General features: G+C 71.6%; 52 protein-coding genes, 1 tRNA gene and 1 pseudogene (2 of these 54 cut by a window edge). 31 read left to right on the top strand and 23 right to left on the bottom strand.

The features are described from left to right. Window positions 1-1,422, top strand: partial view of a hypothetical protein gene (locus AC5L38_RS04820; RefSeq protein ID WP_495241511.1) — the 3' portion only. Its footprint begins 786 nt before the window's first position; the window shows 1,422 of its 2,208 coding nt (coding positions 787-2,208); its start codon lies beyond the left edge, outside the window; the stop codon is at window positions 1,420-1,422. Between the two features lie 86 nt (window positions 1,423-1,508). Here AC5L38_RS04820 and AC5L38_RS04815 read toward each other — a convergent pair whose 3' ends face one another. Beyond that, window positions 1,509-2,978: a helix-turn-helix domain-containing protein gene (locus tag AC5L38_RS04815; protein WP_495241510.1), complete on the bottom strand. Its 1,470-nt coding sequence runs from the start codon at window positions 2,976-2,978 to the stop codon at window positions 1,509-1,511. 458 nt (window positions 2,979-3,436) lie between these two features. Here AC5L38_RS04815 and aceA point away from each other — a divergent pair, with 458 nt between their 5' ends. Next, the gene (gene aceA, locus AC5L38_RS04810) at window positions 3,437-4,729 is read left to right on the top strand and encodes an isocitrate lyase (RefSeq protein ID WP_495241509.1); all 1,293 of its coding nucleotides are present in this window, start codon (window positions 3,437-3,439) and stop codon (window positions 4,727-4,729) included. A gap of 244 nt (window positions 4,730-4,973) precedes the next feature. Here the strand turns inward: aceA and mihF are convergent, their stop codons facing one another. Continuing rightward, window positions 4,974-5,282 carry an integration host factor, actinobacterial type gene (gene mihF, locus AC5L38_RS04805; RefSeq protein ID WP_344750230.1) on the bottom strand — a complete coding sequence of 103 codons (309 nt, stop codon included), beginning with the start codon at window positions 5,280-5,282 and terminating at the stop codon, window positions 4,974-4,976. A 163-nt stretch (window positions 5,283-5,445) separates the two neighbouring features. Here mihF and AC5L38_RS04800 point away from each other — a divergent pair, with 163 nt between their 5' ends. Together AC5L38_RS04800 and AC5L38_RS04795 are read left to right on the top strand one after the other, a co-directional pair. After that, window positions 5,446-5,619, top strand: a complete 174-nt coding sequence (locus AC5L38_RS04800) for a hypothetical protein (protein ID WP_495241508.1) — start codon at window positions 5,446-5,448, stop codon at window positions 5,617-5,619. Window positions 5,620-5,964: 345 nt separating this feature from the next. Further along, a complete protein-coding gene (locus AC5L38_RS04795; protein WP_495241507.1) occupies window positions 5,965-6,252 on the top strand; it encodes an HU family DNA-binding protein in 288 nt (95 codons plus the stop codon). A gap of 148 nt (window positions 6,253-6,400) precedes the next feature. Here the strand turns inward: AC5L38_RS04795 and AC5L38_RS04790 are convergent. The 5 genes from AC5L38_RS04790 to AC5L38_RS04770 form a co-directional block, all read right to left on the bottom strand. Next, window positions 6,401-6,534 (bottom strand) — tRNA-OTHER (locus AC5L38_RS04790). Between the two features lie 123 nt (window positions 6,535-6,657). Beyond that, complete coding sequence (locus AC5L38_RS04785; RefSeq protein WP_495241506.1) at window positions 6,658-7,392, bottom strand: DUF7873 family protein; 735 nt, start codon at window positions 7,390-7,392, stop codon at window positions 6,658-6,660. A 217-nt stretch (window positions 7,393-7,609) separates the two neighbouring features. Beyond that, the gene (locus AC5L38_RS04780; RefSeq protein WP_495241505.1) at window positions 7,610-8,425 is read right to left on the bottom strand and encodes an ABC transporter ATP-binding protein; all 816 of its coding nucleotides are present in this window, start codon (window positions 8,423-8,425) and stop codon (window positions 7,610-7,612) included. A gap of 84 nt (window positions 8,426-8,509) precedes the next feature. Next, the gene (locus AC5L38_RS04775) at window positions 8,510-10,147 is read right to left on the bottom strand and encodes a protein kinase domain-containing protein (protein ID WP_495241549.1); all 1,638 of its coding nucleotides are present in this window, start codon (window positions 10,145-10,147) and stop codon (window positions 8,510-8,512) included. Window positions 10,148-10,409: 262 nt separating this feature from the next. After that, window positions 10,410-11,600 (bottom strand): alpha/beta hydrolase, encoded by a 1,191-nt coding sequence (locus tag AC5L38_RS04770; protein WP_495241504.1) that lies wholly within the window; start codon window positions 11,598-11,600, stop codon window positions 10,410-10,412. A 268-nt stretch (window positions 11,601-11,868) separates the two neighbouring features. On the opposite strand from AC5L38_RS04770, the gene AC5L38_RS04765 reads away from it, so the two are divergent. From AC5L38_RS04765 to AC5L38_RS04745, 5 genes are all read left to right on the top strand, one after another. Beyond that, window positions 11,869-12,651, top strand: coding sequence for an ABC transporter permease (locus tag AC5L38_RS04765; RefSeq protein WP_495241548.1), 783 nt, complete (start codon window positions 11,869-11,871; stop codon window positions 12,649-12,651). A 72-nt stretch (window positions 12,652-12,723) separates the two neighbouring features. Next, on the top strand, window positions 12,724-13,512 hold the full coding sequence (locus AC5L38_RS04760) for an ABC transporter permease (RefSeq protein WP_495241503.1): 789 nt from the start codon (window positions 12,724-12,726) through the stop codon (window positions 13,510-13,512). A gap of 3 nt (window positions 13,513-13,515) precedes the next feature. Continuing rightward, window positions 13,516-14,265 (top strand): ABC transporter ATP-binding protein, encoded by a 750-nt coding sequence (locus AC5L38_RS04755; protein ID WP_495241502.1) that lies wholly within the window; start codon window positions 13,516-13,518, stop codon window positions 14,263-14,265. Window positions 14,266-14,722: 457 nt separating this feature from the next. Beyond that, window positions 14,723-15,553: a helix-turn-helix transcriptional regulator gene (locus AC5L38_RS04750; protein ID WP_495241501.1), complete on the top strand. Its 831-nt coding sequence runs from the start codon at window positions 14,723-14,725 to the stop codon at window positions 15,551-15,553. Beyond that, window positions 15,550-17,094 (top strand): sensor histidine kinase, encoded by a 1,545-nt coding sequence (locus tag AC5L38_RS04745; RefSeq protein WP_495241500.1) that lies wholly within the window; start codon window positions 15,550-15,552, stop codon window positions 17,092-17,094. Before AC5L38_RS04750 ends, AC5L38_RS04745 begins: the two co-directional genes overlap by 4 nt. A 121-nt stretch (window positions 17,095-17,215) precedes the next feature. On the opposite strand, the gene AC5L38_RS04740 is transcribed toward AC5L38_RS04745, so the two are convergent. After that, window positions 17,216-17,689, bottom strand: coding sequence for a hypothetical protein (locus tag AC5L38_RS04740; RefSeq protein ID WP_495241499.1), 474 nt, complete (start codon window positions 17,687-17,689; stop codon window positions 17,216-17,218). Between the two features lie 102 nt (window positions 17,690-17,791). Here AC5L38_RS04740 and AC5L38_RS04735 point away from each other — a divergent pair, with 102 nt between their 5' ends. The 3 genes from AC5L38_RS04735 (at window position 17,792) to AC5L38_RS04725 (ending at window position 20,885) form a co-directional block, all read left to right on the top strand. Continuing rightward, window positions 17,792-18,343: an MFS transporter gene (locus AC5L38_RS04735; protein WP_495241498.1), complete on the top strand. Its 552-nt coding sequence runs from the start codon at window positions 17,792-17,794 to the stop codon at window positions 18,341-18,343. A gap of 51 nt (window positions 18,344-18,394) precedes the next feature. Further along, window positions 18,395-19,138, top strand: coding sequence for a YcnI family copper-binding membrane protein (locus AC5L38_RS04730; RefSeq protein ID WP_495241497.1), 744 nt, complete (start codon window positions 18,395-18,397; stop codon window positions 19,136-19,138). A 334-nt stretch (window positions 19,139-19,472) separates the two neighbouring features. Beyond that, window positions 19,473-20,885, top strand: a complete 1,413-nt coding sequence (locus tag AC5L38_RS04725) for an ABC transporter substrate-binding protein (protein WP_495241496.1) — start codon at window positions 19,473-19,475, stop codon at window positions 20,883-20,885. 82 nt (window positions 20,886-20,967) lie between these two features. On the opposite strand, the gene AC5L38_RS04720 is transcribed toward AC5L38_RS04725, so the two are convergent. The 3 genes from AC5L38_RS04720 to AC5L38_RS04710 form a co-directional block, all read right to left on the bottom strand. Continuing rightward, the gene (locus AC5L38_RS04720) at window positions 20,968-21,807 is read right to left on the bottom strand and encodes an ABC transporter permease (RefSeq protein WP_495241495.1); all 840 of its coding nucleotides are present in this window, start codon (window positions 21,805-21,807) and stop codon (window positions 20,968-20,970) included. 325 nt (window positions 21,808-22,132) lie between these two features. Beyond that, a complete protein-coding gene (locus AC5L38_RS04715; RefSeq protein WP_495241494.1) occupies window positions 22,133-23,251 on the bottom strand; it encodes an ABC transporter ATP-binding protein in 1,119 nt (372 codons plus the stop codon). 179 nt (window positions 23,252-23,430) lie between these two features. Next, the gene (locus AC5L38_RS04710) at window positions 23,431-24,618 is read right to left on the bottom strand and encodes a LolA family protein (protein ID WP_495241493.1); all 1,188 of its coding nucleotides are present in this window, start codon (window positions 24,616-24,618) and stop codon (window positions 23,431-23,433) included. A 172-nt stretch (window positions 24,619-24,790) separates the two neighbouring features. On the opposite strand from AC5L38_RS04710, the gene AC5L38_RS04705 reads away from it, so the two are divergent. From AC5L38_RS04705 to AC5L38_RS04685, 5 genes are all read left to right on the top strand, one after another. Beyond that, window positions 24,791-25,465 (top strand): response regulator transcription factor, encoded by a 675-nt coding sequence (locus AC5L38_RS04705; RefSeq protein WP_389908188.1) that lies wholly within the window; start codon window positions 24,791-24,793, stop codon window positions 25,463-25,465. After that, on the top strand, window positions 25,455-27,041 hold the full coding sequence (locus tag AC5L38_RS04700) for a sensor histidine kinase (protein ID WP_495241492.1): 1,587 nt from the start codon (window positions 25,455-25,457) through the stop codon (window positions 27,039-27,041). The genes AC5L38_RS04705 and AC5L38_RS04700 overlap by 11 nt, the downstream gene beginning before the upstream one ends. A gap of 58 nt (window positions 27,042-27,099) precedes the next feature. After that, window positions 27,100-27,744: a TetR/AcrR family transcriptional regulator gene (locus AC5L38_RS04695; protein ID WP_495241491.1), complete on the top strand. Its 645-nt coding sequence runs from the start codon at window positions 27,100-27,102 to the stop codon at window positions 27,742-27,744. A gap of 232 nt (window positions 27,745-27,976) precedes the next feature. Then, window positions 27,977-29,416, top strand: coding sequence for a pyridoxal phosphate-dependent decarboxylase family protein (locus tag AC5L38_RS04690; protein ID WP_495241490.1), 1,440 nt, complete (start codon window positions 27,977-27,979; stop codon window positions 29,414-29,416). A 182-nt stretch (window positions 29,417-29,598) separates the two neighbouring features. Continuing rightward, window positions 29,599-31,329, top strand: a complete 1,731-nt coding sequence (locus AC5L38_RS04685; RefSeq protein ID WP_495241489.1) for a S8 family peptidase — start codon at window positions 29,599-29,601, stop codon at window positions 31,327-31,329. Window positions 31,330-31,446: 117 nt separating this feature from the next. Here the strand turns inward: AC5L38_RS04685 and AC5L38_RS04680 are convergent, their stop codons facing one another. The 3 genes from AC5L38_RS04680 to AC5L38_RS04670 all read right to left on the bottom strand — a co-directional run bounded on the left by AC5L38_RS04680 (window position 31,447) and on the right by AC5L38_RS04670 (window position 33,936). After that, a complete protein-coding gene (locus AC5L38_RS04680; RefSeq protein ID WP_495241488.1) occupies window positions 31,447-32,085 on the bottom strand; it encodes a VOC family protein in 639 nt (212 codons plus the stop codon). Between the two features lie 60 nt (window positions 32,086-32,145). Further along, window positions 32,146-32,979 carry a dihydropteroate synthase gene (folP, locus tag AC5L38_RS04675; RefSeq protein WP_495241487.1) on the bottom strand — a complete coding sequence of 278 codons (834 nt, stop codon included), beginning with the start codon at window positions 32,977-32,979 and terminating at the stop codon, window positions 32,146-32,148. A gap of 87 nt (window positions 32,980-33,066) precedes the next feature. Continuing rightward, window positions 33,067-33,936, bottom strand: coding sequence for a LysR family transcriptional regulator (locus AC5L38_RS04670; RefSeq protein WP_350966547.1), 870 nt, complete (start codon window positions 33,934-33,936; stop codon window positions 33,067-33,069). Window positions 33,937-34,611: 675 nt separating this feature from the next. Between AC5L38_RS04670 and AC5L38_RS04665 the strand changes: the two genes are divergently transcribed. After that, window positions 34,612-35,775 (top strand): neutral zinc metallopeptidase, encoded by a 1,164-nt coding sequence (locus AC5L38_RS04665; protein ID WP_495241486.1) that lies wholly within the window; start codon window positions 34,612-34,614, stop codon window positions 35,773-35,775. 158 nt (window positions 35,776-35,933) lie between these two features. Continuing rightward, entirely contained in the window at window positions 35,934-38,156 is a 2,223-nt protein-coding gene (locus AC5L38_RS04660) for an LCP family protein (RefSeq protein WP_495241547.1), read from the top strand. Window positions 38,157-38,372: 216 nt separating this feature from the next. Here the strand turns inward: AC5L38_RS04660 and AC5L38_RS04655 are convergent, their stop codons facing one another. Further along, entirely contained in the window at window positions 38,373-40,463 is a 2,091-nt protein-coding gene (locus tag AC5L38_RS04655; protein WP_495241485.1) for a spermine/spermidine synthase domain-containing protein, read from the bottom strand. Between the two features lie 170 nt (window positions 40,464-40,633). Here AC5L38_RS04655 and AC5L38_RS04650 point away from each other — a divergent pair, with 170 nt between their 5' ends. Beyond that, window positions 40,634-41,992 carry a S8 family peptidase gene (locus AC5L38_RS04650; protein WP_495241484.1) on the top strand — a complete coding sequence of 453 codons (1,359 nt, stop codon included), beginning with the start codon at window positions 40,634-40,636 and terminating at the stop codon, window positions 41,990-41,992. A 4-nt stretch (window positions 41,993-41,996) separates the two neighbouring features. Beyond that, complete coding sequence (locus AC5L38_RS04645) at window positions 41,997-42,227, top strand: hypothetical protein (RefSeq protein WP_495241483.1); 231 nt, start codon at window positions 41,997-41,999, stop codon at window positions 42,225-42,227. Window positions 42,228-42,273: 46 nt separating this feature from the next. Here AC5L38_RS04645 and AC5L38_RS04640 read toward each other — a convergent pair whose 3' ends face one another. Further along, window positions 42,274-43,005: an ABC transporter permease gene (locus AC5L38_RS04640; RefSeq protein WP_495241482.1), complete on the bottom strand. Its 732-nt coding sequence runs from the start codon at window positions 43,003-43,005 to the stop codon at window positions 42,274-42,276. Further along, window positions 43,005-43,892 carry an ABC transporter ATP-binding protein gene (locus tag AC5L38_RS04635; protein WP_495241481.1) on the bottom strand — a complete coding sequence of 296 codons (888 nt, stop codon included), beginning with the start codon at window positions 43,890-43,892 and terminating at the stop codon, window positions 43,005-43,007. The genes AC5L38_RS04640 and AC5L38_RS04635 overlap by 1 nt, the downstream gene beginning before the upstream one ends. Window positions 43,893-43,967: 75 nt before the next feature. On the opposite strand from AC5L38_RS04635, the gene AC5L38_RS04630 reads away from it, so the two are divergent. After that, a complete protein-coding gene (locus AC5L38_RS04630) occupies window positions 43,968-44,645 on the top strand; it encodes a TetR/AcrR family transcriptional regulator (RefSeq protein WP_495241480.1) in 678 nt (225 codons plus the stop codon). On the opposite strand, the gene AC5L38_RS04625 is transcribed toward AC5L38_RS04630, so the two are convergent. After that, window positions 44,642-45,214: a TetR/AcrR family transcriptional regulator gene (locus tag AC5L38_RS04625; protein WP_495241479.1), complete on the bottom strand. Its 573-nt coding sequence runs from the start codon at window positions 45,212-45,214 to the stop codon at window positions 44,642-44,644. The genes AC5L38_RS04630 and AC5L38_RS04625 overlap by 4 nt on opposite strands. An 81-nt stretch (window positions 45,215-45,295) precedes the next feature. On the opposite strand from AC5L38_RS04625, the gene AC5L38_RS04620 reads away from it, so the two are divergent. Both AC5L38_RS04620 and AC5L38_RS04615 read left to right on the top strand, forming a co-directional pair. Next, window positions 45,296-46,069 carry an SDR family oxidoreductase gene (locus AC5L38_RS04620; RefSeq protein WP_495241478.1) on the top strand — a complete coding sequence of 258 codons (774 nt, stop codon included), beginning with the start codon at window positions 45,296-45,298 and terminating at the stop codon, window positions 46,067-46,069. Between the two features lie 35 nt (window positions 46,070-46,104). Next, window positions 46,105-46,473: a VOC family protein gene (locus tag AC5L38_RS04615; RefSeq protein ID WP_495241477.1), complete on the top strand. Its 369-nt coding sequence runs from the start codon at window positions 46,105-46,107 to the stop codon at window positions 46,471-46,473. Between the two features lie 331 nt (window positions 46,474-46,804). On the opposite strand, the gene AC5L38_RS04610 is transcribed toward AC5L38_RS04615, so the two are convergent. Further along, entirely contained in the window at window positions 46,805-47,470 is a 666-nt protein-coding gene (locus AC5L38_RS04610) for a response regulator (protein ID WP_495241476.1), read from the bottom strand. Continuing rightward, window positions 47,467-48,630, bottom strand: coding sequence for a sensor histidine kinase (locus AC5L38_RS04605; protein WP_495241475.1), 1,164 nt, complete (start codon window positions 48,628-48,630; stop codon window positions 47,467-47,469). The genes AC5L38_RS04610 and AC5L38_RS04605 overlap by 4 nt, the downstream gene beginning before the upstream one ends. Before the next feature lie 125 nt (window positions 48,631-48,755). Here AC5L38_RS04605 and AC5L38_RS04600 point away from each other — a divergent pair, with 125 nt between their 5' ends. Next, a complete protein-coding gene (locus AC5L38_RS04600; RefSeq protein ID WP_495241474.1) occupies window positions 48,756-49,568 on the top strand; it encodes a CPBP family intramembrane glutamic endopeptidase in 813 nt (270 codons plus the stop codon). A 332-nt stretch (window positions 49,569-49,900) separates the two neighbouring features. Beyond that, entirely contained in the window at window positions 49,901-50,836 is a 936-nt protein-coding gene (locus AC5L38_RS04595; protein WP_495241473.1) for an ion transporter, read from the top strand. A gap of 176 nt (window positions 50,837-51,012) precedes the next feature. On the opposite strand, the gene rpsD is transcribed toward AC5L38_RS04595, so the two are convergent. Next, a complete protein-coding gene (gene rpsD / locus AC5L38_RS04590) occupies window positions 51,013-51,627 on the bottom strand; it encodes a 30S ribosomal protein S4 (RefSeq protein WP_495241472.1) in 615 nt (204 codons plus the stop codon). A gap of 87 nt (window positions 51,628-51,714) precedes the next feature. Between rpsD and AC5L38_RS04585 the strand changes: the two genes are divergently transcribed. Then, window positions 51,715-52,440, top strand: coding sequence for a DUF2470 domain-containing protein (locus tag AC5L38_RS04585; protein ID WP_495241471.1), 726 nt, complete (start codon window positions 51,715-51,717; stop codon window positions 52,438-52,440). 235 nt (window positions 52,441-52,675) lie between these two features. Here AC5L38_RS04585 and AC5L38_RS04580 read toward each other — a convergent pair. After that, a pseudogene (locus tag AC5L38_RS04580) lies at window positions 52,676-53,225 on the bottom strand (ClpP family protease). Between the two features lie 558 nt (window positions 53,226-53,783). On the opposite strand from AC5L38_RS04580, the gene AC5L38_RS04575 reads away from it, so the two are divergent. Further along, complete coding sequence (locus AC5L38_RS04575; protein WP_350966559.1) at window positions 53,784-53,978, top strand: CsbD family protein; 195 nt, start codon at window positions 53,784-53,786, stop codon at window positions 53,976-53,978. Window positions 53,979-54,367: 389 nt separating this feature from the next. Here the strand turns inward: AC5L38_RS04575 and AC5L38_RS04570 are convergent, their stop codons facing one another. Next, complete coding sequence (locus AC5L38_RS04570; protein ID WP_495241470.1) at window positions 54,368-54,712, bottom strand: hypothetical protein; 345 nt, start codon at window positions 54,710-54,712, stop codon at window positions 54,368-54,370. Window positions 54,713-54,825: 113 nt separating this feature from the next. Here AC5L38_RS04570 and AC5L38_RS04565 point away from each other — a divergent pair, with 113 nt between their 5' ends. The 3 genes in view from AC5L38_RS04565 to AC5L38_RS04555 are tightly spaced (at most 60 nt apart) and all read left to right on the top strand, a layout consistent with a single transcriptional unit that may run on beyond the window. Continuing rightward, window positions 54,826-55,191, top strand: coding sequence for a hypothetical protein (locus AC5L38_RS04565; RefSeq protein ID WP_495241469.1), 366 nt, complete (start codon window positions 54,826-54,828; stop codon window positions 55,189-55,191). Window positions 55,192-55,195: 4 nt separating this feature from the next. Then, window positions 55,196-55,585 (top strand): hypothetical protein, encoded by a 390-nt coding sequence (locus AC5L38_RS04560; protein ID WP_495241468.1) that lies wholly within the window; start codon window positions 55,196-55,198, stop codon window positions 55,583-55,585. Between the two features lie 60 nt (window positions 55,586-55,645). Then, a protein-coding gene (locus tag AC5L38_RS04555; RefSeq protein ID WP_495241467.1) for a hypothetical protein crosses the window boundary here: on the top strand, window positions 55,646-55,649 show its beginning. Its footprint extends 263 nt past the window's final position; 4 of the gene's 267 nt are visible here — the first part of the coding sequence; the start codon lies at window positions 55,646-55,648; the stop codon falls past the right edge of the window.

Here is a 55,649-nt window from a genome sequence, read left to right as displayed (position 1 = left end):
CCGCAGGCCCCGCCGACGCTGACCGAGCCGCCCGCCGGGGCGCCGGTCCCCACCGAAGGCCGGGGGCCCTCGGTCCTCGACCGGCTGACCGGCGCCTTCCGCAGGCGGCGCAAGGAGACTCCCGCCGTGACGCCGGGCCCCGACTGGAAGGGGATCCCGCTGATCGAGTCCCCCACCGAGGCGGTCGCGGGCTGGGGCGCCGAGGTGGCGATCGGCGTCGCCCCGGGCCAGGGGCAGGACGGCACCGCGACGCCGCGCGAGCCGCTCGACCTGGACATCCAGATCGTCGCCGAGGGCTTCGACGCGCCCGGCGGGTGGCGGGTGCGGCTGCGCGCCGACGAGACGGCACCGTACCCACGCGCCTCGGTCAACCTGGTCGCCCTCGCCCAAGAGGAGCCGGAAGTCTCCCGGCAGATCCAGGCGACCTACGCGGTACGCGGCCAGGTGATCGGGTTCGGCCTGCGCGCGATCACGGTCCACGGCTCGCCGGGCAGCCTGAGCGGGCACGAGGCGCTGGAGCCGGTCTCGGGCACCCGCATCCGCCCGGCCCTGATGGGCGAGCCCGCGGACGTCACGGCGGTCATCGTGCACGGCGACAGGCCGGGACGGCTGTGGTGGACCTACCAGTCGCCGCACTTCGTCACCCCCGACCGCGCCGAGCTCTGCGACCTCGGCACGCGGGCCTCGGCGTTCGGCGGGCAGCTGACCGGGCGGGGCCGGCTGTCCGAGGAGCTGGGACGGGAGGTCGGCTCGCGGGTGCCGTGGGGCTTCTGGGAGTTGCTGAACGCGGTGGCCGGCCGGGTGGCGCCGCGCCGCCCGAGCGTGCTGATCCTCTCCCAGGAGCCGTACGTGCCCTGGGAACTGGCCGTGCTGGAGCAGCCCTACGACCCCTCGCTGCCCGGTTACCTGAACTGCCAGACGGTGACGGGCCGCTGGCCCCTCGGCGGGCGGCGTCCCGAGCTGCCCCCTCCCCCGAGCGCCCGCGCCGACCGCGTCGCGGTGGTGTACGGCGAGGAGCGGGCGCACCCGCTGGTGACCGAGTACGGCGCCACGCAGGTCTCCCCCGCGCTCGGCGACGTCCTGGGCGTGCTCGGCCAGGGCCCCGAGGTCGTCCACTTCACGGACGGCGGATCCGCCTCCGAGGCGCTGGGCCACGACCTGGCCGGGGCCCCGTTCGTCTTCCTGGAGGAGCCGGGCGACGTCCGGGCGTTCCTGCTCGCGGGCGCGAGCGGGGTCGTCGCCCCGCTCTGGCCCGCCGGCGGCGGGCCGGCGCCGGAGTTCTACCGGCGCTGCTTCGCCGGTGAGCCCCCGGCCGAGGTGCTGCGGTCCATGCGCGGGCAGGCCCCCGACAGCGTGGGCGCCTACCAGTTCTACGGCCACCCGTCCCTGACGCTGCGCCGGACGGCCCAGGCCGCGGGATGACGCCGCTCCCTCACCTGCCCGGCCCGCGGGGTGACGCCGCTCCCCGCGCGCTCAAGCCCACAGGGGTGACGTCGCCCCCCGCGCGCTCAGCCCGCCGCGTGGCGCTCCAGGAAGGTATAGACGTCGGCCTCGTCCACCCCGGGGAAGGACCCGGGCGGCAGCGCGGCCAGGATGTGGGAGTTGCCGCGCGCCGAGGGCCAGGCGTACCCCTCCCAGCGCTGGGTCAGCTCGGCGGGCGGGCGGCGGCAGCAGTCGCCGGTGGGGCAGCCGGACTTGGTGCGGGTGGTGGTCTCCCGGCCGCGGAACCAGCGCGACTCCCGGTACGGGACGCCGAGGGTGATGGCGAAGTCGCGCTCGCGCGAGATGTCGACGTGGGCGAGGCAGAAGTAGGTGCCGGTGGGCGAGTCGGAGTACTGGTAGTGGACGGAGAAGCGGTCGGGTGACAGGAAGACCTGGCGCCCGGACCACTGCAGGCACATGCGCTGCCCCTCGATCGCGCCCTGCTCGTCGGCGGGGAAGACGATGCCGTCGTTCTCGTACGCCTTGTAGATGATCCCGTCGGCGTTGTTGCGGACGAAGTGGCAGACCAGGTCGAGGAAATTGGTGGCCAGGTTGGTGAAGCGGTGCGCGGCCATCTCGTAGGAGACGGCGAAGACGTCGCGCAGGTCCTCCACGCTCAGCGCCCGGTCCTTCTTGGCCTCGCGCAGGTACGGCACGGCGGCGGCCTCGGGCACCAGGACGGCGGCGGCGAAGTAGTTGGCCTCGGTCCGCTGGCGCAGGAAGTCGGCGAAGTCGCGGGGCCTGTGGTGCCCCAGGGAGAGGTGGCCGAGGGTCTGCAGCAGGATCGTGCGCGGGGTGTGCATGCCGACCTGCTCGTGCTTGACGTAGATGCGCCGGTTGCGCAGGTCGGAGATGGAGCGCACGGTGCGCGGCAGGTCCTGGACCGTCTGGACGGTGTAGCCGAAGTGGCTGACCAGCGCCTGGACCGTGCTCTGCGACAGCGCGCCCGAGCGGTAGCCGACCGCGGCGAGCGCCTCGGCGGCGGCCTGCTCGATCTCCGCGAAGTAGTTGCCCTGCTCGCGCTGCTTGCGGCGCAGCTCGGCGTTGGCGGCGCGGGCCTCCTCGGGGGTGGCGGTCCCCCTGGCCTGGCGTGAGCGCAGCTCCTCGTAGAGGCCCAGGATGTGTTCGAGCACGTCGTTGGGGACACGCGCGGAGAGTTTCAGCCTCGCCAGGCCGAGCCCGGCGTACAGCGGATCGCGCTGCGCCTCCTCCAGGGCCATCTCCAGCTGGGCCCGCCGGTTGGGGGCCTGCCTGCGCAGCAGCTCTTCGATCGGCACGTTGAGCGCGGCGGCCAGCGACTTCAGCAGCGACAGCTTCGGCTCGCGCTTGCCGTTCTCCAGCAGCGAGAGCTGGCTGGGCGCGCGGCTCACACGTTCGCCCAGGTCGGAGAGGGTGAGGCCGCGCTGCTTGCGCAGGTGTCTCAGCCGCTGGCCGAACGCGATGAGATCGAGCTCCTGCGTCAAGGAAAGCGGTTCTTCACCCACCAAAGATGCCATGACCCGATGCTAAACGAAATTTCCGAGGAAATTTCACCTCCCCGCGGCCCATCGGGACGGATGTCCCCGCGCCCGCCCCCGACCGGCGTCCGGCGCACCCGCCCACCGGGAGCGTCCCTCGCGGCCCGCCCCCCGAAGCACCCGTCGCGCTCACCCCCGGAGAGTCTCCATGAGTCCCCATGAGCCCCCGCGAGTCCCGCGAGTCCTTGGGACTCCTTGGGACTCCTTGGGACTCCGACGGGCGCCCACCCGGCGCAATCCCGTCTCACCCTCGATCCCGACACAAGAATTGGTCTAGTCCATAGGGAAAACTATTAACTTCTTCCCATCCAAATACCGGCGGGTATTGATCTGAGAAGAATAATCTTCATTTTTTCGTCCAAGTCGACCTTGTTTGACCGTTTCGTCGCACCACACACTCGAGGTAGGCCACCCAGGGGACGAAAAGGAGTCGCATCATGAATGATCGCCTCAAGGGAGCCGCAGACGAGCTGCGGCGCGAGTGGGAGACCGACCCTCGCTGGAAGGGGACCGAGCGGACCTACACGGCCGAGGACGTGGTTCGACTCAGGGGTTCCGTCCAGGAGGAGCACACCCTCGCCCGGCTCGGCGCCGAGCGGCTGTGGGACCTGCTGAACAACGAGGACTACGTGCACGCCCTGGGCGCGCTGACCGGCAACCAGGCGGTGCAGCAGGTCAAGGCCGGGCTCAAGGCCATCTACCTGTCCGGCTGGCAGGTCGCCGCCGACGCCAACCTCGGCGGCCAGACCTACCCCGACCAGAGCCTCTACCCGGCCAACTCCGTCCCGGCCGTCGTGCGGCGCATCAACAACGCGCTGCTGCGCGCCGACCAGATCACCTGGTCGGAGGGCGACGGGGACGCGCCGCACTGGCTGGCACCGATCGTGGCCGACGCCGAGGCCGGCTTCGGCGGCGTGCTGAACGCCTTCGAGCTGATGAAGGGCATGATCGCCGCCGGCGCCGCCGGGGTGCACTGGGAGGACCAGCTCGCCTCGGAGAAGAAGTGCGGCCACCTGGGCGGCAAGGTGCTCGTCCCCACCGGCCAGCACATCAAGACCCTCAGCGCCGCCCGCCTCGCGGCCGACGTGCTGGGCGTGCCGACCCTGGTCATCGCGCGGACCGACGCCCAGGCCGCGACCCTGCTGACCACCGACGTCGACCCCCGCGACCAGGCCTTCACCACCGGCGACCGTACCGCGGAGGGCTTCTACCGGGTCCGCAACGGCGTGGACGCCTGCATCGCCCGCGGCCTGGCCTACGCGCCCCACTCCGACCTGCTGTGGATGGAGACCTCCACCCCGGACCTGGACGTGGCCCGCGAGTTCGCCGAGGCCGTCAAGGCCGAGTACCCCGACCAGATGCTGTCCTACAACTGCTCGCCCTCGTTCAACTGGAAGAAGCACCTGGACGACTCCACCATCGCCAAGTTCCAGCGCGAGCTCGGCCACATGGGCTACAAGTTCCAGTTCATCACGCTGGCGGGCTTCCACTCGCTGAACCACTCGATGTTCGACCTCGCCCGCGGCTACGCCGAGGACGGCATGACCTCCTACGTCGAGCTCCAGGAGGCCGAGTTCGCCTCCGAGGCGCGCGGCTACACCGCCACCCGCCACCAGCGCGAGGTCGGCACCGGATACTTCGACCTGGTCAGCACGGCCATCGCGCCGGACTCCTCCACCACGGCCCTGAAGGGCTCGACGGAGGAGCAGCAGTTCGCAGAGGCTCACTGACTCTCCGGACCGGGCTCGTCAGGACGGCTTCCAGGGCATGGGACGGTTCCCCGGACGAGCCCGAAGGCCAGGTCGTCGAAAAAGGCCCCGCCGCGCGGACTCCCCCCGAGTCCGCGCGACGGGGCCTCCCCGTCTCACGGCCGGTCGCGCCCCGCGCGCCGGCCCTGCCGCACCCCGATCCCCACGGCCCGCGTCCCGGGAGCCTCTCCCCCGGGAACGCGGGCGGTGGACGGCGGGCGGCATCTCAGCGGCCGACGGCCTCGATGAGCTTGCGGCGCTGCTGGGTACCGAGGCCCCCCAGACGGCGCGCCTCGTCCACGTCGGCCTGCGCCATCAGCTGCGCGGCCTTCACGGTCCCGACGCCGGGCAGGGCCCGCAGGGCCTGCGACACCTTGATGCGCTTGGCGATGTCGTCCTCACGGCCAAGCAGTTGCTCCAGGCTGAGCGCGCCGTTCTTGACCTCGGCGAGAAGCTTGGCGCGAGCTGTACGGGTCTCGGCGGCCTTGACCAGGGCGGCCTGACGCTGTTCGGGGGTGAGCTTGGGCAAAGCCATGGTGTTTTCTCCCTGATGACGGTAATTCCAGCGTCCTGCTACCCAAAGCCACCAGGTTAATCATCAGAAGACACACATATAGATCCGTAGCCTCCATGCCGTGTATCACGATATGCCCGTTTGGTTACCCCGCCCTTACCCCGTTCTTCGTAGCCTCGGGCTCATGGGTATCTGGCGAAGCCCCCAGGGCATCGAGGTCGAGGCGATCGTGGTCCACGATGGCCCCTGTCTGCTGGTCACCCGTCGGATCGACGGGCGACGGGTCCTGGTGGCGTACTGCATGAACATCCGCGAGGTCGGCGAGCACGTCGACCTGGCGCAGTTGGTCCCCGCGTAGCGAACCCCCGTCCATGGGAACGATCAATGTTGGATCACGGCCGAGTCTTGTCCGGGGCGTGTGTCAACTTCTGCGACCCCTGGGGCGTCGAGTAGTCAGGGAGGCTCGATGGATGTTCTGATCGGCCTCATTGACGAAGATCTCCTCCTGGAGCTCATCCTCGTCGAGGCACTGCACACGGAGGCGGAACGGCTGGCCGCCCAGCCCGACCGCTGACGAGGACGGGTGCCCGCCACCCGATACGGCGGGCACCCGCGCCCCCCGGCGCGCGGGCGAGGGCGAAGGCCTCACGCGAGTGGAGAACGGGGCTCGATTCACCGGGTGGTGATGGCGTTAACTGTCCCTATGAACAAGCGCGAGCTGATCGAGAAGGCCGCCGCCGAGGCCGGGCTCACCCGCAGGCAGACCGGCGCGGCCCTCGACGCGATCCTGGGGACGATCCAGACGGCCGTGGCGGCCGAGGACAAGGTGGCGATCCCCGGGTTCGGGTCCTTCGAGATGGTGCACAAGGCCGCCCGCACCGGGCGCAACCCGCAGACCGGGGAACCACTGGAGATCGCGGAGACCTGGACCGCGAAGTTCAAGCCCAGCCCGGGGTTCATGGGCCTGATCCGCCAGCGCAAGAAGGACTGAGCCGCCCGGGTGGAGAGCGGCGGCGGCCCCCGGGGAAGTATCCATTCCCCGAGGGCCTGGAGTGCCGCCATGTCGCGGCACCGGCACGTTTAAGGATCCGGGTCACTCATGATGAGGTCGCACTCTGCCGTTAAGTTATAGGCGCATGTGGAGCACCCAGCGGGATTCGAACCCGCACTCGACCATCGTCGCCCGTATCCGTTCGATCCGGCGCCCGGCGGCGAATGCTGAATCTGGAGCGAGAGCCTGAGCTTGAGCGGCTGCCTCTGCCTGTTGGGCTACCCCGGCAGGTGGTGCCGGGGGAGGGACTCGAACCCCCACTGTGGCCACGTGTCAGTCTGACGGTTCAGTTTCAGCTTTCGCGCTTTCGCGCATCCCCGCGCTCCGGCGGGGAGTCCTGTGATCTTACCCGAGCAGGTAGCCCAGCACCTTCTCACCGACGCGCTGGTAGGTGATCTCGGTGCCGTTGGCCTCCTCCCGGGCGAACTTCACCGCGTTCTGCAGCCTGCCGACCCGCTCCAGGAGCTCGTTGACCCGCTTCTGCGGCACGGCCCCGGAGAAGGTGACCTTGGTCCAGAAGCCGACGACGATGTCCTCGTGGTAGACCTCGACCTGGGCGGGGTGCTTCTCGGTGGCCTCGGCCTTGACGTGGTTGCGGGGCACCTTCTTGGTACGGGTCGTCTTGACCGGCTCGGTCCGCCAGCAGTCGGTCGACTGGTCCAGCGTCCAGGTCTCGGCGGCGTCCAGGACCGGCAGCTTGGAGACGAAGGTGTGCAGGTCGACCAGCTGCTTCTCCAGGAACAGGAGATAGGTGACGGGCACGTCCTCCAGGAGGGTGGAGCCGTCGACCTTCACGTCGGCCCGCGCGGAGCAGTTGGCCCAGTCCTTGGTGGCGGTGACGTCGAACAGCCTGGTGAGCGCGGCACCGACCTGCTTGAGCAGCTCCTCACCCTGCACCTGCACCCGGGTCGACTCCGGGGGCAGCCGCTCGCCCTCGTCGTCGATGGGCTGGTAGGTCCGCGAGAGGCCCGACAGCAGGGCGTTCTTCTGGATCGTGTGATAAGCGTCGGTCACCTTGCGCTGGGTGTCGGACTTGACGCCCTTCTCCACGGCGAGGATCTGGTTCAGCTTGGTCGCCATGCGTGACACCGTACCGGGAAGATCACCCGCATAACACCGCTTTTCCCGCAGATCGCCCGCGTTCCGGCCGTCCCTCACCGGCCCCGCCCGCCCCACGACCGGGTGACGCCGACCTCACCGGCCCCGCCCGCCCCCACGACCGGGTGACGCCGCCCTACGCCGACCTACGCCGCCCGTTCACGGCCGCCCGCGCGAAGCCCGGCCCGCCGCGCGCCCCTCAGCCGCGTACCGCGCGAGCGGACCAGCGGCCGTCGAGGCGGTCGACGCGCAGCGGGCGCCCGAAGCACTCCGACAGGTTCTCCGCGGTCAGGATCTCCACCACCGGCCCGCCCACCTGGACGCGGGCGTCGCGCATCAGCAGGGCGTGGGTCGTGGTCGCCGGGACCTCCTCCAGGTGGTGGGTGACGGTGACCGTGGTCAGCGCCGGACGGGTCGCCGCCAGGTCCTCCACCGCGGTGATCAGGTCCTCGCGGGCGGGCAGGTCCAGCCCGGCGAACGGCTCGTCCAGCAGCAGGACCACCGGATCGGCCATCAGCGCCCTGGCGACGCGGACGCGGGCCCGCTCCCCCTGGGAGCAGACGCGGAAGAGCCGGTCCGCGAGGTCCTTGCAGCCCATGTCGGCCAGCAGCCGGTGGGCGCGCTCGTGCTCGGCGGGACCGTAGCGGTCCCACAGCGGGGCGCTGGTCCCGGTGTGGCCGGTCAGGACGACGGTGTGCGCGGTGGCGCCCTCCTCCTCCAGCAGCTCCTCGTCGACGAGCCGCTGGCTGGCCGCGACGAGGCCGATGTGGCGGCGCAGCTCCCGCAGGTCGACCCGGCCCAGCCGCTGGCCGAGCACGGTGACGGCCCCCTCGGTGGGGTGGCGCACGGCGGCGGCCAGCGACAGCAGCGTGGTCTTCCCCGCCCCGTTGGGACCGAGCACCACCCAGTGCTCGCCGTACCCGACCCGCCAGCCGATGTCGTCCAGCAGGGTGCGTCCGACCACCCGGACCCCGACGCCGCTCAGTTCCACCGCACCGGCCACAGGCCCGCCCATCGGTATCCCCCTCCGCCTCGATTCGCGGCGCTCACTTTAACCGATGCACCGATATCTCCTCGTAATTCGTCCTAAAAGGATGACTCAGCCCATCTGTATGGAGGGACCCGGGGTGGGCTGCGGGGTGATGGTCGTCCCCGAGGGGGCGGGGGCGGTGGGCGTCGGGGACGGGCTCTCCCCGTCGCCGGTCTGCGGGATCTGGGTGAAGGAGGGCTTGGGATCACCCGAGGGCTTCGGGCAGTCCCTGGTCCTGCCCCTGCCCTTGGCGGTCGCGTCCGCGCAGTCGCGCGGGCCGTCGCCCTCGTCCGGGGAGTCGCCCGAGCCGCGGGGCCCCCGGGGACGCTCCGGCGGCGGATCCTCCCGGCCGTCGTGGCCGTCGTGGCCGTCGAGGCCCGAGGTGGGCAGCGAGACGGTCCTGGTGGCGGTGATCTGGACGGTGGAGGGGGTCGTCGGCGCCGGCACGCGCGTCCTGCCGGAGAGCGGGCGGGTGCCGGGGCTGAAGACGGAGGCCGAGGGCGTGCCGTCGGCGGGCAGGACCAGCGGCACCGGCTCGGGGACACCGGAACCGCCGGCGGGGTCGGGCCCGCCGCCGCCGGTCGCGGCGGCCACGGTGACCGCCGCCATGGAGACCGTGGCCAGCGCCGCGAAGCCGGCCTGCGACAGGTGCGCGCCCTTGCGCGCCCCGGCCCTGCGGGCCCCCTTGCCGGAGATCCTCGCCGGGACCGAGGGCTCGTCGTGCAGCGGGGAGGGCGGCGCGAAGGACGAGGACGACAACGACGACAACGACGGCGCGGACGGCGCCGCGAGGCGCACCCTGCCGGACCCCGGGGTGTAGGGCACCGGCGTCCAGATCTCCGCCAGCACCTCGGCGACCGCCTCGCGCAGGTCCCACGGGTCGCCCACGCCACCCGCGGCGAGCAGCGCGCCGAGCAGGTCGGCGGCCCCGGGCCGCTCGGCGGGGTTCTTGGCCAGGGACGCCTCGACCGCCGGGCGCAGCAGCGCGGGCACCGAGGCCACCCTCGGCGGCTCGACCAGGATGCGCCGGGTCAGCACGTCCGCCTCCCCCGCCCCGAAGGGATGGTGGCCGGCGGCCGCGTAGGCGATCAGACAGCCCCAGGCGAAGACGTCGGAGGCGGGCAGCGCGAGCCCCCCGGTGAGCCGCTCGGGGGCGACCCAGCCGGGACTGCCCATGACCTGCCCGGCCTGCGTGTGCGCGGCGAGCACGTCGACGTCCCTGGCGATACCGAAGTCGATCACCCGGGGACCGGTGTCCGACAGCAGCACGTTGCCGGGCTTGAGGTCGCGGTGGACCAGCCCCGCCTCGTGCACCGCCACCAGGGCCGCGGCCACCCCCAGGGCGACGCCGTACGCCAGGTCGGGGGTGAGGGGGCCGTGCGCGGAGACCACCTGGGACAGCGCGGGGCCGGGGACGTACTCCGACACCAGATAGGGGCGGTCCCTGTCGGTGCCGTCCTCGATCACCGCGGCGGTGCAGAAGGGCACCACTCTCCGGGAGAATTGCACTTCCTCGGCGAAACGGGCGCGGAGCGTGGCATCGTTGAGATGCATCGGGTGCGGCGTCTTGAGCGCCACCACCCCGCCCTGCGGGTGTTCGGCCAGATAGACGATGCCCATCCCGCCCACCCCGAGGCGGCCGAGCAGCAGATAGCGGCCGATGATGACCGGGTCCCCGACGGTCAGCGGCCGCACACCGGTCGGCATGCCGTTCACGGGACCTGCTCCCCCACGTGCCATCCTCGTTGAGCCTCTCGTGCGCGGGCTACGGCAAGCACACTGTGGCGGGAATCGGGCGTCCTTCGCTCCCGACCGGCCAGAAGGGATATGAGAGGTAAGGCGAATGATCCCTCAGGGTAAGGAATCCATGGTGTGAGGGATGCCCTTGGGACGGAGCGGAGCGGTGTGACCAGCGGGAAAGGCGGGCGCGGCCTCTCGCGGGCGCACGTCCCGGCACCCCCCGCGCGCCTCAGGCGGCGGCGGAACCGGAGCGCCCGGAGCGGTTGCGCCGAGCCGTGACGGGGGCGGCGGGGACGTCCTCGGGAGAGGGAACCGGCTGGGCGAGACCGGGAACGGCGAGGCCCGGCAGGAGGAGATCCGGCACGGCGAGGTCCGGGGCGGAGAGATCCGGGACGACGAGGTCCGGGCCGGAGAGGTCCGGCACGGAAAGATCCGGGCCGGAGAGGTCGGACGCGACACGGCCGGGCAGGAGGTCCTGGGTCGCGGCCAGGAAGCGGGCGATGTGCGGATACACCTCGCGGGCCTCGGGGACGACGTCGGCGAGGATGGCGAAGACGTGCGGCATGCGGGGCCACTCCTCGTACGTGACCGGCACCCCGGCGGCACGGGCCCGCTCGGCCACCCGGCGGCCCTCGTCGCGCAGCACCTCGGTGGAGCCGGTGACGATCATCAGCGGGGGCAGGCCCGTGTAGTCGCCGAGCACCGGGGACAGCAGGGGGTCCTGGGGGTCCAGACCCGCGGTCCAGCGGCGGGCGAGCCAGTCGACGCGGCCGGCCGGGATCATCGGGTCAAGCAGCCGGTTGACCCTGCGGGGCGCGCCGGTCAGGTCCGCCCACGGGGACAGGCACACGGCCGCGGCCGGCAGCGGCATGTCCCGGTCGCGAAGCGCCAGAAGCGTGGCCAGGGTGAGGTGGCCCCCGGCGGAATCCCCGGCGAAGACGATGTCGGCGGGGTCGTACCCACGTCCCAGAAGACATCGGTAGGCGGCGATGGCGTCCTCCAGGGCCTCCGCGGGCCGGTGGACGGGGCCCTGGCGGTAGTCGACCGACAGCACCGGGCGCCGGGTCGCGGCCGACAGGCGCCAGGTGATCGGCCGGTGGGTCGCCGGGGAGCAGGAGAAGTAGCCGCCGCCGTGGAAGTAGAGCAGGACCCTGCCCTCGTCGAGCTCCTCACCCGCACGGACCCACTCCCCCGGGCACGCCCCCTCCTCGTCGGGGGTCACGCGCACGTGGACGGGAAGGCGGAACGGCACCCTGCCCGCCAGCGCGACGATGCGGGAGGCCGCGGCGAAGCCGACGTCGTTTCTCAGCAGCAGGTCGGAGATCGGCTTGAAGGTGCCGCGCATGATCGCGTTGAGGGTCGCGGCCTGCCAGCTGAAGGGGTAGGCCGGACTGACGTCCATATTGATCTCGTCGCGCATGGGGGACCTCCACAAAAGGACATTCCCCCCAGAATGGTCTTTTATCGGCGATTGCACATATCGGGGAGATTACAACTACGTATCACGCAGGTATATCTCACCCTGAGGCCACACTCGAACACCGAACGTCACCATCCCCCGAACCCCCGGACCAACCCCCTCCCGGCGACCGGCCCCGCCCGGCACACCCCCGAAAACTCGTTGCCTCCCCCCAGAGCGCCCACGAGGATAGGAGGGTTGTCCTGACATCCCCGGGGAGGCAGTCTTCCTGCTCTACGCGCGCATCATCGGATACGGCTTCCGCCGCCACTCCACCTACCGCGCCGCCGCCATCGCCGGAGCATTCACCAACACCGTCTTCGGCATCCTCCGCGCCTACGTCCTGATCGCCCTCTGGCAGGCCCGCCCCGGCCTCGCCGGATACGACCTCGCCGACGCCGTGACCTTCTGCTTCCTCAGCCAGGCCTTCATCGGCCCCATGCAGGTCTTCGGCGGCGGCCTGGAACTCTCCGAACGCGTGCGCAGCGGCGACGTGGCCCTCGACCTGCTCCGCCCCGCGTCCCTGCAGATGTGGAGCCTCGCCGACGAACTCGGCCGGGCCGCCTACCTCTTCGTCGTCCGCAGCCTGCCGCCCACGGCCGTCGGCGCCGCACTCTTCGGCCTCGTCGCACCGGACGACCTCCCCACCTTCCTGTCCTTCATGGCCGGCTTCGTCCTCGCGGTGATCGTCAGCTTCGCCCTCCGCTACCTCGTCGCGCTGTCGGCCTGCTGGGTCGTCGACGACAGGGGCGTGCAGACGATGTCGCTGGTGATGACCCTCTTCTTCAGCGGCATGGTCCTGCCCCTCAACCTCTTCCCCGGCTGGCTCGGCACCCTGGCGCAGGCACTCCCCTGGTCGGCCATGGTCCAGGTCCCCGCCGACCTCTACCTCGGCAAGCGCGACGTCCTGGAGGCCCTGGCGTTCCAGGCCACCTGGGCGGTGACACTGCTGGCCCTGGGAGCCCTGGCCACGAACGCGGCCCGCAGGAAGGTCGTGATCCAAGGTGGGTGACGACACCGGGAACACCGGACACCACCGGCACACGGCACCCGCGGCACCGAAGGCGGCCGAAGGAGGCCCGCCGTGGTGAGGACGTACCTCCTGCTGGCCTGGACCTGGCTGAGGGCCTCGGCCCAGTACCCAAGATCAATGATCATGATGATGGCGGGCTCGTTCGCCGTCAACGCGCTCGACGTGGCGGCGATCTGGGTCATCTTCGAGCACACCGGATCGCTGGGCGGATTCACCATGCCCGAGGTGATGTTCCTGTACGGCACAGCCGGCCTGTCCTTCGCGCTGGCCGACATGCTCTTCGGCAACGTCGACCGGCTCAGCCAGCACATCAGAAGCGGCGGCTTCGACGTCATGCTGATCCGCCCGGCGAGCGCGTTCATCCAGATGGCCGTCGACCGCTTCGGAGTGCACCGCTTCGGCAGGCTGGCCCAGGCGGCCGTCGTGCTCGCCGTCGCCGTGCCCCAGCTCGGCCTGAGCTGGGACAGGGCCTGGATGATCCCGCTGATGGTCGCGTGCGGGCTCGTCATCTTCACCTCGATCTTCGCCCTCGGCGGGGCCGCCCAGTTCCTGCTGACCGACGCCCCCGAGGTGGCCAACGCCTTCACCTACGGAGGCGGCACCCTCACCCAGTACCCCCTGAGCGTCTACGGCTCCGAACTCGCCAAGGGCGTCACCTTCGTCGTGCCGCTGGCGTTCGTGAACTGGCAGCCCGCGCTGTTCGTGCTCGACCGCGACGACCCGCTCGGCCTGCCGCACTGGCTCCGCTTCGCCTCACCCCTGGCGGCCGTCGCCCTGGCCGCCGTCGCCGCCCTCGCCTGGCGGGCGGGCATCCGCCGCTACCGTTCGACGGGAAGTTGACACATGATCGAACTCGACCGGGTCGGCCGCTCGTTCACCGTGGGCCGCCGCAGGACCAGGAAGACCGTGCACGCCGTACGGGATCTGTCGTTCGCCGTGGAGGCCGGGGAGTTCGTCGGCTACCTCGGCCCCAACGGCGCGGGCAAGTCCACCACCATCAAGATGCTCACCGGCATCCTGGCGCCGACCTCGGGGAGCATCCGGGTGGCCGGGCTCGATCCGACCCGCCGCCGCACGGCGCTGGCGCGCAGGATCGGGGTGGTGTTCGGCCAGCGGACGACCCTGTGGTGGGACCTGCCGCTGCGGGACAGTTTCGAGCTGGTCCGACACCTGTACAAAGTAGATCAAAAGGATTTCCGGCGAAGGCTCGACGAGCTGACCGAACTCCTCGGCCTCGCCGACTTCATGACCACCCCGGTCCGCCAGCTCAGCCTCGGCCAGCGCATGCGCGGCGACATCACCGCCGCCCTCCTGCACGACCCCACCGTGCTGGTGCTCGACGAGCCCACGATCGGCCTGGACGTGGTCAGCAAGGCCGCCATGCGCGACTTCCTGCGACGCCTCAACGCCGACCGGGGCACCACCGTCCTGCTCACCACCCACGACATGGGCGACATCGAGAAGCTCTGCCGCCGCGTGATGCTGATCGACCACGGCAGCCTGGCCTTCGACGGCACCCTCGACGACCTGCGCGCCACCGCCCCCGGGGAGGCCTCCATGGAGGAGGTCGTCGCCCGCCTCTACTCCGGCTGACCGCCGCACGTCCGGGAACGGGCCACGGCCGGGTGGCGGGAGCGGTTTCCCAGGCCACCCACGGCCAGGAGGCCGAGACGTCCGCCAGGAATCTCCAGAGGAGACCACTGTGACGTTAATCACATTTCGATGATCCACCAGTGCTGGGAACATCCTTCACTCGCGTTTGAAACCCCCTTGACCCATCACGGCCCCTCCATACGAAAAACCAGTTTTCGGAGACCGTTTTCCCTCGCTCTTTACTCCTGGAATCCCCCGCGCGTAGCCACAAATGCCATCGGGAAGACAAAGGTGAAACGCAACCGAACGGGATCCGACGATCATCGATCCGGAGGGGAAGACGATCGGAAAGAAACCTTATAAAAACGCTCCTACCAGCACGTACGTCAAGTCCAGGGGGCGTTCGTGGGAGTAATACTGCCACCTTCTCAAATGGGTTCTGGCATACCGTAACGCTATGGACAGCGACAATCTCCTGGGTGAGTTCCTCCGCGCTCGGCGTGAACTCACCACCCCCGAACAGGTGGGCCTCCTGCCTGCCGGTTCCCGGCGGACGCCGGGGCTGCGCCGGGAAGAGGTGGCGATGCTGGCCGGAGTCAGCACCGACTACTACATCCGCCTGGAGCAGGGCCGGGAGCGTCACCCGTCCGAGCGGGTGCTCAGCGCCCTCATGCAGGTCCTCGACCTCAACGCCGACGCCGCGGCGCACATGCACGAGCTGGCGCACCCCTGGCCGCGACAGCTCAACGGCACCGACCAGCCGAACCGGGTCAAGCCTGCGGTGGTACGGCTGATACGGAGCTGGCCCTACACTCCGGCGATCGTGACCAGCCGCTGGATGGACGTTCTGGCCTCCAACCAGATGGCCGACGCCCTCTACGACGGGCTGGAGCACAGGGACAACCTGCTCCGGCTGATCTTCCTCGACCCCGCCGCCCGCCGGTTCTACCGGGACTGGGAGGAGTGCGCCCGCGCCAAGGTGGCCCAGCTGCGCGCCATCGCGGGCGCGGACCTCGACGACCCGCACCTGACCGACCTGGTCGGCGAGCTCTCGCTCAAGAGCACGGACTTCCGCCGGTTGTGGGCGCGCCACGACGTGTGCAGCGCGAACGTCGCGACCAAGAACTTCCGCCACCACGACGTCGGCGACCTGACGCTCACGTACGAGATGTTCAACATCAACGGCTCCACGGGCCAGAAGCTGATCGTCTTCCAGGCCGAGCCCGGAAGCCCCTCGGCCCACGCCCTGGACCTGCTGGGCAGCCTGTCGGCGTTGACGTCGCCATGAGGGGGTCGCGCCTGCGCTCGATCCAAGCGCGCTACACGATCATCACGACGATGCTGCTGCTGGTCATCCTCGCCCTGGTGGGGACGAGCATCGACATGGCGATCCGCTACCGGATCCAGGACGACGGCTTCGGCAACGCCGAGCGGGTCGCCAGCCAGTGGAGCGCGCTGGTGCGGATCGGCGACATCCCCAACCCGATCCCCGCCACCTCGCCGGTCGACCTCGTCCAGCTGGTGAACTCCCACGGCGTGGTCATCAACTCCAGCAGGCAGGCCATAGGCCTGCCGCCGATCAGCATGAGCCGCCCTCCGGCCGACGACCGGTTCCAGCAGCTGACCGAGGGATCCGTCATGGTCATGGCCATCCGGGTCAGCCCCGCGGCCGACTCCCCGGTGGTCTACGCGGGCCTGGAGGAACCCGCCATCCTGCACGAGCACCACCTGGAGTACTTCATCGCCGCGGGTGTCCTCGTCCTCCTGGCCCTCGCGGCCTGGATGACCTGGTGCGTCGTGGGACGGACGCTACGCCCGGTGGCGGCGATCCGCGCCCGGATGTCCGAGATCACGGTGAGCGACCTGAGCCTGAGAGTGCCCATCCCCTCGGGCGAGGACGAGATCGCGCTGCTCGCCCGTACCGCCAACCAGACCCTCGCCCGCCTGGAGGAGGCCGTGGAGCAGCAGCGCCGTTTCGCCTCCACCGCCTCCCACGAGCTCAGGACCCCGATCGCGGGCCTGCGCGTGCAGCTGGAGGAGGCCCTGCTCTACCCCGACGACATCGATCCGCGCGACACCATCCGGGGGGCGCTGACGGCCAGCGGCCGGCTCGAGGCGATCGTCAACGACCTGCTGCAGCTGGCCCGGCTGCGCGCCGCCGACCCCGCGCCCCAGGAGCTGATCGATCTGGGCGCCCTCGTGACGGAGGAGGCGGCCCAGGGCACCGGGATGCCGGTACGGGTGCGGGTGACCGACCGCGTGCAGGTCAGGGGCTCCCGGATCCAGCTGATCCGGGTGGTGGGCAACCTGCTGAGCAACGCGCGGCGGCACGCCGACAGCCGCGTCGAGGTCTCCGTCGGCTTCGCGGACGGCAAGGCCGTCGTGGCCGTGGTCGACGACGGCGCCGGCATCGCGCCCGCCGACCGCGAGCGCGTCTTCGAACGCTTCACCCGCCTGGACGACGGGCGGCTGCGCGACTCCGGCGGCAGCGGGCTCGGCCTCGCCATCTCCCGCGACATCGCCCACGCCCACCAGGGATCCCTGCTGATCGAGGACTCTCCGCGAGGGGCCCGGTTCGTGCTGCGGCTCCCGGCGGAGGACACGCGACCGCTCGGGGCCGGCCAGGAGCTCCAGCGCACCGGCGCGGGCAGGACCGCCCCGCCCCCCAGGAGGGCGACCGGCAAGGAGCCCGCCGTCAAGGAGCCCACCCGCGAGGAAGATCTTCGCAGGGAGGCCTCCCGGCAGGAGGGCTCCGGGAAGGGGATGACCCGCGAGGAGGACACCTCCGAGGAGGGCCCTGTCAGCTGGGCCGGTCACCGCCGGCGCTGACCGGGGTCACGGCCCGGGGCCGCCGGATGGGCGCCGCCGGACGCGCGGGAACGACGGGCACCCGGGAGAAGACGCGCGGCGACGGGCACCCGGGGATGGACACGCCCCAGGTGATCAAGGGTCAGCGGTAACCCTGGTCGTCGGACTCCTCGTACTCCTCCTCGCCCCGGAACCGGGGCGCCCAGCGGGAGGGCATCAGCACCGGCAGGAACAGCAGGATGCCGACAAGCGCGTAGACACCGGTGGTCAGCAGCAGGCCCATGCCGCGACCGGCCTGCAGCAGCACCTCGTGGAAGGTCGGGTCGTCGGGGACCAGACCCATCGCGCGCCTGACGTCCAGGGCGTAGACCACCGTCCAGGCGAGCAGAACCATCGACGGGACGAAGGCCGCCAGCGGGGAGACGCGACCGGCGACCACCAGGCCGACCAGGAGGCCGATCCCGGCCATCACCCCGAGGGCGATCCAGGTCTTCGGGCCGCTCTCCGCGGGAAGGGGCGCCAGGCTCGCCCCCGCCTCCTGCACGGCCCAGCCCGCGCCGAAGAGAAGCACAGCCGCCACGATCAGCCCGACGAGCACCCCAACGACGTGCCGCATCGCCACCACCTCGGCTTGAAGGACCTGTCACGGTCGCGGCAACCATAGCGACAAAAACACCAGAACGGCAGACAGCTTGGGCGTGAGAACATATGGGTCACCATGCGTGCCCGCCTCCCGTTACGCCTCATGCGCGCGGCCACCTTCTCGGCCGTCTGCCTGGCACTCGCCGTCCTCGGCCACGTGGCCGCGGGCGGTTCCTGGCCGCGGCCGTGGGCGGTGGCCGCGGCGGGAGCGGCGGTCATGGCGATGGCCGCGCTGCTCGCCGGGCGCGAACGGTCGACGGTGACGATCAACGGCGGGCTCGCCGCCCTGCAGCTGTCGCTGCACGAGCTGTTCGCCCTCGGGGACGCCGCGGGGATCCCGCCCCCGCATCCGCACGCCAGGGGGCTGGGCGAGAGCCTCGGCATGCTCGTCGCGCACCTCACCGCGACCCTGATCACCGGGTGGTGGCTGGCCCGCGGCGAGAGCGCCCTGTGGGTGCTGCTCCGTTCGGCCGGCCGCCGCCTCGGCGCCATGTTCCCGCTGCTGCGCCCCCCGGCCGCCGTCGCCCTTCCGCGAGGCCCCGCGTACGCCCCGGTCACGCCCGTTCCCGCGCGTGCCCTCCTCCGTCACTCCGTCAGCCGGCGCGGTCCTCCGCTTCCCGCCGCCTGACCCGGCCCCGGAAAATCCCGAATCCCGAAGTTCCCGAAGTGGAGAACCCCCATGTCGCTCTCGCACGCCTGCCGCCGCCTGGCCGCCGTCGCCGCCGCCACCACCGCGCTCACCCTCGCCCTCGCCCTCCCCGCCCTCGCGCACGTCACCATCAACCCCGGCACCGCCGTGCAGGGCGGCTTCACCAAGGTCGCCTTCCGGGTCCCGAACGAGCGTGACGACGCCTCGACGACCAAGCTGGAGGTGGCCTTCCCCACCGACCACCCGCTGGCCTTCGTCTCGGTCAAGCCGGTGCCCGGCTGGGACGTCAAGGTGGTCGAGGGCAAGCTGCCCAAGCCGGTCACCACCGAGTACGGCGAGCTCACCGAGGCGGTCACGAAGGTCACCTGGTCGGGCGGGAAGATCGAGCCCGGCCAGTTCCAGGAGTTCGAGGTGTCCATGGGCGCGCTGCCCACCGACACCGACCAGCTCGTCTTCCCCGCCACCCAGACCTACAGCGGCGGCGAGGTCGTCAAGTGGGCGGACGAGCCCAAGGCCGACGGCTCCGAGCCCGAGCGCCCGGCCCCGACGCTGAAGCTCACCCCCGCCCCCGCCGAGGGAGACGGCCACGGCGCCTCCACCGCCCCCTCGGCCGCGGCCTCGGCCCCGGCGACGTCGGCGCCGTCGGTGGCTCCGGTCGCCGCCTCGGAGAGCTCGGACGGCACCGCCCGCCTGCTCGGCGGGGCCGGGCTGGTGCTCGGGCTCGCCGGGCTCGTGGTCGCGGCGTTCGGCCTGCGCCGGGGCCGCACCTCCTGAGTGCCTCCTGAGTGCCTTTCAGGCGCCTTCTGACCACCCTTCCGATCCGGATCTCCTTCGGGTCGCGTGGGACGGCCCCGGGAAACATCCTTTCCCGGGGCCGTCCCATGTCTCGCCCCCGGCGGCGGAGCGACGTCGTGCCGCGAGACGGGCAACCGACCGCGCGTTGTGGAAATGTTTGCAGCTCAGGGCAGCGTTCTATCGGTATGTACGTTGCGCCGCGCCTCCCGCGCCGTCCCACCCCCTTCCTCTCCCGCGGCACCGCCGGTTCCACCGGCTCCGTCGGCCGGGGTCGCCGGGCAACGTTCTTCCGCTCCCCAGGGAGGTCCCCGTCATGCGGCACACCAAGTACGCCACAGCTGTCGCCGCGCTCTCCGTCGTCCTGCTCGCCCCGGCGGCCTGCGGCGTGCCGCCCTACCACAGCTCGCAGTCTCCGGCGCCTGAGATCAAGGCCTCCGCCATCGAGAAGGCACTGCGGACCAGGACCACGCTGACGTTCTGGTCGTGGGTGCCCAATCTCCAGAAGACGGTGGCGCTGTTCCAGCGGGAGTACCCCAAAATCAAGATCAATCTGGTCGACGCCGGCCGGTCCAGGAGCGAGTACGCCAAGCTCCGGGCGGCGCTGAAGGCCGGCACCGGCGCTCCCGACCTGGCGCAGATCGAGTACTTCGCGCTGCCCCGCTTCGCGTTCTCCGGAACCCTGGCCGACCTCAACCCGTACGGCGCCGAAGAGCTGGTGAAGAAGTTCACCCCCTCCGCCTGGGACCAGGTCGACCTCAACGGCAGCGTCTACGCGGTCCCGCAGGACACCGGCCCGATGACCATGATCTACCGCAAGGACGTCTTCGACCGGCTCGGGCTGGCGCCACCGAGAACCTGGGATGAGTTCGTGACGGTCGCCGAGGCGATCAAGAAGAAGGACCCTCACCTCTTCGTCACCAGCGTCGACCCGACCGACTCCGGCATCGCCGACAGCCTGATCTGGCAGGCGGGCGGGCGGCCGTTCGGCATCCAGAACGCCACGACCATCCGGATCGACCTGCAGGACAAGGGGAGCAGGCGCTGGGCCGGGCTGTGGACGAGGCTGTCGCGCGAAAGGCTCGTCGAGCCGGCCGTGACCTGGACCGACGCGTGGTGGAGGAACATGGCGAGCGGCAGGTACGCGCTGTGGCTGACGGGCGCCTGGGCACCCGGCGTCATCGAGGGCGCGATCCCGCAGACCAGCGGCAAGTGGCGTGCCGCGCCCCTCCCGCGCTGGAACGCCGGGAAACCGGTCAACGCGGAGAACGGCGGCTCCGGCGTGTCCGTGCTCTCGACGAGCGAACACCGGCTCGCCGCCTTCGGCTTCGCCCGATGGCTGAACTCCGATCCCAGGGCGGTCAGGTCGCTGAACACCGCCTCCGGGGTCTTCCCCGCGACGACCGATCTGCTGGGAAGCCGGGAGTTCCTCGACGTCAAGATCCCGATCCTGGGCGGCCAGCAGGCGAACAGGCTGTTCAGCAAGGGGTCCACGCAGGTGGCGACGGGCTGGCAGTACCTGCCGTTCCAGCTCTACGCCAACGGTCTCTTCGGCGGCAGCGTGGGGCGTTCGCTCTCGAACGCCGGCGACCTCGACACCGGTCTGAAGGCCTGGCAGCGGCAACTCAGCGCCTACGCGCGGCGGCAGGGCTTCAAGGTCTTCCCCGGCGACAGGCTCTCCCATCGCCGCCCTGACGGCCGGGAACACTTCGGGAGGTACGGGTGGTGAGAACGGGCACCCCCGCGGGGGCACCGGGAGCGAGCCGCCCGGCCCCCGGGAACCCCGGGGGCCGGGACAGGGCGTGGCAGGGTCAGGCGGTGATGTCCTTGCCGGTGAAGCGCGCCCAGGCGACGGAGCCGAAGATGGCGGTGTAGGCGGCGAAGACCAGCAGCCCCTGCCCCATCTCACCGGTGGCCATCGGATCCCGCAGGACGCCGTCGAAGCCGCTCCACCACTCGGTGAGCAGGTACGGCCGGATCATCGACAGCTGCGGGATGACCCCCAGCACCTGGACCACGATGACGACGACCACGGTCGAGGCGATGGCCCCGACGGACACCTCGGTCAGGGTCGACAGGGCCAGCGCGATGGCGGCCAGGGCGGCCATGCCCGCGGTGACGTACAGCACGACGACGCCGATCCGCAGCACGCCGTCGAGGAAGGGGATCGTCCCTCCCGACAGCAGCGTGATCGGACCCGCGGGGAACAGCAGCAGGCCGACGAGCAGCGCGGACAGCGCCACCGCGGTGACGGCGGCCAGGCAGAAGAGGACCACGGCGAGGTACTTGACGGCCAGCAGGCGGGTCCGGCCGGCCGGGGCCGCGAGCAGGTAGCGCAACGTGCCGATGCCCGCCTCCCCCGCGATCGAGTCCCCGGCGACGATCGCGACGGCGACCGGCAGCAGCAGCTGTACCAGGACCGAGAGCGCGGCGAAGGTGAGGAACAGCCCGTTCCCGGTGACCTGCTCGAAGATCGCCGCCCCGCCCCCGCCGCCCCCGTCGCCCATGGACCCGCTGAACGTCCGCAGCGTGATCCCGATCAGCGCCGGGATCACGGCGAGCACCGCGAGCATGGCGATGTTCCTCGGCCGCCGGAAGGTCAGGCCGACCTCCGAGCCGAGCAGCCGCAGCCACGCCCGGGGAGCGCTCACCGGCCGCCCGGCGAGGGCCGGACCCGCGAGGGCGCGCCCGCGGCCCGCGGGGGCCGTCCCCGGCACGGACGCCGTTCCAGGCGCGGACACCGTTCCCGGCACGGACGCCGTTCCCGGTCCGGAGGTCGCCGGCGGCGCGGGGACCGTTTCCGGTCCGGACGCCGTTCCCGGTCCGGAGGTCGCCGGCGGCGTGGGGACCGTTTCCGGCGAGGTCGCTCCCGGCGGGGTCGTTCCCGGAGCGAAGCCCGTCCCCGTGACGGGGTCCCCGCCGGGAGCCGCGCGTGCGGCACGTGTGGCGTTCTCGGTGGACACGGCTTCCTTCCCGCTAACCGTCGACATCGAATCCCTCCCCGGTCAGGCCCACGAACATGTCCTCAAGGCTGGGCCGCTGGACGGCCAGGCCGCGGACGGCGACGCCTCCGGCGACCAGGGCCGCGCACACCCGCTCCGGCACGCCGGCTCCCAGCTCGGCGCTGACGTCGCCCTCGCCGAGACGGATCTCCGGCAGGCCGAGCCCGGCCAGCACGGCCGCCGCCTCGGCCGTGTCGGGGGTCTCCACCCGGATCCTGACCGCCTCCCCCGAGCGCAGCTCGGCGATGGATCCCTGGGCGACGAGCCGCCCGGTCCGCATGACGGCGACGTGGGAGCACATCTGCTCCACCTCGGCCAGCAGGTGGGAGGAGACGAACACCGTCGTCCCCTCGGCGGCGATCTCCTTGACCAGGCCGCGCACCTCGCGGGTGCCCTGCGGGTCCAGGCCGTTGGTCGGCTCGTCGAGGATCAGCAGCTCCCTCGGGCCGAGCAGCGCGGCGGCGATGGCGAGCCGCTGGCGCATGCCGAGCGAGTAGGCCCGGTAGCGCTTGCGGGCCGCGGCGGCCAGGCCCACCCTCTCCAGCGCGTACCCGATCCTGGCCGAGACGGTGCGCGGATCGGCCGAAGGGTCGGCGGCGTCGTAGCGGCGCAGGTTGGCCTCGCCGGACAGGTACGGATAGAAGGCGGGCCCCTCGACCAGGGCCCCCACCCTGGGCAGCACCCCGCCCGCCCCCCTGGGCATCGGCGTGCCGAGCAGTCGCCACTCCCCCGCCGTCGGGGCCACCAGGCCGAGCAGCATGCGGATCGTGGTCGTCTTCCCCGAGCCGTTGGGACCGAGGAAGCCGAACACCGACCCGCCGGGTACGGCCAGGTCGAGGGCGTCCACGGCCACCTGGCCGCTCCTGAAGCGCTTGGTCAGCCCGCTGGTGACGATGGCGAGCCCCTCTGAGGAGGGGCTCGGGGCCGGCCCCTCGGCGGTCAGCACGGCGCCCCCTCCCGCCGGGCCTTCCCGGACCTCGCCGGAGCGGCTCTCCCCGCCTCCGCCGGCCCTCACGTTCTGGACGATCGGCACTTCTCCCCCACTGCTCGTCGGTTCCGGGACGGCCACGCGGCCGTCCCGGTCGGATCTCACGCCCTGAACGTTCACGAGCGCCCACGAACACCCGTGAACGGGTGAACACGAACGACCCGCGAGGCCCGGACGGCGTCCCCGATTCACGCCGCCGGACCCGGCCGCCGGACCTGGCCGGCGGATCCCGCCGATAGCCTGGCGCCTCCCGCGCGGGGGGCGTCAGGCTCCCGGCGCCGGTCTCACTTCTGGCCGGCCGCCTCGGCCAGCTTCTCCGGGGTGACGGCGCCGACCAGCAGGCGGCCGTCGTCGGTCAGCAGCGCGGAGATCAGCTTGGTCTGGACGACCTTGCCGCTGCCCCACGTGCCGCTGATCGGCTTGGCCGACTTCAGCAGGGCGTCGACGGCCGCACCGGCGTCCTGTCCGGCGGAGCCCTCACCCTCGGGAGCCGAGGTCAGCTTCTCCATCTCGGGGGCGGGGATCACCGCGACCGTGGTCCAGCCCTCTCCGACGGTCTTGGCCTTCGCCCTGATCTCCTCGCCCTCCTTGAGCTTCTCGCCCTGCCGCGCCCCGTCCTTTTCGGCGAGGTCGCCGATCGACGTCTCCTCGACCTTGGCCCCCGCGGGCGGGGTGAAGGTGAAGTTCTCCGCGGCGGGCGGGGAGAACGTGACCGAGGTGAAGCCGACCTCGAAGGCCGGCTCGGCCGCGTTCTTGGCGTACACCTGGATCCGCAGCGGGACGAAGGTCTCCCCGTCCAGCGCCAGCTTGATCTCCCTGACCAGGGACGAGGGGTCCTTGGGCGCGAGGACGAGCTGGTAGGCCGCGCGGTCGGCGACCTTCTCGGTGCTGGTCACGCTGACCGCGGTGTCGGCGCCGATCCGTCCCAGCAGATCCTGGGCGAGCTGCTGCGGCGTGGTCGCGGTGGGCAGCGCCTTGTGCGCGCCGCCGGCCCAGTCGCCCGGCTTCGGCTCCTTGTGGCCCTCGGCGCTCCCCGCCTTGACCCGGGTGGCCTTGTTGACGTCGCTCTGCCACAGCCACACCTGGTCGCCGTTGACGATCAGGTCGGTCTCGCTCATCCGTCCCGGGAGGGCGAAGCGGACCTTGTCCTCCCCGCCGTACCAGACCTTGAGCTCGTGCGAACCCGACAGCAGGGCGGCGGGCGAGGACCCGCCCGTGCCCGACAGGCCGGGCAGCGCGGGCAGCCCGAGCGACGCGGTCTGCATGACGGTGCCCGACATGGGCTTCAGCCCGCCGCGGCCCGCCTGGGCGGCGCTCGCCAGCAGTTGCTCGGCGGTGCGCTCGGGCAGTGTGGGATCCCCCTGGACGGCGGCGATGACCGGTCCGGCTCCGATGGCTCCGGCGACCAGCGCGGTCGCGGCGACCGGCACGGCCCACCTCAACGCGCGGCCCCGTCTCGCTTGCTCAGACATCTCATTCCTCCACGGTATGCCGTCGATCCCTGACAACAGCAGCCTGCGTGACAGGTCCTGTGCCGAAGCTGAGACAGACTGAGAGGACTCACAGGGTTCTCAGCCGCCTCTCAGGCCGGGTGGTCGAGGATGAGCAGGTCCAGGCGGCGGCAGGTGGTGAAAGGGGCGGTTCATGCGGGTTCTCGTCGTGGAGGACGAGCGGAGGATGGCCGCCGCTCTGCAACGTGGCCTGCAGGCCGAGGGGTTCGCGGTCGACCTCGCGCACGACGGGGAGGACGGCCTGCACCAGGCCAGGCACGGCGAGTACGACATCGTGGTGCTGGACATCATGCTGCCCAAGATCTCCGGCTACAACGTCTGCAAGCAGTTGCGGGCCGAGGAGAACTGGGTGCCGATCCTGATGCTGTCGGCCAAGGACGGCGAGTACGACATGGCCGACGGGCTCGACCTCGGCGCCGACGACTACCTGACCAAGCCGTTCTCGTACGTGGTGCTGGTCGCCCGGCTGAGAGCGCTGCTGCGGCGCGGGGCGAACCGGCGCCCGTCCGTGCTGAGGGCCGGGGACCTGGCGCTCGACCCGGCGCGGCGACGGGTCACCAGGGGCGAGACGCCGGTGGAACTGACGCCCAGGGAGTTCGCGCTGCTGGAGTTCCTGATCCGCCACCACGACGAGGTGGTCTCCAAGACGGAGATCCTGGAGCACGTCTGGGACACCTTCGACACCGATCCCAACGTGGTCGAGGTCTACGTCGGCTACCTGCGGCGCAAGATCGACGTGCCGTTCTCCCGGAACGCGCTGCAGACGGTACGGGGAGCGGGATACCGGCTGGCCGGCGATGGCGGCTGACCCCGCCCCCCGTGCCCGCACCGGCGCGGTCTCCCCGGCCGACGCGGTCGCGCACGGGGGAGCGCGCGCGGTCGGCCTGTGGCGGCGCAAGAGCCTGCGCTTCCGGCTGACGGCGGTCGCCTCGGCCGTGCTGGCGGTGGCGCTGGTGGTCTCGGCCTACGTGATGATCGCCGTGCTCGGCAACGCGCTGCTGGCCACCATCGACGACGCGATCTACCAGCGGACCAGGGAGACGGTCTCGCTGGCCGACGCCGGGCGGCTGCCCGACGAGATGACCTCGCCCGACGGCACGCTCCTGCAGGTGATCGACGGCACGGGGCGGATCACCCACACGACCACCGGCACCGACAGGCTGGTGCCGCTGCTGGACGCCGGGGAGCGGGCGGCGGCCGCCGCCAGGGGCGAGGCGCGCTTCCTGGACGGCAAGCCGTACGGCATCCCGCACGTGCTCCGCGTCCGGGTGCTCCGCGCCGACCGGGGGCAGACGGTGATCGCGGCGCGTCCCTTCAGCGAGGTGCAGACCAGCGTCTCCACGGCCGGGCACGTGCTGGTCATCGGTACGCCGCTGCTGCTGATCCTGCTCGCGGGAGCCAGCTGGGTGATCATCGGTGGGACCCTGCGGCCGATCGCGGCGCTGCGCCGGGGCGCGGACGAGATCACCGACACCGCCCGCTCGCGCCGCCTGCCGGTGCCCGAGGCACGCGACGAGGTGCACAGCCTGGCCACGACGCTGAACGCGATGCTGGCCCGGCTGGAGAAGGCCGGCGTCCGGCAGCGGGCCCTGGTCTCGGACGCGGCGCACGAACTGCGCAGCCCGCTGGCGAGCATCCGGCTCCAGCTGGAGGTGGCGCTCGGCCACCCCGAGGGGCAGGACTGGCGGGAGACGGCCGAGGGCGTGCTGGAGGACACCATGCGCCTGTCCAGGCTGGCCGAGGACCTGCTCTCGCTGGCCCGTCTGGACGAGCGCGGCGGCACGCCCGCGCGGGGGGAGCCGGTGGAGCTGGACCAGCTGGTCGCGCAGGCCGTCGAGCGCTACGGCGAGGCCGTCACAGTGCGGATCGCGGGCGAGCCGGGTCATGGATCGGTTCACGGCCCGGAGCACGAACCCGATCACGTGCCCGAGCACGGGCCGGAGCACGGGCCGGAGCACGGGCCGGAGCACGGGCCGGAGCACGGGCCGGAGCACGAACCCGACGCGGCCCGCGAACCGGGGAACGGGCCGGAGGGCAGGCCGCTCCGGGTCACCGGGGACGCGCTGGACCTGAGCCGGGTGCTGGTCAACCTGGTCGACAACGCGCTGCGGCACACCTCCGCCCCGGTGCTCGTCGAGCTGCGGGCCGAGGGGGCCGACGCCGTGCTGACCGTCACCGACGACGGGCCAGGCATTCCCGAGACCGACCGGGAACGGGTCTTCGACCGGTTCACCCGGCTGGACAGCGCGCGCAGCCGCGACGAGGGGGGAGCCGGGCTGGGCCTGGCCATCGTGCGCGAGACGGTCCACGCCCACGGCGGCGCGGTCCACCTGGAGGACGCCTCCCCGGGCCTCCGCGCGGTCGTACGGCTTCCGCTATCTTGACCGAGGCTTGTGAATCACCTGCTTGGCCCGCGATCGGCCGGGACCTAGCGTCACACCCATGACCTCCGTTGACGGCAGCCGACGAGAGCTGATCCTGCGGGTCGCCACCAGCCTGTTCTCCGCGCTGGGGTACGACAGCACGTCCACGAGCCAGATCGCCGAGGCCGCCGGACTGAGCGTCGAGGCCCTCGGTCAGGAGTTCAACTGCAAGCGAGAGCTCTACCTGGAGATCATGGAGCAGACGTACCGCACCGACCGGGCTTCCCTGGAGAAGGCGCTGGAGGGGACGTCCACGGCGACGCCCGAGCAGACGGCGCTGGTGATTCACCGGATCGTCGACCACTACCTCGACCTGTGTCTCGCCCATCCCGAGCTGCCCTCCCTGTGGATGCACCGGTGGCTCTCGGACGCCAGCGACATCACCGAGCTGGAGCGGAGGTACGTCCACCCGCATTTCGCCCGCATCTTCAGCGCGATCGCCCCCGCGACGGCCGCCGGGTACATAGACGCCGGCGCCGACATGAGGTACGCCTTCTGGTCGGTGGTGTGGTGCGTGCACGGCTTCTGCCGGACCGGCGTGCTCGACGAGGAGGGCAACCGCCAGAACGCGGACGACCCCGCCGTGGTGCGGCGGTTCCGCGCCTACCTGCACCAGATGGTCCACCGCGTCGCCGCCCTGCCCGGCTCCCCTCCCCCGCCCTGAGTCACCGCCCTGCCCGGCTTCCTCCCCGCCCTGAGTCGCCACGCTGCCCGGCTCCCCTCCCCCGCCCTGAACAGCCCCTCCCCCGCCCTGGTCGATACCCCCGGGCCGCTCCACGCCGCCACACCCCCATAGGGCACGATTTCATGTGATTTCGTGTGATGCTGGCACTGCCCGGGCGGCCCCTGCGGGCCGCGTCCTTCCGGCCGCGCGAGCCGTACCCCCGAGGAGACCGATGAGCCTGCCTGACAAGGGCCGTACCACCGACGAACTGCTGGCCGAGATCGCCCGCCTCAAGCAGGACGACCTGCCCGTGCGCGGCGGCAAGGTGACCGCGTACGTCTACGACACCGGGCGGCCCGAGGTGCACGAGGCCTCCGCCAGGGCCTACTTCGAGATGCTGGAGGTCAACACCCTCGACCCGACGGCCTTCCCCAGCGTGGTGGAGATGGAGAAGCAGGTCGTCGGCGCGGTCGCCGAGCTGCTCGGCGGGGGGTCGGGCATCTTCACCAGCGGCGGCACCGAGTCGATCATGCTGGCGGTGAAGGCCGCGCGGGACTCACGCGAGACGGCGGGCCGCCCCCGGATGGCGGTGCCGGTGACCGCCCACCCCGCCTTCCACAAGGCCGCGCACTACCTGGGCGTCGTGGTGGACGCCGTGCCGGTGGACCCGGTGACGTTCCGGGCCTCCCCCGCGGACGTCGAGGCCGCGATCACCGAGGACACCGTCCTGGTGGTCGCCTCGGCGCCGTCCTACCCGCAGGGCGTGATCGACCCGATCGCCGAGATCGCCGGGCTCGCCGCCGCGCGCGGCGTGCTCTGCCACGTGGACGCCTGCGTGGGCGGGTGGCTGCTGCCGTGGCTGCGCGAGGCCGGGGCCGAGGTCCCGCCCTTCGACCTGTCGGTCCCGGGCGTCACGTCGCTCTCCTGCGACCTGCACAAGTTCGGGTACGCGCCCAAGGGCGCCTCGGTCGTGTTGTTCGCCGACCCGGCGCTGCGGCGCAGGGCGTACTTCGCCTCGGCGTCGTGGCCCGGCTACACGGTGATCAACGCCACCGTGCAGAGCTCGAAGTCCGCGGGCCCGCTGGGCGGCGCGTGGGCCACCTTCCAGGCGCTGGGCCGGGAGGGCTACCTGGAGCTCGGCCGCACCACCCTGGCGGCGGCCCGCGAGCTCCGCGAGGGCATCGCGAAGATCCCCGGGCTGCGGGTGCTCGGCGACCCGGAGTCGGCGCTGGTCGCCTTCGGCTCCACGGGGGGCGCCGAGGGCACGGACGGGGTGGACGTGTTCGTGCTGTCGGACGAGGCCAGGAAGCGCGGGTGGTTCCTGCAGCCGCAGCTGTCCTACGCGGGCATCCCGGCCAACATCCACATCACGGTGACCGGGGTGACCCTGCGGGGCGTCGAGGCGATGCTGGAGGTGATCGCGGAGTCCACGGAGGCGGCCCGCGAGCGGGGCCCCGCGCAATTGCCGGAGGGGCTGGTGGAACTGGTGGCGGGCCTGGACCTCGACGCGCTCGACGACGCCGCGTTCGGCGAGCTGGCGGCGGCGGTCGGGGTGGACCTGGGCGGCTCGGGGCAGCCGGAGATGGCCGTGGTCAACGCGGTTCTCGACGCCCTCCCCGCCGACCGGCGGGAGGCGATCCTGATCCGCTTCCTTTCTGTTATCTACTCCTGATTCCTTGCGTACAACTAAATAACAAATTGGTTTACTTCTGTCATGATATTGCAGTAAATATCGCGCTGGCCGACGATGGGGACGCTCCACCGCCGCCCGGTATCCCCGACCGGGATGCCGGGCCCACCCCCTCCAGGAGGTCCGCGAACATGAGCAAGACCCCCGCCCTCCGATTAGCGGGCTTGGTCACCGCCGCACTCCTGCTCGCCCTCGGGTCGGTCACCCCGGCCTCGGCGCTGCAGCGGCACACGGGATCCACGGGATCCACCGGTTCCATCGTCAAGGCGCACGGCGCGAACGCGCTTCCCGACAGCTACATCGTGGTCCTCAAGAGCCAGTTCACCCGCGCCGACCGCGAGCGCAGGGCACGCGAGGTCGCCGAGGGCGAGGGCGCGCAGGTCAGCGCCGTCTACCAGCGCGCCATCAACGGGTTCGCCGTACGGGCCAGCGAGGAGCAGGCCCGGCGGATCGCCGCGCGCTCCGACGTCGCCTACGTCGAGCAGGACCAGGAGTTCACCCTGATCAACCAGGCCGTCGCCTCGTGGGGCCTGGACCGGGTCGACCAGCGCAACCTGCCGCTCGACGGCAACTACACCCCGCCGAACACCGGTTCCGGTGTGCGGGCCTACATCATCGACACCGGCATCCGGGTCACCCACTCCGACTTCGGCGGGCGGGCGCAGGCCGGGCGCGACGTCTACGACGACGACAACGACGTGGCCGACTGCAACGGCCACGGCACCCACGTCGCGGGAACGGTCGGCGGCGGTCAGTACGGCATCGCCAAGGCCGTCACGCTGGTCGGCGTGCGGGTGTTCGGCTGCGGCAACTCCACCTCCACCTCGATCATCATCGAGGGCGTGGACTGGGTCACCGCCAACGCGGTCAAGCCGGCCGTGGCCAACATGAGCCTGGGCGGCGGCGCGAGCACCGCGCTCGACACCGCGGTCTCCAACTCCATCGCCTCCGGCGTCGTGTACGCGCTCGCCGCGGGCAACGAGAGCACCAACGCGTGCACCCGCTCCCCCGCGCGGCTGCCCGCCGCGATCACGGTGGGCGCCACCACCAGCACCGACGCCCGCGCGTCCTACTCCAACTTCGGCACCTGCCTGGACCTGTTCGCCCCGGGTTCGGCCATCACCTCGGCCTGGAACACGAACGACACCGCCGCCAACACGATCAACGGCACCTCGATGGCCTCCCCGCACGTCGCGGGCGCGGCTGCGCTGGTCCTGAGCGGCAGCCCTGCCGCCACCCCGGCGCAGGTGCGCGACACGATCGTCACCAACGCCACGCCCGGCGTGGTGACCAGCCCCGGCACCGGATCGCCGAACCTGCTGCTGTACGTCGGAGGCGGCACCCCCGGCCCCGAGCCCACCGTGGTCTACTCCGACGACTTCGAGGCCGAGCGCGGCTGGACGGTGAACCCCGGCGGCACCGACACCGCGACGACGGGCCGCTTCGAGCGCGGCGACCCGGGACAGGCGTCGAGCGGCGTGGTCACCCAGCCCGGCACCACCCCCAGCGGCACGTACGGGCTGGTCAGTGGCGCGGCGGCCGGGTCGAGCGCGGGCGACGGCGACATCGACGGCGGCGTGACGAGCGCCCAGTCACCGGCGATCACGCTGCCCGCGAGCGGGACGCTCACGCTGTCCTTCTCCTGGTACCTCGGTCACCTGAACAACGCGAGCAGCGCGGACTACGTCCGGGTCCGCGTGGTCGGCACGACCACCACGACCGTGCTGAACCAGACCGGCGCCGCGTCCAACCGCGCCGCCGCCTGGGCCACCGCCACGGCCAACGTCTCCGGTCACGCCGGGCAGGTCGTCCGCGTCGTCGTGGACGCGGCCGACGCCTCCGGCGCGAGCCTGGTGGAGGCCGGGATCGACGACGTCAAGATCACCTCACAGTAGACCCTCCAGGAGGGCGAGGCACGTGCCCGCCCGATCGGGCCACCCGTCCCCCCAACGGGTGGCCCGATCCTTTTCTCCGGCCGTGCCCGCGCCCCGCGAACCGGCCGGGACCGCGCCCTACGAGAGCCTGACCCCGCCGACCACGGCCACCAGGCGGGGCTCGTCACCCGCGGCCACCTCCAGCTCGGCCCCGAGCGCGGCCAGGTACCCGGCGACGGCCGCGGGGTCGGGGTGGAAGGCGGTCAGGGAGGTCAGCTCCACCACGGGCAGGCCGCGCTCGGCGGGGTGCGTCGTGGCCCCCCAGTCGATCAGGAACGGGACCAGCCCGTCGCCGGTGTCCTCGGGCGAGGACGTGAGGCGCCACTCCAGCAGCTCGCCCTGCGGGGTGCGGCGCGACATCGGGTGGACGTCGCCCGGTTCGTACCCACGCTCGCGGGCCCGCGCGACGGTCGCGTCGAGGTCGGCCGGGTGGATCGCCCAGGTGACCAGGCGCGGCCCTGGCAGCAGGTCGAGGCCGAACGGCCGGTCGAGGCCTGAATAGGGCTGTTCGGGCTGTTCGGGATCAGGGCCGATGATCTCCAGGTATCGGCGCCCGCCCAGGCCCAGCAGGTAGTTGCGGGTGCCCAGCCCCACGTGGCGCCCGCCCTCGACGGGCTCCGCGCCGAGCAGGTCCCCGAGTTCCCGTACGGTCGCGTACAGGTCGGGGGTGGCGTAGACGAGGTGGTCGAGCAGTTCTTCCGGCGTGGCTTCCGGCATGGGTCGGGCTCCCGTCCGTGTTTCGCGGCGGGCGGTGTGGCGCCCGCGGGGTCGGAGACGTCATCGGCGCAGGCTCGTGACGGTGGCCAGGGCGGCGCGGGCGGACGCGGCGTCGTGGACCCGGAAGACCCGCGCCCCCTGCCAGGCGGAGACCGCCAGCGTGGCCATGGTCCCGGCGTGGCGCTCGTCCACCGGCAGGCCCCCGAGGGTCTCGCCGACGAAGTCCTTGTTGGAGACCGCGACGAGCACCGGCCAGCCGGTGGCGACCATCTCGTCCAGGCGGCGGCTGACCTCCAGGGAGTGCCAGGTGTTCTTGCCGAAGTCGTGCGCCGGATCGATGAGGATCGACTCCCTGGGCACTCCCGCGGCGACGGCGCGCTCGGCGAGGTCGACGGTGTAGCCGATGACGTCGGCGACCACGTCGGCGTAGGCGATGCGGTGCGGGCGGGTGCGCGGGGTCACGCGGCCGGCGTGCGCGCAGACCAGGCCGATGCCGTGCTTGGCGGCGACCCCGGCCAGCTCGGGGTCGACCCCGCCCCAGGTGTCGTTGAGCAGGTCCGCGCCCGCCTCGGCGACGACCTCGGCGACCTCCGCGCGCCAGGTGTCGACACTGACGATGAGCCGGGGGTGACGGCGCCTGACCTCCGCGACCAGGTCGGCCACCCGGCGGATCTCCTCCGCGGGATCGACCTCGTCGCCGGGCCCCGCCTTGACGCCGCCGATGTCGACGATGTCCGCGCCTCCCGCGACGGCACCGTCCACCGCCTCCAGGGCGGCGTCGAAGCCGTACGTCCTTCCCCGGTCGAAGAAGGAGTCGGGGGTGCGGTTGACCACCGCCATGATCGCGAACTCGCCGGGCCGGAACTCACGGCCGCGCAGGCGCAAGATAGTCATCGAGACCGAGCCTATAGCCCGGTGTCGGAGAGGACGGCGCTCCCACCTGCGCCGCCTCTGGGGGAAAACAGACGAGCCTCAGGGCTCCTACGCGGCCGACCCACTTTCGGCCACGGACAGGAACTCCTGGGCGATGGCGGGCAGCCGCCGTCGCGCGTGAACGATGGCGATCACCCGGCGGACCGAGGGATCGAGGGTGCGGACCACGAGCCCGGCGCGGGCGGCCTGCTCGGCCATCCCCCGGTACCAGAGCATCGAGGCCGTACCCGAACGTACGGTGCTCAGCCAGTTGCCGCGCTCGTCGAGCTGCGTCGCCACCACGGGGGCCACACCGTGTTTGGCGAAGAGCGCGTCGAACTCCCGGCGCCGGGAACTGCCCGGAACCGGTAACACCAGCCGCATGCCGTTGAGTCTCCTCATCGGCACCGGGTCCGGCAGGTCCACGCCGGGCGGGGAGATCAGCACGATCTCCTGGCGCTCCAGCGGATGGCTGATCAGATCGGTGGGGACGGGCAGGTCCGTCAGGCCGAGATCGGCCCGCTGGTCCCTGATGGCGCTCACCACGCCGTCCCGCCCGTCACAACGGACGATGTGAATGCGCACACCCGGATGTTCGGCGGTGTACGCGGGGAGGAGGCGTCCCGCCAGCCCCGGTTCGAGGCTGGGTATCGAGGCGATGCGGAGCTCCGCCTCGGACGCGTGGCCGTGCGTGGACAGTGACTCGATCTCGCGGACGGCGTCGAGTGCCTCCCGGGCCAGCTTGACCACCCGGCGTCCCTGGGCCGTGACGACCACGCCACGTCCGGAACGTGCGAACAACGTCATCCCGAGCTCTCGTTCCAAATCCCTGATCGCACGGGAAAGGGCAGGTTGTGCGATGTACAGCGACCTGGCCGCGTCGGTCATGGTGCGATGCTCCGCCGTCGCGACCACATAGCGGAGCTGCTGCAGATTCATGATTTGAAGCTAGGTCACCAGCCCTGGATCGGTCCGGTACATCGCGGAGATCACCTTGGATGATTTCGGAATGTAATCGAATGCAGCGACATCCGTGACGGATGATAAATCAGTATGCTTACGCCCCAAATTCGGCAAAAGTCCGGACCTGTAGCTCAGATCGGACGCTCGGGTCGACGGGGAGACAGCGTGACAGGCAACGGGCACTATCCTCCACCGCCCCCTCCACCTCAGGAGGGACCGCCTCAGGCACCGCCCGGGTGGGCCGCTCAGGGCCACCCCCAACCGCCACCGGGACAGGGATATCCACATCTGCCCCTGTATCCGGGACAGGGAGGCCCACCGGCGCCGCCACCGGGACAGGCGGGACATCCGCCGGCACCACCGATACAGGGAAACCATCCAGCGCCGCCGCCGGGGCACGGGAGCCACCCGGCGTCGCCGCCAGGACAGGGATTCCCAGCGGGGTACGGGTACCCGCCCGCTCCCCCCAGGCAGCCGCCCCCGCCCCCGCCGGGACAGGGGTACCCACCTCGAAGACCACCGCAGGGACCGCCCTACGGGCCGCCGCAGGGACCACCCCAGGGACCACCCCAGGGACCGCCTCACGGACCGCCGCAGGGCCACCCCCAGCCGCCGCCCCCGGGGTATCCGCCGCATTTCCCGCCCCCGCCGATGCCTCCGCGGCAGCCACCGCCGGGACAGGGATACCGGCAGCAGCCGACGCGGCCCGCGGGCCCGGCGCCGTACGGGCATCCGGCCCCGCCACCGCCGCCGGACCCCCGGCAGCGGCACGCCCACCCGCCGCCGCAGTGGCAGCCGCAGCGCCCTCGCTCCAGCGGCGCCGGGGCGATCGTCGGCGGGATCCTCGGCGTGTTCGCGCTGGTGTTCGTCGGGCTCGTGGTGCTGGGCGCGGTGGCCAAGAGCAGCCGCCGCTCGGACCCGGTCTCGCCGATCGCGATCTTTCCCACCTCACTGGACAGCAGGCCGTCGTACCGGCCCACCTCCGAGCCCGCGCGGAGCGCGTCCGCCGAGCCGAGACGGACGACGGCCTCCTCCGACATCTCCGAGGAGACCATCAAGCCCCCGGTCAAGGTCCGGACGCTCAACACCAGCCTGGAGAACAACACGCTCTACCGGGCCGGAGGGCTTCCCCGGGTGAACTGCCCGGCGGGGTCGGCGAGCATCTACAGCCACAGCCAGCTCAAGGCGCTGATCCTCAGGACGTCCAAGTGCATGGACAAGGGCTGGTCCCAGATCATGCGCAAGCAGGGCATCGAGTGGCGCCCGCCCGGCTACGCCCTCACCGCGACGAAGGGCCGCGGCGCCTGCGGCGACTTCCCCTCGCCCGGCAGCATGGTGCCGTACTACTGCCCGCGCAACACCACCATCTACGCCTCGACCAGGGCGATGGCGCGCGGGGTCGGCAACTCCGGCGGGTACGGCTCCATCACCGAGTGGCACGGCGGGGTCGTCAGCATGATGGCGCACGAGTACGGGCACCACGTGCAGCAGATGTCGGGGCTGTCCAACACCTGGTGGCAGCGGTCGCTGCGGTCCAGCAGCCGCAGCGGGAAGCTCGCGCTGAGCCGCAGGTTCGAGCTCCAGGCGACCTGCTTCGGCGCGATGTTCATGCGCTCGGTCTCGGCCAGCTACCCGGTGACCCCGGCCCGGCGCAACACCCTCTACTACTTCTACTCCCGCGTGGGCGACTGGCCCGGTTATCCCCGCGACCACGGCTCCCCCGCGAACAACAACCGGTGGTTCCGCCAGGGCTACGAGAAGAACAAGGCGTTCCAGTGCAACACCTGGTTGGCGCCGTCCTCCTCGACGTCTTAGCCGACGTCACGACTTAAGGGATCATTCACCACAGATTAGCCATCTGTCTGTCATGTCCAGGTATGGGGACTAGAATCCTGGCAAATTCTGTTCAATCGGGGAACCCTGGCCGTTTTGGCAGGTAGACCGGGGCAAAAGTAGTAGGAAGCGGTGTGACGATGCGCCTTGGGCAAGACTCGGGGGATCTCGCCGGCGACAGTGGGAAACGGCGCCCCCGGCGCCGCAGCGGAGGCCAGGGCACGAACCGCGGCGGCAAGCAGGGTCCGGCCGAGACGCGAATCCCCCCCGGCCCGCCCGGCACGCCCCAGGCCCAGGGCGCTCCCACCGGCCAGGACGCGCCCCCCGCGAAGGACGCGCACAACGGGCTCCGGGCCGTCCCCGACCTGGTCCAGGGCGCACCGGACGGGCGGGGGACGCCTCCCCCGCAGTCCCAGCCCGGCGCACGGGGCGCCGCCGACGGGCAGGAGGCGCACCCCCTCCCGGGCGCGCACAACGGGCAGGAGACCAACGGGCGGGGGACGCTTCCCCCGCCCGGCGTGCACAACGGCCAGGGAACGAACCCCTCCCTCGGCGTGTACAACGAGCAGGGAACGAGCCCCTCGCACGGTGTGCACAACGGGCAGGGAACGAGCCCCTCGCACGGCGTACGCAACGGGCAGGCCGCGCACAACGGGCAGGAACCTCTTCCCGCCCAGGGCGCGGCCGACAGCCGGACGACCTCCCCCTCGCAGGCCGGAGCGGGCACGCGGCCCGGCCAGGGAGCGGGACAGACCCGAGGGACGGGCCGGGGAGCGGGGCAGACCGGAGGGCCCGCCGGGTCTCCTCCCGGCCCGCCCGGTCCCCCCGGGCCTCCCGGGCCTCCCGGCCCTCCGGCCTCCCCCGGGAGGCGGCCGAGGTTCGCCAGGCCGCTGACGGTCGGCACGCTCATCGGCTGGACCGCGCTGTCGGCGGTCCTCCCCGGCGCGGCGCACCTGCGCTCGGGGCACCGCCGCACCGGGTACATCCTGCTCACGATCTTCGTCGCGCTGCTGCTGGCCGCCCTGGTCGGCGGGCTCGTCCTCAGCGGTGAGGGGAACGCGGGTTTCCTGGCCCGCGACAGCACGCTGATGGCCGGGGCGGTCCTGGCCGTCGTCGGCGCGATCGCCTGGTTCCTGCTGGTGCTCTTCTCCTACGTCTCCCTCAGGCCCGACCGGCTCAGCGGCAGGGGCCAGATCGTGTCGGGCATCGCGGTCGGCGTGTTGTGCGTCTCGGTGATGGCGCCGTTCGCGCTGACCGCGAGCACCGTGATGACCGTCAAGGAGGCGGCCAACAGCATCTTCGAGAGCGCCTCGGACAACCCCACGGTCGCCCCCGTCAAGCACGAGGACCCGTGGGGCGGGCGCAAGCGGGTGAACTTCCTGCTCGTCGGCGGTGACGGCGCCGGGAACCGGGAGGGCGTGCGGACCGACAGCATGACCATGGCCAGCGTGCACGTCGCGACCGGCAACACCGCGATGTTCAGCCTTCCCCGCAACCTCCAGCACGTCCGCTTCCCGCCCGGCAGCGCGCTCGGCAAGCGGTTCCCCGACGGCTTCATGCGCGAGCTGCCCAACGGCGGCCTGCTCAACGAGGTCTGGCAGTACGCCGAGGACCACCCCGAGGTGATGCCCGGGGTCAAGAACGGGCAGCGGGGCCCCCGGGCGCTCATGGACGCCATCGGCTACACGCTCAACCTGAAGATCGACTACTACGCCCTGGTGAACATGTTCGGCTTCGCCCACCTGGTGGACGCCATCGGCGGCCTCAGGATCAGGGTGGAGCGGGACATCCCGTGGGGCGGCCTCTACGGCACCGCCGGGACCATCAAGGCCGGATACCGGAAGCTCTCCGGCGAGGAGGCGCTCTGGTACGGGCGCTCCCGCGTCGGCAGCGACGACTTCTCCCGGATGGCCCGCCAGCGCTGCGTCATCGGCGCCTTCGCCCAGCAGGCCACCCCGTCGGTCGTGCTCACCAACTTCGCCAAGATCGCGGGCGTGGCCAAGAAGATGGCGAAGACCGACATCCCCCGCGAGCTGCTGGAGCACATCACCGAGCTGGGGCTGAAGGTCAAGGACGCCAGGATCGTCAGCCTCCAGTTCGTGCCGCCGCAGTTCTACACCGGCTCGCCCGACTGGCAGAAGATCCGTGCCGCGGCCGCCAGGACACTGCGCCGGTCGCTGCAGCCCGCCCGCCGCCCCCTGGCCGCGACGGCCTCCCCCGGCACGAGCGGTGCGAGTGGTACGAGCGGCGCGACACCCGCGGCGACGCCCAAGCCCTCCAGGACGGCGGTGGCGGCAGCCCCGAGCCAGACACCCACCCAGAACGGCGAGGCCGAGTCCCTGGACGAGCTCTGCGGATTCTGACCGCCCCGCGCGAGCGGCCCCACCGCTGACACGGCCTCGCCTCTGACGCGGCCCCACCGCTTACACGGCCTCGCCTCTGACACGGCCCCACCTCTGAGCGGCCCCGCCGCTGAGCGCTCCGCGCGACCGCCTCGCGCGTGTGGCCCGTCCTCCCCCCACGGAAGGACGGGCCACAGCGCTTTTCCAGGACCGGACCTCCGTCCGGGACCTCGGGGCTCAGCCGACCTTGACCCCGCCGGCAGCACCGGCGCCCCCGGCCGGCCCGGCCACCCCGGAGCCCCTGGGCAGCAGGGCGAAGGCACCCAGGTAGACCAGGCCCGCCACGATCAGCAGCCCCTGGTAGCCGATGATCAGCGCCAGGTACTCCAGGCAGCCGCCGACCATCGCGCCCAGCAGGTTGGCGCCGAAGGACACCGTGGCGTCCGCGGAGTCGGCGAAGCGCTTGGCGAACACCACGTTCGCCGCGAAGATCGGCAGGAACGCCACGACCACGGCGGCCACCGCGCGCAGCGGCAGCGGCAGGCTCAGCAGCCAGGAGTTGGGCACCAGCCAGGCCAGGACGAGCCCCGCCAGCAGCACGCCGTACATCACGGGCAGGGACGGCACCCGGAAGCGGCGGGTCACCTCCACCGCGGCGAGCACGGCGACCAGCACCCCGCCGAACACGATCGCGTTCACCACCCAGGTGGTGCCGAACAACAGCGCGAACCCGGTGACGCCCTTGGTCTCCAGCAGCAGGAACGCCACCCCGAGCAGGAACAGGTCGGCGTACGGGCGCATCCGCCGGTACGGACCCGCGACGGCACGGACGGCGAGCACGCTGACCAGGAGGATCAGGCCGAGGGTGATGATGTAGATCTGCGGGATCGTCTGGTCCTTCAGGTACAGGAAGGGCCGGTCGTCACTGGCCGGAGGCGGGGTGTCGGCCTTCGCCCCCGCCCACTCCGAGCCGCACCGCTGCGCCTCGGCGGTGAGCCCCGCGGTGATCACCGCCTGCTGGCCGGTCTCGCTGACGATGTCGACGCAGGGCTTGTGTCCGAAGGCGGCCTGCATGGTGGAGCCGAGGCGGTCCACCAGCCAGGTCTCGCGGTAGTAGTTGTACATCGAGAAGGCGCCACCGGGCTTGAGGTGGTCCCTCGCCGCCTCCATCGCCTGCTGGGTGAACAGGTAGCTCTCCAGCCGCAGCGAGCTCGCCCCGGACACCAGGGTGAGCGAGTCGGGCAGCGCGAAGAGGATGAGGTCGTACTTGTCGGAGGTCCGTTCCAGGAAGGCGCGGCCGTCGGTGACGTGGGTGGTGACCCGGGGGTCGCTGTAGGGGTTGTCGGGGTGGTAGGAGCGGCCGAGTTCGAGCAGCTTGGGGTCGATCTCCACGGCGTCGACGTGCTTGGCGCCCTTGGACAGCGCGATGGACACGTCGGTGCCGCTGCCCGCGCCCACGATGAGCACGTTGTCCAGCTTGCCGGAGGCCGCGCGCTCGTACGGCAGGGCGTACTGGCGCTCCCACTCCAGGCGGCTCTTGGCCGGGGTGGCCTGCTGGTGCGGGATGCCGTTGACGTCGATGTTCATCAGCGGCACGTCGTTCCAGTAGCCGCGCACGTAGGTCACCTTGTAGTAGGGCGACCACAGCGCCCCGGCCGTCAGCGTCTCCGTCGCGAGGACGCCGACGACGATCAGCGACGGCACGAGCAGCGCCGCGCGGGCCCAGACCTTGCGGGGCCACAGCAGCACCGCGTAGGCGATCGCGGCGATCGTGCCCCACACCACCGGGGGCGCGCTGAGGAACGACAACGCGGTGAACAGCGCGATGCCGCTGAGGCTGCCGATCAGGTCGTAGCGGTAGGCCTCCAGCCGTTCGAGCTCGGGGAAGCACCGCCCGACCAGCTCGGCCGGGCCCATCAGCACGATCGCCGCCGCGGCGAAGATCACCGGCAGGATCAGCCAGGGGGGCGGCCCGCTGGCGCTCAGGCTCGTCCAGTACAGGACACCCTCGGTCTGGCGGTCCACGGTGACCGGGAAGAGCCACACGATCAGGACCAGGGCGGCCAGCACGATCGGCGAGTAGTACGGCTGCCGGGTGCTGCGACCCACCCGCAGGAAGCCGAGTCCGATGCCGAGGAAGGACCCCAGCAGGACGAAGTTGGTGAAGTAACTCAGATGGACGATGTTCGACCCGGTCCACCGGATCAGGGCCAGCTCCAGGAAGAGCATGAAACCGCTGGCCACTATCAGTCTGGGCCGCGTGCTCAGCCAGTGTGTGTGCCGGTCGTCGGGGCTGGGGGGTGGAGTCGTCTCCGCCTCTGCGGTCATGACGCCCAACGCTAGTGATCGGCACCCGCGCAGGGAAGGAAATCCGCGTCCGTCGTTTGCAATGGTTCGTCCCATGAGTCCGGATAGGGAGCGGTTTCAACGGCTGGACGCGACCGAGGCGGATGAAGGAACGTGGTGAGCCCCGATCCCCTCGAGCCACGGTGGTGCACATGCGGGTCCTGCTCCAGCTCCGTCCCTCTCCCGACGTCGTCGCGGCCGTGGCCGACCCCACGGTGAGCACCCCGGCGGCCGACGTCGCCGACGCGCTGCCCGGGGTCGTCGTGGACCCCTCCTTCACCCCGGTCGTCGCGCCCCGGCCGGTTCCCGAGACCGGGGGCGACCCCCTCTCGCTCAACCAGCCGCTGACGTTCTCCTTCGCCGACGACCAGGCCTCGGTGCTGGTCCGCGGGGAGATCTCCGACGACGAGATCTCCACCCGGCTCACCCTGCTGCCCTCGCTCCGCCCGGACGTCGTGGGGGTCTTCGCCGACCCGGTGATAGAGCGCGGTCTCACCTGCGGCGGAACGCCCCCGGTGGGCGACTGGCACGACGTGGAGCGGCTGCTGAACGTCGCCGAGCTGGCCCGCGAGGGTCTCGACGGCTCGGGCGTCGCGCTCGCGGTGCTCGACACCGGCATCAACGCCGCGCACGTGGCCCGGCGCCTCGACCGCGCCGTGGCCCTCGACGCCCAGCACAGCTGGAAGCCGTCAGGGGTGCGGGGCGAGGCGGGCGAGTTCCCCGTCGACCACGGCAGCATGTGCGCCTTCGACGCGCTCATCGCCGCGCCGAACGCGTCGCTGATCGACGTGCCCGTGCTGCTGTCCCGGCGCCCCGGCGGCAGCGCGCTGGACGGCCTGCTGTCGGACGCGGTGGCGGCCTTCGCCCACCTGCGCACCGTCCTGGAGGCCCAGCCCGCCGCCTCGCGCTCCCTGGTCATCAGCAACAGCTGGGGCTCCTTCTCTCCCGACTGGGACTTCCCCGCGGGCCACCCCGGCAACTACTCCGACAACCCCGCCCACCCGTTCAACCTGATCGTCGCCAGCCTGGAGCGGGCGGGCGCCGACGTGCTGTTCGCCGCGGGAAACTGCGGGCGCGACTGCCCCGACGGCCGGTGCGCCTACCCCGGCAGGCCGATCACGGGAGCCAACTCCCACCCGCGCGTCCTGTCGATCGGCGGCGTCGACGTCCGGGGCGAGCGGGTCGGCTACTCCTCGCAGGGTCCGGGCCGCCTCACCGCCCGCAAGCCCGACCTGTGCGCCTACACCCACTTCTCCGGCTCGGCGGCCTTCGGCGACGACGAGGCCGACTCGGGCACCTCGGCCGCGTGCCCCGTCGCCGCCGGGCTGGTCGCGGCCGTACGCACCGTGTGGCCCTCCCCCCGCCTGTCACCCGCCCAGCTGCGCACCCTGCTCCGGCGCACCGCCGACGACCACGGCGCCATCGGGTACGACCACGACTACGGCTACGGCGTCGTCGACACGGCCGGAATGCTCGCCTCGTTGCGCCGCCGCGCCAGGCGCGTAGCGTGAGTGCATGCTCCTGATCACCGTGAGGCTCCCGCCCGACGCGACGCTCGCGCAGGCCATGCGGCGCCTGGAGTTACCCGAGGAGGACGTCGACACCGACTACGGCCTGGTGCTCATCGACCCCGACCAGGGCCTGTACGGCCTGCGGGTGAGCGAGGCCGCCGCCCGCCGGGTCACCTCGGCGGGCGAGGGCCCCTACTCCGACCCGAGGATCGAGCCGTACGGCCCCCCGGAGTGAGTCCTTGCGGGCGCCGTCCGGTGGACGGTCTGGGCCGGAGCGGCGGTCAGGCGTTCTCGCGGTTGAAGACGCGGGTCCCCACCGCGACGCAGAGCAGCGACAGGATCGCGGTCACCGCGACGCCGAGCCCGACGGTCACGTTCATGTAGTGGCCGTTGAACAGCTCGCGCATGGCCTCCAGCACGTAGCGGAACGGCGTGGCGCGCGACAGGGCGTCCAGCCAGCCCGGCGCCATCGACATCGGCAGGAACGCACCGGACAGCAGGACCAGCGGGACGATCGCCGTGCTCATGACGGGCGCGAACGCCTCGGGGTCCATGACGAGCGCGATCGCGTTGGACAGCGCGGCCAGGCTGACGCCGAGCAGGGTCATCAGCAGCAGCGCGACCAGCACGCCGGGAACCGCCGCGCGCAGGCCGAAGGCGTAGCCCACCGCGATCAACATGATCGACTGGATCACCAGGGTGAGCGAGTTCGCCAGGACCCGGCCGAGCAGCAGGGAGACGCGGTGCGCCGGGGTGACCCGCAGCCGCTCCAGCACCCCGGCCCTGGCGTCCATGACGATGCCGAACCCGGCCAGGCCCGCGCTGAACAGCGCCACCTGGATGAGCAGGCCGGGAATGAGCGTCTCCCAGGGGCCGATCGTGACGAACAGCGGGCCGAACAGCACCAGGTAGAGCAGGGGCTGCAGGACGCCGAAGACGATCCCGGCCTTCTGCCGCAGGGAGATCCGGACGTTGTGCCGGAAGATCAGCCAGGTGTCGCGGACGGCGCTCATCACCGCTCACCCGCCGGGTGAGCCGCCCGCCGCCCGCCGCGCGTTCCCGGTGAGCCCGGCGAGCCCGGCGAGCCCGGCGAGCCCGATGAGCCCGGCGGATCCTCTCCGCGGGAACGGCCGGCGAGGGACTCGCCGACCGTTCCCGGCGGGGGCGGCGGATCGTCCCTGAGGGAGCGGCCGGTGATGGACAGGAAGACGTCGTCGAGGCTGCCGGTGCCGCCCTTGAGCTCGGCCGGGGTGCCCTCGGCGACGATCACGCCGCCGTCGATGACGAACAGGCGGTCGGCGAGCGTGTCCGCCTCGTCGAGGTAGTGCGTGGTCAGGAACACCGTGAGGCCGGACCCGTCGCGCAGGCTCCTGATGTGGTCCCACAGGGCGGCCCGGCTCTGCGGGTCCAGGCCCGTGGTGGGCTCGTCGAGGAAGAGCAGGACGGGGTCGTGCACCAGGCCGAAGGCGAGGTCGAAGCGGCGGCGCTGGCCGCCGGAGAGCGCGCCGCCCGGCCGATCCCGCAGCCCGGTGAGCCCGAACCGGTCGAGCACCTCGCCGACCCGTTGGCGCGCCTCCGCCAGGCGCATGCCGTACAGCATGGCGTGCAGTTCCAGCTCCTCCCCCACCGGGTTCGACGGGTCCGTCCCGCCGTTCTGGGACACGTAGCCGATGCGCCGCCGCACTCCCCTCGGGTCGGCGAGCAGGTCGTGGCCCGCGACCGTGGCGGTGCCGCCGGTGGGACGCACCAGGGTGGTCAGCATGCGCATGGTGGTCGTCTTTCCCGCGCCGTTCGGGCCGAGGAACCCGACGATCTCCCCGGCCTCCACCGCCAGGTCGACACCCCGGACGGCTTCCACGCCGCCGGGAAAGGTCTTGCTCAACGCCGATGTCTTGATCATTTGATCGCCTCCTTTTTTACAGTAACACCAATTTTAGAGTCACTGCAAAAATAGCCCGGCACCTAGGATGGGCCCATGAGCGAGGGTCTGCGCGAGCGCAAGAAACGGGAGACCAGGCAGCGCATCTCCGACATCGCCACGTGGCTGTTCGTGACGAAGGGCTTCGACAACGTGACGGTGGCCGAGGTCGCCAGGACCGCCGACGTGTCGGTCAACACGGTCTTCAACTACTTCGGCACCAAGGAGGACCTGCTCTTCGACCGTCAGGAGGAGGTGGAGGACCTGCCGAGCAGGGTCGTCCGGGAGCGGAGGCCCGGCGAGAGCCCGCTGGAGGCGCTGCGCCGCGACTTCCTGGACGCGCTCGACACCCGCCACCACCGCTACGGGTTCCACGAGGGAAGCGACGCCTTCACCCGCATGGTCTCCCAGAGCCCCTCGCTCAACGGCCGGCTGAGGGAGATGCAGGAGGGGCGGGAGAAGGCCCTGGCCAGAACGCTCGCCGAGGAGGCCGGCGCCGACCCCGGCGACCTCACCCCCGCGCTCGTCGCCGCCCAGGTCAACGCGGTCCTGCACCGGCTGATGACCCACTCCGTCGAGCGCATGCTGGCGGGCGAGACCCTCGACGCCATCGCCCCCGACCTGCGACGGCACGCCGAGCACGCCTTCGATCTGCTGGAGTCGGGCATCGGCGACTACTGCGCCCGTCCCCCGGACACCCCCAGGACCGTCACGACCGGCGAACCGGCCTTCTAACCGCTGTTCGCCGCGCCGTAGCGCAACCCGTCGTACAGGATCGTGGCGATGCGCAGCGCGTCGTCCCGCCAGCCTTCGGCGCGTATCCCGCAGATGCCGCCGAGGGCGCGCAGCACGACGCGCCCGCCGATGCCGCCGCGGACGAGGCCGGCCACGACACCCGCGGCGAGAAGTTCGTCCAGGGCGCGGGCCATCTCGTCGCGCGCGTCGTCGAAGACCGGCGAATCGGTCGCCATGATGCTCTCCAGCGCCTCACCCATCCCCCTGCCCACCGCCGCGTGCTCCACGAGCAGCAGCAGGAAGGTGCGCAGGGCCTCGTCGGGGGCGTGCTGCGCGAGCAGTCGGGCGGGGGTCGCGCAGAGCTCGGCGACCTCCTGGCGGTACACCTCCGCGATGAGCGCCTCGCGCGTTTCGAAGTGGCGGTACAGCGTGCCGATGGCCACACCGGCCCGGTGGGCGATCTCCTCCACATGGGCGCCCTCGTCGGCGAGGAACGCCTCGCGCGCCGCGACCAGGAGCGCTTCGCGGTTGCGGCGGGCATCGGCGCGCAGCGGACGGGATGACGGCAACGATCCTCCATAAAGTGAGTCCAACTCCGTTTGCGTGTACTCTTTCCGGAGTCCGGTTCACTTTACCGAAGGGGTACGCCCATGACGACCGAGGACGAAGGGCTCGACGGCCTGCGTGTGCTGGTGACCGGCGGTAGCCGAGGGCTCGGGGAGGCGACGGCCCGTCGCTTCGCCGCCGCCGGTGCCACCGTGCTGACGGCCTCACGAACCGCGCCTCCCGAAGACCTGCCCGCCACTTTCGTTCCCGCCGACCTGCGGTCCGAGGAGGGGGTGGCGGAACTCGGCCGACGAGTGGTGGACAGCGTCGGAGGCGTCGACATCCTGGTCAACAACGCCGGAGCCGCGACCGGGCCGATGCAGACCCTGGAGCGGTCGGACGCGTCCTGGCTCGCCGACCTGGAGATGAACCTGCTCAGCGCGGTCCGGCTCGACCGGGCCCTGGTTCCCGGGATGGTCGAGCGTGGCTCCGGCGTCGTGGTGCACGTCTCCTCCATCGCCAGCCACCTCCCCCAGCCCGCCGAGGCGTCGTACGCGGCGTCGAAGGCGGCCCTCAACGCCTACAGCCGCGAGTTGGCGACGGCGGTGGGCGAGCACGGCGTACGCGTGGTGTGCGTTCTGCCGGGCTTCGTCGTCACCGAGGGAGCGGTCAGCCATCTCCAGCGGATGGCCGACAGCCAGGGCGTGGGCATCGACGACGTCAAGCAGCAGATCGTGGACCACCTGAAGGTGCCGATGGGGCGCCCCGGCGAACCCGAGGACGTCGCGGAGATGATCGCTTTCCTCGCCTCCGGCCGCGCCAGATGGCTCACCGGCGCTCAGTTCCGGGTCGACGGCGGCATCATCCCCGTGGTCTGAGCCGCACCCGCGCACAGGAATCGAGGAGAGACACCATGACCTTCAACCTGACGTCACTGATCGTGGACGCCGCGGACCTGCGGAGCGAGAGCTCGTTCTGGCACCGGCTGCTCGGCGGCTCGATCACGAGGACGGCGACGCACCACTTCCTGCGGGTCGACGGCTTCCCCGTGATCGTGATCCAGCACGCTCCGGGGCATGTGCCGCCGCAGTGGCCCGACAGCGCCTCCCAGCAGATGCACTTCGACCTCTCCACGGACGACGCGGTGACCGCGGACAAGCAGGTGCTCGACGCCGGCGGTCGACGGCTGCGACCGGCCGACGACGCCGTCGCCTCCACTCGGCAGAGCTCCCGGGTGTACGCCAGCCCGGCCGGACACCCCTTTTGCGTCCGCCCGGCCTGACCCCGGAACCGAGCACGCGGAACCGCGCGAGCACTGTCATCGCTTCCGCTCCGGCGTCGAGGACGGGTTCGTCGGCCTTGAGGCGAGCCCGGGTGGCGACATCCGCCCCACTGCCGACGTGCTCCACGAGCGGGCTCGTCAGCCGGTACGCCGCGCCCACCTGTTTCTCGGCCTCAGGACTCACTCGTCTGGCCGGGGAGGCGGCCCGGCGTCACGTTCACCGGTTCAGGGCGGGAGGTACGGCGCGCGCCGCTTGACGGCACGCCCCGATCGGTACCGGCAACGGTCTCGGCAGCGGACCCGCCCCCGGAAGGAGCCCGCCGGTTCGCGGTCACTCCTTGAAGCGCAGGGCGAGCTGGATCCGGTCACGAAGGCCCAGCTTGCGCAGCACGCTGGAGACGTGGTTCTTGACCGTGCCCTCGGTGATGAACAGCCGGGCCGCGATCTCCCGGTTGACGGCTCCCTGGGCGACCATCCTGGCCACCTCGACCTCGCGGGCCGAGAGCAGGTCCTGCCCCTGGAAGCGGGCGGAGCGCGGGTCCTCCGGCCGCGATCCGCCGCCCGCCGAGGGTGCGTGCCGGAGCTCGGCGACCAGCCTGGCGGCCACCGGGGCGCCGAGCACCGTCTCTCCCCTGCCGACCCGGTGGACGGCCGAGACCAGCTCCTCGGGCGAGCAGTCCTTGAGCAGGTAGCCCAGGGCGCCGCCGCGCAGCGCGCCGAAGATGTAGTCGTCCTCGTCGAAGGTGCTGAGCACGATCGCGGCCACCCTCGGGTGCTCCGCGGAGAGCCGGACGATCAGCTCCACCCCGTCCATCCCGGGCATCCGCGCGTCCACGAGGGCCACGTCCGGGTCGGTCTCCGCCACCACCCGCAGCGCCTCCCGGCCGTCGGCGGCCTCCCCCACCACCTCGATCCCGGGCTCGACCTCCAGCAGCTTGCGCAGCCCCTGGCGCATCAGCACCTGGTCGTCGACCAGGATGATCCTGATCGGGCTCATGATCGCCTCCTCGCCCCGGCCGGAGCGGCCGGTAGGGCGACCGGCAGCTCGGCCCGTAACGCGAACCCGCCCCCCGGGGCGTTGCCGCCGGTCAGCGTACCGCCGAGGGAGCGGGTCCGCTCGGCCAGCGACGTCAGCCCGAAACCTCGCCCGGAGCGCTCGCCCGCGCCCTTGCCGTCGTCGGTGACCACGAGCACGGTCCGAGACCCGCCGAAGACGAGCCTGACGGCCACGTGCGGCGCCTCGGCGTGCCTGACCGCGTTGGTCAGCCCCTCCTGCAGCACCCGGTAGAGCACCAGCTCGGCGTCGGCGTCGAGCCGGTGCTCGGTGCCCTCCACCTCGAAGGTGACCGTGATGCCCATGCCGTCGAACGAGGCCGCCAGCCGCTCCAGCGCCGCGCTGCCCACCCGGCCATCCAGCGCGAGCGGGCGCAGCGCGCGCACCCATCTCCGGGCGTCGGCCAGCGCCTCGACGGTCAGCTCCTTGGCCTGGCGCACCTCGTCCCAGGCCGCCTCCGGGCGGCGCTCGCGGAAGCGCTCGGCGTTCTCCAGGTCCATCTTGATCACGGTCAGGTGATGCCCGATCGAGTCGTGCATCTCCGCGGCCATCCTCGCCCGCTCCTCCGCGACCGTGAGCTCCCTGATCCGCCCCAGCAGGCGCCGCGTCTCCTCGCGGCTGCGGCGCGCCTCCAGCGTGGACGAGGCCATTCCCAGCACGAACGCGGAGAACATCGCCATCTCCCCGATCTGGGCCAGCCCGTCGAGGACGGACTTGCCGAACAGCAGCGGGACGGCCGCGAACAGGAACACCGCCAGCGACGTCAGGATGACCGACGCGACGCGCATGCCGTACAGGAAGGCGAGGTTGGCGACGGCGATGAGGGGGAGCAGCGTGTGGGTGCCGTTGGAACCGGTGGCCCCCAGCAGCAGGGTGGCCACCAGGAACACCGGGGCCACGAAGCGGCGGCCCCGCGACAGGTCCCACGGCAGCGCCGGCCACAGGCCGGCGACCAGCGCGAGGTTCAGCCCGGTCAGCACGTGGGAGAGCGTGCTGCGGGGAGAGAGCACGTGGGCGACGGCGGTTGCGACGAGCACGCCCCAGAACAGGACACTGAACAGGAACGGCCGGTCGGCGTCGCGCATCCACTCCAAACGCGGCATGCCACGACCTTAGGCCGTCGGACTCCCGCAGGTGATCCCCCTACGGACACCATGACCGTGGTCATGGTCGTTTCTATCCGCCGCTCGATGCGCCCACGCGGTTCCCGTTCCTAATCTTGCCGCTCATGAGAGCCACCCGCCCCTTCTGGGCCGTCCTGATAGTCATGGCCGCCATGTTCGTCCAGATCCTGGTCGGAACGTTGCCCGTCGTGCTGCTGATGGACCGGGCGGATCCGCTCTACGGACCGCTGGGCGTGCTCGGCACCACGGTCGCCTCGATCGCCCTGGTGTACGCGATCCGCCGTTACCTGGGCCACCAGAGCTGGTCGGGGGTGCGGCTGACGCGCTCCTGGTCGGCCGCGTGGCATGTGCCGGTCGGCCTGCTCATCGGCGCCGTGCCGGTGGCCGCCGGCAACGCGCTCTCGGTGGCCCTGGGCGTGGCCACCTGGACCTCCTGGGAACGGGGAACGGCGCCCACGCCGCCCTACCTGGCGATCGCGCTCGCGATCGCGGTCATCGTGCTCGGCCAGGCGTTCCCCGAGGAGTTGCTCTGGCGGGGGCACCTGTTCGACACGCTCTCGGACCGCCTGTCACCGCGCATGGTCCTGTTCGTCGTGTCGGCGGTCTTCGGCGTCATGCACATCGTCTCCCAGAGCCCGGCCGACAGCCTCACCGAGAAACTGCTCTACGTCGTGCTGGCGACCGCCCTGGGCTTCGTCTGCACGGCGGCACGGATGCGCAGCGGCGCGGTCTGGATGGCGGTCGGCGCGCACACCGGCTTCCACGTCGGCAACCTGCTGACGCCCACCAAGGATCTCCGCTACGACGTGCAGCTCATCCTGCTGACCTGCGTCCTCTTCCTGGTCGGGCTGGCCGTCCTGCCCCGGTCGGACAGAAGCCCGCGCCCCGCCGAGGCGGATCTCCACTCCCGCCTGTGACGACCGTCCGGCGTCGGCCTCGCGCCCCGCCGGTACCGGCGGGACCGATGACCGGAACGACCGACGACCGGAGGGACCGGAGGGACCGGCGACCGAAAGGCAGCGGGGCAGCGGGATCCAGGCCGGGCGCGTCGCCCGCCGCCGCGGGCCGGGGGCCGATGCGCGCGACGCACCTTTTCGGAGCGCGATGTCGCCGCACGGCGGCACGCGATGTTGCCGTACGGAGAACATCAAAGGACCGAAACGTTTCGTGACAGGCGTGGCGGATCCGGAACTTCACCGGTCCGTTATGATCTTGGCTGTCTCGGTCCCTCCGACCCCCAGGAGCCCCCGTGCCCTCGCGCGAGCGTCTCCGCGCCCTGCTCGAAACGCACCGTTTCCAGCAGTTCATCGTCGCCGTCATCCTGGTCAACGCGACCACACTCGGACTGGAGACCTCGGTCACGGTCGTCGAGCGGTACGGCACGCTGCTCAGCGCCGTCGACCACCTGGCGCTCTACATCTTCGTCGTCGAACTGACCGTCAGGCTCTACGCCTACGGCTGGCGGTTCTTCCTCAACCCGTGGAACGTCTTCGACGCCGTGATCGTGACGGTCTCGCTGCTGCCCACGGCGGGCGGTCTCTCGGTCCTGCGGGCGATGCGGATCCTGCGGGCGCTGCGGCTGATCTCCGTGGTGCCGAGCCTGCGCCGGGTGGTGACCGCGCTGCTCACCGCGATGCCGGGGATGAGCTCGATCGTGCTGCTGCTGGCGCTGGTCCTCTACGTCACGGCGGTGATGGGCACGAAGCTCTATCACGTCACCGCCCCAGAGTACTTCGGCGACCTGCCCACCTCGCTGTTCACCCTGTTCCAGATGATGACCGGTGACGCCTGGTCCGACATCACCCGCGAGGTGATGGCCCATCACCCCTCGGCGTGGGTGTTCTTCGTGGCGTTCATGCTGGTGTGCACCTTCGTGGTGCTGAACCTGTTCATCGCGGTGGTGGTCAGCGCGATGGAGGAGGAGCACGCCGAGGAGTCGGTGCAGGCGACCGAGCAACTGGGCAGGGCGGTCCTCACCGAGCTGGCCACGCTCCGGGCCGAGGTGCGGGAGCTGCGGGACCGGGTCCCGGTGACGCCGAACGGCGCTCCGATCCCGGTCATGGCGGGAAACGGCGGCGGCCCGGCCCCCGCGAACACCGCGGCGAACGGCGGCGCGCACCCGGGAGGAAACGGCGGCGCTCCGGCCCCCGGGAAGACGACGTCGAACGGTGACGCGCGCCAGTAGGGAACGCGGGGGAACGGCGGCCCGGGGAAACGGCGGCGCGAGGGAACGCGGGGGAACGGGGGCGCGGGAGAACGGCGGCGCGAGGGAACGCGCAGGAACGGCGGCGCGCAGGAACGGCGGCGCGAGAAAGCCCGCCACCCGGGGGCAGCGGGCCGGCGCCGCGGATCGGCGTCAGGTCAGCGCGAGTAGAACTCCACCACGAGCTGCTCGTCCACCGGGACCACGATCTGCTCGCGCAGCGGGCGGCTGAACAGGGTGAACTTGAGCTCGGCGTGATTGACGTCGAGGTAGGCGGCGATCCGGTCGTCCGCGTACGTGCCCTCGGACGCGGCGACGAAGGGCTGCATCCGGCGTGACTTCTCGCGCACCGCGATGACCTGGCCCGGCTTGACCAGGTAGCTGGGGATGTCGACCTTGCGGCCGTCCACGGTGATGTGGCCGTGGGCGACGTACTGGCGGGCCGCGTAAATGGACGGAGCGATGCCGGAGCGCAGGACCAGGGAGGCGAGACGCGTCTCCAGCAGCACCACCAGCTCCGCGCCCGCACGCCCGGTGCCGCGCAACGCCAGGTCCCAGTAGCGGCGCATCTGCCGCTCGGAGACGTCGTAGTACCAGCGGAGCTTCTGCTTCTCCATCAACCGCAGGCCGTAGTCACCGGTCTGCCGCCGGTTGGTCTTGCGACCGTGCTCACCCGGCGGGTAGGGACGCTCCTCGAAATAGCGGACCGCCTTGCGGGTCAGCGGCACGCCCGCCCTCCGGGACAGACGCACCTTCGGTCCGGTGTAGCGCATGCTCACTCCTTTGTGGTTAGGTCTACCTTAGTTAGGCAAGGCTAATCTTACACAGCAGTATCTCCCGACCTCAAGGAGAGCCGGTCCATGCAGCCCGTCACCGCTCCGCCGATCCCCGAGCGGGTCCGCACCCTCGCCGCCACCGCCGCTCCCACCCACGTGTCCATCTCCGGAGCCACCGGTCCCGCGACACCCGCCAAGGGCGGCGTGGACGAAGCGGGCCGTCCCGTGCTGCTCGTCCTGCCGGGCGACCCGCTCCACGACGCGCTGGACGAGCCCGTGGTGACCGTGGATCTGACGTCGAACCGCTCGCTGGGAGAGCACGAGCTGTCGCGCGGCCTGCTCAAGGTGCAGGGCTGGGTGCAGGCCGTACCCGCGGCCGAGGTGAGGAGGACGGCGGTGGCGATCGCCGAGCGCTGCCCCGACGAGGCCCTGTTCGAGGTGCTGGAGGGGACGGACGGCCCCAGGCTTCTCCGCGTCGACGTCGGCAGGGTGATCTATCTCACCGGGCCCGAGTCGGGTGTCCTGGACGCGGAGGAGTATCTCGACGCCGCCCCCGACCCCCTGATGGGTGATGCCGAGCGCATGCTCCACCACATCAACGACGCCCACCGCAGGCAGTTGGAGACCGCGCTGGGCTCCCTGCTCGCCGCGCCGGTGCCGGAGGCCTGGCTGTGGGAGCTCGACCGTTTCGGGGCGACCGTCCGCTGCGGCGTGGACGACCCGACGCTGATCCGGCTCCCCTGGCCCTCGCCCATCACCGACGCGGAGTCTCTCGAGCACGCCGTACGCTGCCTGCTCTGCCACCACTGACGGAGCGACCACCGGGACCGGGAAAACCCGGATGGGGCCGAGGCCGGGGAAACGGCTGTCGGAGTGACCGGGCAGCGGCCGTTCAACGGCCGGCGGATCGACAATTCGACGCGTGGCGCCATTTCCGATCCAGGCCGGAAATGGCGCCAAGCCATTCGACGCGAAACCGCCCCGGAAGCGAGATTATTCCCGGGGTGCGATCATTCCTGGAGAAATTCGTCCCGGGACCGGAATGTCAGCCCCCGGACACGACCTCGCTGGTGTTCCGGATGACCTGGTCGACGAAACCGTAGTCCCTGGCCTCGGTGGCGGTGAACCAGCGGTCGCGATCCCAGTCGTCCTCGATCCGCTCCAGCGGCTGGCCGGTGTGGAAGGCGATCCGCTCGCGCATCGTCTGCTTGGTGTAGAGCATCTGCTCGGCCTGGATCGCGATGTCGGCGGCGGTGCCGCCGAGGCCGCCCGAGGGCTGGTGCATGATCACCCTGGCGTGCGGCAGGATGTAACGCTTGCCCGGGGCGCCCCGCGATGCCCATGGCCACGGTGGCGACGTCGTTGGGGATGTACTGCATCACGTCGTAGATGGCCATCCCGGCCGACACCGAGCCGCCGGGTGAGTTGATGTAGAGCCAGATGTCGCGCCGGTCGTCGTCGGCGGAGAGCAGGAGCAGCTCACCACAGATCCGGTTGGCGACCTCGTCGTTCACCTCGCTGCCGAGCACGACGATCCGCTTGCGCAGCAGCCGCTGGTACAGCTGGTCTTCGGGGACGTTCTGGGGACCGCTCATGTCTTCCACCTACTCCGAACCCGGGGGGCGCGAACAACGAATACTCGTGACCATAGTCCCGCCGGGGACCGTGCTTTCCGTCGTTCGCTGTCAGCGCTTTTCGCTGAAAGCGCAGCATCCGTCATTCTGATTTCCCGCCGGACCCGGCCGCTCCAATGGCCCGGCCGTTTCGATACTCCCGCCGCTCCAATGTCCCGGCCGTTCCGATGCCCCCGCCGTTCCGATGGCCCGCTGTTCCGATGCCCCGGCCGTTCCACTCCGGGCACGGCCGGCTCGTCTCCGGGGAGGAGACTGTCCCGCCGTGCGGGCGACGTCCGGCGGTGGAGGCGATCCGGTGGCCCTGATGACCTTGACGCCCCGGAGTCCCGGGAGGCGGGCACGGCCGCGCCCGGCGGTCCGGGCACCCTCGGCGACCGGCCGATGCCGGATCGGCCTGGCTCAGGCATCGGGGACGGGCATCGGGGACGGGCATCGGGGAGGGGCATGTTTACCCCCTCCTCTGCAGGAGAGGGGATATCACTGCGTGGACAAAAATCCACAAACGGGAGGAATCACATCATGGGTGCCGACGACAAGATTGCCAACAAGGCCGAAGAGCTCGGAGGCAAGGTCAAGGAGGGCGCGGGACGCGCCACCGGCGACGAGCGGCTCGAGGCCGAGGGCAGGACCGACCAGGCCGACAGCCACCTCAAGCAGGCCGGCGAGAAGCTGAAGGACGGCGCCGAGAAGGTCAAGGACGCTTTCAAGAGCTGACTCGCGACCATGTGGCGGGGGTCCCGGTTCTCCGGGACCCCCGCCGCCGCGTTCGGGGAGAGCCGCTCCCCGAAGGCCCGGGGGGAACTCCCTCCCGTTCGGGGAAAGCGACTCTCCGAAGGCCCGGGGAACCCCCTTGTCGGCGCGTGACCGTCAGCGGGTGAGGGTGTACGGCCTTCACCGGAAAGAGACCCGTCCGCGGGTGAGCCGCCCCGCGCCGTACGACCCCGGGCGGCCCGTCGCCGGAGCGGCCATCGGGCCCGTCCCCACCGGTCACCGCACGAGCAAAAGGGCTCCCTCGGAGACCGGGCGGCCTTCGAAGGGGCCCTTCACGAAACTGGCTCCGAGGGGGCGGGGCAGGGGAGAAGGCGCCCCTCCCGGCGGTCGCGTCAGGAGGCGGGGCCGACCTCCGGTTCCGGCGTTCCGTTGCCGGACGTGCCCTTCTGGCTCCCCTCCGCCCCGTCCTCGACGTGCTCGGCGTCCTCGGCCTCCCCGGTGTCGGCCTCCCCGGTGTCGGCCTCGGCCTCCTCCTTGGCGTGGCTCGCACCCTCGGGACTCTCCTCCCCCGGGACGCGGCGCGCGTCGTCGGGGTCCGCCAGCAGCGGCCGTTCGGGGAAGGTCGTGTCCGACCCCGACCGCTCCGCCACGACCCGGGTCTCGCCGTCGACGCCTCGCGGGCCGGCGGGCGGCGGATCCTTCTCGGGGATGTCGCGCTCGGCCGTGTCTTCGCTCACCTCAGGAGTGTCGGTCATGCCGACCCCCTCCCCGGTGAAAGCCCGAATATGTCGCCGGCAGGCATGGGGCCGGTCACCCGGGTAGGAAAACCCTCGACGAAGGGAGCGAGCTCATGACGGTCACCCGGTTTCAGGATCTGCCACTGGCCGACCACGACAGGGCCTGGGACGGCGAGGCGGCGGAGAAGCGCGTCCGCTCGTGGTCGGGCGCCGAGGAGGAGCCCAACGCCCGGTACAGGGAGGCTCATGTCTGGTACGACGGCGACGAGCCGGAGAACTTCGGAAGCTACAAGCTTCCCATCGCCGACGTGATCGACGGCAGGCTCAAGGTGGTGCCGCATGCCGTGCATGCCGCGGGAGGGATCCTTCAGGGGGCCCGGGGCGGGGTCAAGGTGCCCGAGGAGGACCTCGGCCGGATCAAGGCCCACCTGGCCAAGTACTACGCCAAGATGGGCGAGACCGCCCCCTGGGAGTCCTGACCTGATGACGCGTTTCGCGTTCGGCCTCGACCCGGCCTGGCGGATACCGCTGCTGCTGTTCGGGGTGGGGCCCGGCAGGGCCTTCGCCGAGGTGCGCGAGGGCGAGTTCTCGGTCCGCTTCGGCTTCTGGTCACTGCGCACGCCCCTGTCCAACATCGCGGGCACCACCGTGACCGGCCCGTACGCGCCGTGGAAGGTCATCGGGCCGCGCCTGTCGCTGGCCGACCGCGGGGTGACGTTCGGCACCAACGCCAGGCGGGGCGTGTGCGTCCGGTTCCGCACCCCGGTGCCCGCGCTGGCGCCCGGCGGTTTCCTGACCCATCCGGGCGCAACCCTGACGGTCTCCGACACCGAAGGACTGGTGGAGGCGCTCGCACAATCACGTCAGACGTGAGCCGGACACATGACAGAGGGGCGTCCGGGTAAAGGACGCGTCCCAAGCAAGGAGAAGAACATGA

It is taken from the genome of Streptosporangium nanhuense, assembly GCF_059358815.1.
This window is presented reverse-complemented; position numbering and strand designations above follow the sequence as displayed.

Bases quoted from the DNA above. Each gene is read 5' to 3' on its own strand.
- AC5L38_RS04700 (WP_495241492.1), top strand. From the start codon at position 25,455: ATGGCGGCTGACCCCGCCCCCCGTGCCCGCACCGGCGCGGTCTCCCCG.
- AC5L38_RS04815 (WP_495241510.1), bottom strand. From the start codon at position 2,978: ATGGCATCTTTGGTGGGTGAAGAACCGCTTTCCTTGACGCAGGAGCTC.
- AC5L38_RS04730 (WP_495241497.1), top strand. From the start codon at position 18,395: ATGTCGCTCTCGCACGCCTGCCGCCGCCTGGCCGCCGTCGCCGCCGCC.
- AC5L38_RS04670 (WP_350966547.1), bottom strand. From the start codon at position 33,936: ATGAATCTGCAGCAGCTCCGCTATGTGGTCGCGACGGCGGAGCATCGC.
- AC5L38_RS04635 (WP_495241481.1), bottom strand. From the start codon at position 43,892: ATGATCAAGACATCGGCGTTGAGCAAGACCTTTCCCGGCGGCGTGGAA.
- folP (WP_495241487.1), bottom strand. From the start codon at position 32,979: ATGACTATCTTGCGCCTGCGCGGCCGTGAGTTCCGGCCCGGCGAGTTC.
- AC5L38_RS04740 (WP_495241499.1), bottom strand. From the start codon at position 17,689: ATGCGGCACGTCGTTGGGGTGCTCGTCGGGCTGATCGTGGCGGCTGTG.
- AC5L38_RS04655 (WP_495241485.1), bottom strand. From the start codon at position 40,463: ATGACCGCAGAGGCGGAGACGACTCCACCCCCCAGCCCCGACGACCGG.
- rpsD (WP_495241472.1), bottom strand. From the start codon at position 51,627: ATGCGCTACACCGGACCGAAGGTGCGTCTGTCCCGGAGGGCGGGCGTG.
- AC5L38_RS04800 (WP_495241508.1), top strand. From the start codon at position 5,446: ATGGGTATCTGGCGAAGCCCCCAGGGCATCGAGGTCGAGGCGATCGTG.
- AC5L38_RS04560 (WP_495241468.1), top strand. From the start codon at position 55,196: ATGACGCGTTTCGCGTTCGGCCTCGACCCGGCCTGGCGGATACCGCTG.
- AC5L38_RS04665 (WP_495241486.1), top strand. From the start codon at position 34,612: ATGCCTCCGCGGCAGCCACCGCCGGGACAGGGATACCGGCAGCAGCCG.
- AC5L38_RS04630 (WP_495241480.1), top strand. From the start codon at position 43,968: ATGAGCGAGGGTCTGCGCGAGCGCAAGAAACGGGAGACCAGGCAGCGC.
- AC5L38_RS04690 (WP_495241490.1), top strand. From the start codon at position 27,977: ATGAGCCTGCCTGACAAGGGCCGTACCACCGACGAACTGCTGGCCGAG.
- AC5L38_RS04785 (WP_495241506.1), bottom strand. From the start codon at position 7,392: ATGGCGACCAAGCTGAACCAGATCCTCGCCGTGGAGAAGGGCGTCAAG.
- AC5L38_RS04645 (WP_495241483.1), top strand. From the start codon at position 41,997: ATGCTCCTGATCACCGTGAGGCTCCCGCCCGACGCGACGCTCGCGCAG.
- AC5L38_RS04585 (WP_495241471.1), top strand. From the start codon at position 51,715: ATGCAGCCCGTCACCGCTCCGCCGATCCCCGAGCGGGTCCGCACCCTC.
- AC5L38_RS04605 (WP_495241475.1), bottom strand. From the start codon at position 48,630: ATGCCGCGTTTGGAGTGGATGCGCGACGCCGACCGGCCGTTCCTGTTC.
- AC5L38_RS04705 (WP_389908188.1), top strand. From the start codon at position 24,791: ATGCGGGTTCTCGTCGTGGAGGACGAGCGGAGGATGGCCGCCGCTCTG.
- mihF (WP_344750230.1), bottom strand. From the start codon at position 5,282: ATGGCTTTGCCCAAGCTCACCCCCGAACAGCGTCAGGCCGCCCTGGTC.
- AC5L38_RS04745 (WP_495241500.1), top strand. From the start codon at position 15,550: ATGAGGGGGTCGCGCCTGCGCTCGATCCAAGCGCGCTACACGATCATC.
- AC5L38_RS04770 (WP_495241504.1), bottom strand. From the start codon at position 11,600: ATGCGCGACGAGATCAATATGGACGTCAGTCCGGCCTACCCCTTCAGC.
- AC5L38_RS04600 (WP_495241474.1), top strand. From the start codon at position 48,756: ATGAGAGCCACCCGCCCCTTCTGGGCCGTCCTGATAGTCATGGCCGCC.
- AC5L38_RS04695 (WP_495241491.1), top strand. From the start codon at position 27,100: ATGACCTCCGTTGACGGCAGCCGACGAGAGCTGATCCTGCGGGTCGCC.
- AC5L38_RS04775 (WP_495241549.1), bottom strand. From the start codon at position 10,147: ATGCCGACCGGTGTGCGGCCGCTGACCGTCGGGGACCCGGTCATCATC.
- AC5L38_RS04710 (WP_495241493.1), bottom strand. From the start codon at position 24,618: ATGTCTGAGCAAGCGAGACGGGGCCGCGCGTTGAGGTGGGCCGTGCCG.
- AC5L38_RS04755 (WP_495241502.1), top strand. From the start codon at position 13,516: ATGATCGAACTCGACCGGGTCGGCCGCTCGTTCACCGTGGGCCGCCGC.
- AC5L38_RS04650 (WP_495241484.1), top strand. From the start codon at position 40,634: ATGCGGGTCCTGCTCCAGCTCCGTCCCTCTCCCGACGTCGTCGCGGCC.
- AC5L38_RS04615 (WP_495241477.1), top strand. From the start codon at position 46,105: ATGACCTTCAACCTGACGTCACTGATCGTGGACGCCGCGGACCTGCGG.
- AC5L38_RS04750 (WP_495241501.1), top strand. From the start codon at position 14,723: ATGGACAGCGACAATCTCCTGGGTGAGTTCCTCCGCGCTCGGCGTGAA.
- aceA (WP_495241509.1), top strand. From the start codon at position 3,437: ATGAATGATCGCCTCAAGGGAGCCGCAGACGAGCTGCGGCGCGAGTGG.
- AC5L38_RS04660 (WP_495241547.1), top strand. From the start codon at position 35,934: ATGCGCCTTGGGCAAGACTCGGGGGATCTCGCCGGCGACAGTGGGAAA.
- AC5L38_RS04725 (WP_495241496.1), top strand. From the start codon at position 19,473: ATGCGGCACACCAAGTACGCCACAGCTGTCGCCGCGCTCTCCGTCGTC.
- AC5L38_RS04640 (WP_495241482.1), bottom strand. From the start codon at position 43,005: ATGAGCGCCGTCCGCGACACCTGGCTGATCTTCCGGCACAACGTCCGG.
- AC5L38_RS04680 (WP_495241488.1), bottom strand. From the start codon at position 32,085: ATGCCGGAAGCCACGCCGGAAGAACTGCTCGACCACCTCGTCTACGCC.
- AC5L38_RS04565 (WP_495241469.1), top strand. From the start codon at position 54,826: ATGACGGTCACCCGGTTTCAGGATCTGCCACTGGCCGACCACGACAGG.
- AC5L38_RS04780 (WP_495241505.1), bottom strand. From the start codon at position 8,425: ATGGGCGGGCCTGTGGCCGGTGCGGTGGAACTGAGCGGCGTCGGGGTC.
- AC5L38_RS04735 (WP_495241498.1), top strand. From the start codon at position 17,792: ATGCGTGCCCGCCTCCCGTTACGCCTCATGCGCGCGGCCACCTTCTCG.
- AC5L38_RS04620 (WP_495241478.1), top strand. From the start codon at position 45,296: ATGACGACCGAGGACGAAGGGCTCGACGGCCTGCGTGTGCTGGTGACC.
- AC5L38_RS04575 (WP_350966559.1), top strand. From the start codon at position 53,784: ATGGGTGCCGACGACAAGATTGCCAACAAGGCCGAAGAGCTCGGAGGC.
- AC5L38_RS04795 (WP_495241507.1), top strand. From the start codon at position 5,965: ATGAACAAGCGCGAGCTGATCGAGAAGGCCGCCGCCGAGGCCGGGCTC.
- AC5L38_RS04610 (WP_495241476.1), bottom strand. From the start codon at position 47,470: ATGAGCCCGATCAGGATCATCCTGGTCGACGACCAGGTGCTGATGCGC.